49 protein-coding genes and 1 riboswitch (1 of these 50 running past the window's edge) are annotated in these 57671 nt (G+C 43.0%); of the genes, 29 read left to right on the top strand and 20 right to left on the bottom strand.

All coding sequences use genetic code 11. The features are described from left to right. Window positions 1-295 carry the start of a response regulator gene (locus MSP8886_RS17030; RefSeq protein WP_067018660.1) on the bottom strand. The gene continues 974 nt to the left of window position 1, outside the view, so 295 of the gene's 1269 nt are visible here — the first part of the coding sequence; the start codon lies at window positions 293-295; the stop codon falls past the left edge of the window. Between the two features lie 283 nt (window positions 296-578). On the opposite strand from MSP8886_RS17030, the gene MSP8886_RS17025 reads away from it, so the two are divergent. Beyond that, on the top strand, window positions 579-959 hold the full coding sequence (locus MSP8886_RS17025; RefSeq protein ID WP_067018658.1) for a VOC family protein: 381 nt from the start codon (window positions 579-581) through the stop codon (window positions 957-959). 146 nt (window positions 960-1105) lie between these two features. Here MSP8886_RS17025 and MSP8886_RS17020 read toward each other — a convergent pair whose 3' ends face one another. The 7 genes from MSP8886_RS17020 to MSP8886_RS16990 all read right to left on the bottom strand — a co-directional run bounded on the left by MSP8886_RS17020 (window position 1106) and on the right by MSP8886_RS16990 (window position 12122). Further along, the gene (locus MSP8886_RS17020; protein WP_067018656.1) at window positions 1106-2383 is read right to left on the bottom strand and encodes a hypothetical protein; all 1278 of its coding nucleotides are present in this window, start codon (window positions 2381-2383) and stop codon (window positions 1106-1108) included. Between the two features lie 262 nt (window positions 2384-2645). Beyond that, entirely contained in the window at window positions 2646-3386 is a 741-nt protein-coding gene (locus MSP8886_RS17015) for a phosphatase PAP2 family protein (protein ID WP_175365320.1), read from the bottom strand. Window positions 3387-3827: 441 nt separating this feature from the next. Next, window positions 3828-5066 (bottom strand): saccharopine dehydrogenase family protein, encoded by a 1239-nt coding sequence (locus MSP8886_RS17010; RefSeq protein WP_067018654.1) that lies wholly within the window; start codon window positions 5064-5066, stop codon window positions 3828-3830. A gap of 59 nt (window positions 5067-5125) precedes the next feature. Next, on the bottom strand, window positions 5126-6223 hold the full coding sequence (nspC, locus tag MSP8886_RS17005) for a carboxynorspermidine decarboxylase (RefSeq protein WP_067018652.1): 1098 nt from the start codon (window positions 6221-6223) through the stop codon (window positions 5126-5128). A gap of 256 nt (window positions 6224-6479) precedes the next feature. Beyond that, entirely contained in the window at window positions 6480-7589 is a 1110-nt protein-coding gene (locus MSP8886_RS17000) for a tryptophan 7-halogenase (RefSeq protein ID WP_067018650.1), read from the bottom strand. A 12-nt stretch (window positions 7590-7601) separates the two neighbouring features. Continuing rightward, on the bottom strand, window positions 7602-10598 hold the full coding sequence (locus tag MSP8886_RS16995) for a LodA/GoxA family CTQ-dependent oxidase (RefSeq protein WP_067018648.1): 2997 nt from the start codon (window positions 10596-10598) through the stop codon (window positions 7602-7604). A 153-nt stretch (window positions 10599-10751) separates the two neighbouring features. After that, window positions 10752-12122: a sensor domain-containing diguanylate cyclase gene (locus MSP8886_RS16990; protein ID WP_175365319.1), complete on the bottom strand. Its 1371-nt coding sequence runs from the start codon at window positions 12120-12122 to the stop codon at window positions 10752-10754. Window positions 12123-12698: 576 nt separating this feature from the next. Here MSP8886_RS16990 and MSP8886_RS16985 point away from each other — a divergent pair. Continuing rightward, on the top strand, window positions 12699-14018 hold the full coding sequence (locus MSP8886_RS16985; protein WP_067018644.1) for a Na+/H+ antiporter family protein: 1320 nt from the start codon (window positions 12699-12701) through the stop codon (window positions 14016-14018). 246 nt (window positions 14019-14264) lie between these two features. Next, entirely contained in the window at window positions 14265-14843 is a 579-nt protein-coding gene (locus MSP8886_RS16980) for an NnrU family protein (RefSeq protein WP_067018642.1), read from the top strand. Between the two features lie 85 nt (window positions 14844-14928). On the opposite strand, the gene MSP8886_RS16975 is transcribed toward MSP8886_RS16980, so the two are convergent. Beyond that, window positions 14929-16845: a methyl-accepting chemotaxis protein gene (locus MSP8886_RS16975; RefSeq protein ID WP_067018640.1), complete on the bottom strand. Its 1917-nt coding sequence runs from the start codon at window positions 16843-16845 to the stop codon at window positions 14929-14931. 482 nt (window positions 16846-17327) lie between these two features. Here MSP8886_RS16975 and yegD point away from each other — a divergent pair, with 482 nt between their 5' ends. The 3 genes from yegD (at window position 17328) to MSP8886_RS16960 (ending at window position 20970) form a co-directional block, all read left to right on the top strand. Further along, window positions 17328-18692 (top strand): molecular chaperone, encoded by a 1365-nt coding sequence (gene yegD / locus MSP8886_RS16970; RefSeq protein ID WP_067018638.1) that lies wholly within the window; start codon window positions 17328-17330, stop codon window positions 18690-18692. Between the two features lie 174 nt (window positions 18693-18866). Beyond that, window positions 18867-19928, top strand: a complete 1062-nt coding sequence (locus tag MSP8886_RS16965) for an FUSC family protein (protein ID WP_083201004.1) — start codon at window positions 18867-18869, stop codon at window positions 19926-19928. Between the two features lie 96 nt (window positions 19929-20024). Continuing rightward, a riboswitch (cobalamin riboswitch) is annotated at window positions 20025-20219 on the top strand. A 76-nt stretch (window positions 20220-20295) separates the two neighbouring features. Continuing rightward, complete coding sequence (locus MSP8886_RS16960) at window positions 20296-20970, top strand: energy-coupling factor ABC transporter permease (RefSeq protein ID WP_067018636.1); 675 nt, start codon at window positions 20296-20298, stop codon at window positions 20968-20970. Between the two features lie 106 nt (window positions 20971-21076). On the opposite strand, the gene MSP8886_RS16955 is transcribed toward MSP8886_RS16960, so the two are convergent. Beyond that, entirely contained in the window at window positions 21077-21952 is an 876-nt protein-coding gene (locus MSP8886_RS16955) for a LysR family transcriptional regulator (protein WP_067018634.1), read from the bottom strand. 101 nt (window positions 21953-22053) lie between these two features. On the opposite strand from MSP8886_RS16955, the gene MSP8886_RS16950 reads away from it, so the two are divergent. The 7 genes from MSP8886_RS16950 to MSP8886_RS16920 all read left to right on the top strand — a co-directional run bounded on the left by MSP8886_RS16950 (window position 22054) and on the right by MSP8886_RS16920 (window position 31554). Further along, entirely contained in the window at window positions 22054-23256 is a 1203-nt protein-coding gene (locus MSP8886_RS16950) for an MFS transporter (protein WP_067018632.1), read from the top strand. A gap of 200 nt (window positions 23257-23456) precedes the next feature. Continuing rightward, window positions 23457-25853, top strand: a complete 2397-nt coding sequence (locus MSP8886_RS16945; protein WP_067018630.1) for a putative bifunctional diguanylate cyclase/phosphodiesterase — start codon at window positions 23457-23459, stop codon at window positions 25851-25853. A gap of 165 nt (window positions 25854-26018) precedes the next feature. Then, window positions 26019-27590 (top strand): FMN-binding glutamate synthase family protein, encoded by a 1572-nt coding sequence (locus MSP8886_RS16940; RefSeq protein ID WP_067018628.1) that lies wholly within the window; start codon window positions 26019-26021, stop codon window positions 27588-27590. A gap of 88 nt (window positions 27591-27678) precedes the next feature. Beyond that, a complete protein-coding gene (locus MSP8886_RS16935; protein WP_245659127.1) occupies window positions 27679-28653 on the top strand; it encodes a 2-hydroxyacid dehydrogenase in 975 nt (324 codons plus the stop codon). Between the two features lie 124 nt (window positions 28654-28777). Continuing rightward, complete coding sequence (locus MSP8886_RS16930; protein WP_067018627.1) at window positions 28778-29746, top strand: phospholipase A; 969 nt, start codon at window positions 28778-28780, stop codon at window positions 29744-29746. 192 nt (window positions 29747-29938) lie between these two features. Then, window positions 29939-30454: a phosphatase PAP2 family protein gene (locus MSP8886_RS16925; RefSeq protein WP_067018625.1), complete on the top strand. Its 516-nt coding sequence runs from the start codon at window positions 29939-29941 to the stop codon at window positions 30452-30454. Beyond that, a complete protein-coding gene (locus MSP8886_RS16920) occupies window positions 30451-31554 on the top strand; it encodes an MJ1255/VC2487 family glycosyltransferase (RefSeq protein ID WP_067018623.1) in 1104 nt (367 codons plus the stop codon). Before MSP8886_RS16925 ends, MSP8886_RS16920 begins: the two co-directional genes overlap by 4 nt. Before the next feature lie 108 nt (window positions 31555-31662). On the opposite strand, the gene MSP8886_RS16915 is transcribed toward MSP8886_RS16920, so the two are convergent. After that, window positions 31663-33108, bottom strand: coding sequence for an AhpA/YtjB family protein (locus MSP8886_RS16915; RefSeq protein ID WP_067018621.1), 1446 nt, complete (start codon window positions 33106-33108; stop codon window positions 31663-31665). Window positions 33109-33336: 228 nt separating this feature from the next. Between MSP8886_RS16915 and serB the strand changes: the two genes are divergently transcribed. Together serB and MSP8886_RS16905 are read left to right on the top strand one after the other, a co-directional pair. After that, window positions 33337-34257 (top strand): phosphoserine phosphatase SerB, encoded by a 921-nt coding sequence (gene serB / locus MSP8886_RS16910; RefSeq protein WP_067018619.1) that lies wholly within the window; start codon window positions 33337-33339, stop codon window positions 34255-34257. Between the two features lie 53 nt (window positions 34258-34310). Then, the gene (locus tag MSP8886_RS16905; RefSeq protein ID WP_067018617.1) at window positions 34311-35231 is read left to right on the top strand and encodes a LysR family transcriptional regulator; all 921 of its coding nucleotides are present in this window, start codon (window positions 34311-34313) and stop codon (window positions 35229-35231) included. Between the two features lie 34 nt (window positions 35232-35265). Here the strand turns inward: MSP8886_RS16905 and MSP8886_RS16900 are convergent, their stop codons facing one another. From MSP8886_RS16900 to moaA, 4 genes are all read right to left on the bottom strand, one after another. After that, window positions 35266-35694, bottom strand: coding sequence for a HepT-like ribonuclease domain-containing protein (locus MSP8886_RS16900; RefSeq protein ID WP_067018615.1), 429 nt, complete (start codon window positions 35692-35694; stop codon window positions 35266-35268). A 144-nt stretch (window positions 35695-35838) separates the two neighbouring features. Further along, the gene (locus tag MSP8886_RS16895) at window positions 35839-37044 is read right to left on the bottom strand and encodes a molybdopterin molybdotransferase MoeA (protein WP_067018613.1); all 1206 of its coding nucleotides are present in this window, start codon (window positions 37042-37044) and stop codon (window positions 35839-35841) included. 5 nt (window positions 37045-37049) lie between these two features. Further along, on the bottom strand, window positions 37050-37589 hold the full coding sequence (moaB, locus tag MSP8886_RS16890) for a molybdenum cofactor biosynthesis protein B (RefSeq protein WP_067018611.1): 540 nt from the start codon (window positions 37587-37589) through the stop codon (window positions 37050-37052). Window positions 37590-37602: 13 nt separating this feature from the next. Further along, a complete protein-coding gene (gene moaA, locus MSP8886_RS16885; protein ID WP_067018609.1) occupies window positions 37603-38598 on the bottom strand; it encodes a GTP 3',8-cyclase MoaA in 996 nt (331 codons plus the stop codon). Window positions 38599-38791: 193 nt separating this feature from the next. On the opposite strand from moaA, the gene MSP8886_RS16880 reads away from it, so the two are divergent. Both MSP8886_RS16880 and MSP8886_RS16875 read left to right on the top strand, forming a co-directional pair. Next, window positions 38792-39652 carry an acyl-CoA thioesterase gene (locus tag MSP8886_RS16880; RefSeq protein ID WP_067018607.1) on the top strand — a complete coding sequence of 287 codons (861 nt, stop codon included), beginning with the start codon at window positions 38792-38794 and terminating at the stop codon, window positions 39650-39652. 252 nt (window positions 39653-39904) lie between these two features. Continuing rightward, the gene (locus MSP8886_RS16875; RefSeq protein ID WP_067018605.1) at window positions 39905-41203 is read left to right on the top strand and encodes a GGDEF domain-containing protein; all 1299 of its coding nucleotides are present in this window, start codon (window positions 39905-39907) and stop codon (window positions 41201-41203) included. Window positions 41204-41255: 52 nt separating this feature from the next. Here MSP8886_RS16875 and queG read toward each other — a convergent pair whose 3' ends face one another. Further along, on the bottom strand, window positions 41256-42329 hold the full coding sequence (queG, locus tag MSP8886_RS16870; protein WP_067018603.1) for a tRNA epoxyqueuosine(34) reductase QueG: 1074 nt from the start codon (window positions 42327-42329) through the stop codon (window positions 41256-41258). 81 nt (window positions 42330-42410) lie between these two features. Next, complete coding sequence (locus MSP8886_RS16865) at window positions 42411-42671, bottom strand: hypothetical protein (protein ID WP_067018601.1); 261 nt, start codon at window positions 42669-42671, stop codon at window positions 42411-42413. Window positions 42672-43120: 449 nt separating this feature from the next. Between MSP8886_RS16865 and MSP8886_RS16860 the strand changes: the two genes are divergently transcribed. The 3 genes from MSP8886_RS16860 to MSP8886_RS16850 all read left to right on the top strand — a co-directional run bounded on the left by MSP8886_RS16860 (window position 43121) and on the right by MSP8886_RS16850 (window position 45890). Then, entirely contained in the window at window positions 43121-44833 is a 1713-nt protein-coding gene (locus MSP8886_RS16860) for an acetolactate synthase 3 large subunit (RefSeq protein ID WP_067018599.1), read from the top strand. A 1-nt stretch (window position 44834) separates the two neighbouring features. Beyond that, on the top strand, window positions 44835-45326 hold the full coding sequence (ilvN, locus tag MSP8886_RS16855; RefSeq protein ID WP_067018597.1) for an acetolactate synthase small subunit: 492 nt from the start codon (window positions 44835-44837) through the stop codon (window positions 45324-45326). A 108-nt stretch (window positions 45327-45434) separates the two neighbouring features. Then, complete coding sequence (locus MSP8886_RS16850; RefSeq protein WP_067018595.1) at window positions 45435-45890, top strand: Lrp/AsnC family transcriptional regulator; 456 nt, start codon at window positions 45435-45437, stop codon at window positions 45888-45890. Between the two features lie 6 nt (window positions 45891-45896). On the opposite strand, the gene MSP8886_RS16845 is transcribed toward MSP8886_RS16850, so the two are convergent. After that, window positions 45897-46772 carry a DMT family transporter gene (locus MSP8886_RS16845; protein WP_067018593.1) on the bottom strand — a complete coding sequence of 292 codons (876 nt, stop codon included), beginning with the start codon at window positions 46770-46772 and terminating at the stop codon, window positions 45897-45899. Window positions 46773-47175: 403 nt separating this feature from the next. Between MSP8886_RS16845 and MSP8886_RS16840 the strand changes: the two genes are divergently transcribed. Then, on the top strand, window positions 47176-47811 hold the full coding sequence (locus MSP8886_RS16840; protein ID WP_067018592.1) for a LysE family translocator: 636 nt from the start codon (window positions 47176-47178) through the stop codon (window positions 47809-47811). A gap of 180 nt (window positions 47812-47991) precedes the next feature. Further along, window positions 47992-48627, top strand: a complete 636-nt coding sequence (locus MSP8886_RS16835; protein WP_245659126.1) for a LysE family translocator — start codon at window positions 47992-47994, stop codon at window positions 48625-48627. Window positions 48628-48744: 117 nt separating this feature from the next. Here the strand turns inward: MSP8886_RS16835 and luxS are convergent, their stop codons facing one another. Both luxS and yjeH read right to left on the bottom strand, forming a co-directional pair. Continuing rightward, window positions 48745-49257, bottom strand: coding sequence for an S-ribosylhomocysteine lyase (gene luxS / locus MSP8886_RS16830; protein ID WP_067018588.1), 513 nt, complete (start codon window positions 49255-49257; stop codon window positions 48745-48747). 65 nt (window positions 49258-49322) lie between these two features. Then, entirely contained in the window at window positions 49323-50597 is a 1275-nt protein-coding gene (yjeH, locus tag MSP8886_RS16825) for an L-methionine/branched-chain amino acid transporter (protein ID WP_067018586.1), read from the bottom strand. A gap of 180 nt (window positions 50598-50777) precedes the next feature. Between yjeH and MSP8886_RS16820 the strand changes: the two genes are divergently transcribed. From MSP8886_RS16820 to msrQ, 7 genes are all read left to right on the top strand, one after another. Then, window positions 50778-51209, top strand: coding sequence for an Lrp/AsnC family transcriptional regulator (locus MSP8886_RS16820; RefSeq protein ID WP_067018584.1), 432 nt, complete (start codon window positions 50778-50780; stop codon window positions 51207-51209). Window positions 51210-51337: 128 nt separating this feature from the next. Next, window positions 51338-53014 (top strand): chloride channel protein, encoded by a 1677-nt coding sequence (locus MSP8886_RS16815; RefSeq protein ID WP_245659125.1) that lies wholly within the window; start codon window positions 51338-51340, stop codon window positions 53012-53014. Window position 53015: 1 nt separating this feature from the next. After that, window positions 53016-53438 carry a protoporphyrinogen oxidase HemJ gene (gene hemJ / locus MSP8886_RS16810; RefSeq protein ID WP_067018580.1) on the top strand — a complete coding sequence of 141 codons (423 nt, stop codon included), beginning with the start codon at window positions 53016-53018 and terminating at the stop codon, window positions 53436-53438. A gap of 65 nt (window positions 53439-53503) precedes the next feature. Then, window positions 53504-54787 (top strand): glutamate-1-semialdehyde 2,1-aminomutase, encoded by a 1284-nt coding sequence (gene hemL / locus MSP8886_RS16805; RefSeq protein ID WP_067018578.1) that lies wholly within the window; start codon window positions 53504-53506, stop codon window positions 54785-54787. A gap of 80 nt (window positions 54788-54867) precedes the next feature. Continuing rightward, a complete protein-coding gene (gene pssA / locus MSP8886_RS16800) occupies window positions 54868-55599 on the top strand; it encodes a CDP-diacylglycerol--serine O-phosphatidyltransferase (protein WP_245659129.1) in 732 nt (243 codons plus the stop codon). A gap of 121 nt (window positions 55600-55720) precedes the next feature. Continuing rightward, a complete protein-coding gene (gene msrP, locus MSP8886_RS16795; RefSeq protein ID WP_067018575.1) occupies window positions 55721-56713 on the top strand; it encodes a protein-methionine-sulfoxide reductase catalytic subunit MsrP in 993 nt (330 codons plus the stop codon). A 1-nt stretch (window position 56714) separates the two neighbouring features. Next, window positions 56715-57320 (top strand): protein-methionine-sulfoxide reductase heme-binding subunit MsrQ, encoded by a 606-nt coding sequence (msrQ, locus tag MSP8886_RS16790; protein ID WP_067018573.1) that lies wholly within the window; start codon window positions 56715-56717, stop codon window positions 57318-57320. Window positions 57321-57671: the final 351 nt, after the last annotated feature.

The raw sequence follows: 57671 nt of genomic DNA, 5'->3' as shown, positions 1-57671 counted from the left end.
AGGAATAGTTTTTACGCGTTGTTTCAAGAATGTGTTGGCCATCAATATTGCCGCCTAGATTGTAATCCGACAAAACGATATCGTATTTAAAATTTAATATGCGCTTTAGTCCACCTTGTCCTGATGGCTCAACATCAATTTTTTCATAACCCAGAGAGGTCATTAAAGATTTAAGCATTAAGCGCATTTCTGCAATGTCTTCGATAATAAGAACACGTTTGTCTGTAATGCTGTTTTTAGGCGTGTCTGTTATAGTGTTGGTTGCTGTAAAGTCAACCTGAGTGATGTCTGACATATGACTCTCTGAGGTTAGTATTCTTCGCCTATTATCAATAATGGGGTCGAATGATCAGTTATTGTGCTAACTCCGTTTATAACATATTTTTACACATTCGTTATATCAAACGAGCATCTGTTACGTCAATTTCTGCGCAAAGTCACTTTTGATTCACTGAAATAGGTGATAATGCGTTTCTCTTAATGCTCTTATGCATGCTACTTTCTCTGTACTAAGAACTGAATAACACGTCAATAACGTGTGTTTAGTGATATTTCCAATTTATAAAGAGGAAAAATGAATGTTTAGTCATGTGATGATTGGCGCGAATGATATTGAAGAGTCAAAAACATTCTACGACGCCGTTCTTCAAGAATTAGGACACCCTCCTGGGTCAATCAATCCTGAAGGCCAATGCTTTTACTTTGCGGATAACAATGTTTTTGCATTAACAATACCGATAAATGGTCAACCTGCTGCTCATGGTAATGGTATGACTATTGGCTTTTTAGCTAAATCTACTAAGTTGGTTGATGCTTGGTATGAAGTTGGATTGGCTCATGGCGGTGTTCCTTGTGAGGACCCGCCAGGGGTGCGTGATTTTGAAGATAGGAAGTATTATATTGCGTATTTACGTGACCCCGCAGGTAATAAAATATGTGCATTACACAGCATGCTGTAAAGGGTTAATTCAGAGGCCCTCCTAGACTTTCTTGTTAGAACTAGAGCCTGTTTTTACCTACATGCAAAAAATACTCTGTAAGACTAGGGAGATCCGTGATTTTTCAGTAAAAAGGTCTATGCCAGACCTTTTTACTGAGTAGGGGGTTAATTACTACTACTTTTAGATGTCGCTGTTTCTATCTTAGGTGTGTTATTTTTTTGCTTAACTGATGTCGTAACTGTTTGCGGTGAGAACGGCGTCGCCTTGTCAGGCTCTATTTTCACAAACAGTTCGGACAGTCTTTTTTCTAGTGAATTTGCATAGTCGGTTTTGTTTAACAGCTTGGTGTTTAACGACTCGATTTGCGCCGCCAGCTCTTCAATCTGATCTTTTTGTTGTTTTACTTGGTCATGTAGTGCGTTTTTTTGTTGTTCTAACGCTTGTTCATTTTTCATGTTCTTATCAATAAAAGCCGCAATCGCCTTACCTTGTTGACTAATCGGCTCATCGCGTTTGTCGTCTGCTCCCAGTTTATTTGAAATAGTTAAGAGCATATCTTCGATATTCACAATGTAGTTTTCGTAGGCGCTACTTGGTAAAGCCTTCAATTGTTTGACCGCGATAGCGACCTGTTTTGCATGATTGATGGCAAAGATGGCTTCTGCCGCTTTTTCTTTGATTTTACTAATGGCTCGCGGCTCAGCGTTAATAAAGGCCTCTGCTGCAGTGACGGATGCTGCCGCTTGCGCTAAGGTTTTTGGCGCATAATCACCGATTTGTTCTTGTTTTAACTGATTAAGTTGCTGTTTTGCATCGGCTAAGTAGATTTTAGTGATGGTTTTCACCTCTAGTGCCCGCTGTTTCACAAGTAAGTCGGGCTGGGCGCTAATGGCGGCATTGACTTTGTCGTCAGCAATGTCATCAACCAGTTTTTTTAATTCGTTATCCAGCTGTTTAACCGTATTAGGGTAGTATTTATCTGCTCCAATTTTTGTCAGTTGTGCTTGGTAGTCGAATGCGCTTTCGAGAGTGGTCATAGCACTGCTGCGGATGCTTTGGGCTTTTGTTAAGTAGACGTTGAACTGAGTGATAGCGGATTGAGCTGCCTCAAGGTTGGTTTTTGAACTGAAAAAACCACTGCTACTGTTTGCTTTGGATGGGTCTAAGGCAAACTCCCCATAGTATTCTTTCGCCTCTGCAAGTGCTTTTCTTGCCTCTTTCATTGGTTCTGTTGCAAACCAATCAAGTTCATCACTTTTGGTGGACTCTAAAGCGGAATTCGCTTGATCAAGATCATTTTTTACTGCGTTAATGTCAGAGGCCGTTTTTGATTTAGCAGCATCTGTTGCTAGGCTAGCTGTTGAATCAGGGCTAGAAGCACAGCCTGCTAAAATAAGAGTGAGTGTTGTGACGAGGGCGGCAATTTTGAGCTCGTGTCTCATGTGTACTCCGTTAGAAAAGCCTATTTGAATAAAATCCGATCTATGAAAAGTGATCATCTGACGATATTGTCATAACCACATTTAATATATAAATTAAAGCATAAAAATTGCGTTAAGTTGCTTTAAATATAACAATATTTTCAGGCTCCTTTTATTCATATATCGTTTTTACCTCTTAGTCTCGTTACGCTACAAATAGGTGAACGCTGCAGGAGGCTGTCAGCGTTGATAGTATTAGGTAATATTAATGTTACTATAAGTGTCAGTATCTTTTATTGATAAGCCATTGATTACGAAGTTGATTTAAATAGAAGAGTAAAGCTATGGCGATAATCAGAGTTACTTCAAAATGCCCTTGAGGGTAGCCGCCATTGTGAAAAGGTAAGGTGAAAACACAATATAGAGGGATAATCATCGCAATCCACTGGGACAGTGCTGATTTACAAAAGTGATAGTGCTTTGCTAATTTGTAACAAGTCAGCCCACACAGTAAACCAATTGCGCCTCCGACTAGAACATCAATTGGCCAGTGAGCCCCTACCATTACTCGACTAAACATAATGAGCAGTAATACACAGACAATGGCAAGACGTTGTTGTGTGTTTTTTGCGATCACTAGAAAGAAGGTTGCAATAACGCCCGCTGTTGCAGAATGTCCTGAAGGAAAGCTGTTGCTATGTAGTAGTTTGCCAATAAGGTGAAAGCTCCCTTCTGGTAAAGCGCTCCCTGGTCTCTCCATGGAAAAAAAAGCCTTCATACTATGGGTGATCAAGGTGGTTGGGATGATGGCAATAATGGTGGCTGAAAGCAATTTAGGATGAACATAAACCACAAAAAGCAGAAGAGCAATAGCGACCTGAGTATCGCCTAGTAGCGTGATGGAAGACCATAAAGAGTCGGGAAAGATACTACCTAATGAATTGATTGTCGTAAAACTGGAATGATAGCCCCCCATCAGCCAGAGTCCTAAAGCAAAAGCAAACAATAAACCACTTAACGTCAAAATGAAGCCTAGGGGAATTGTACTAGGCTTACTTGGCTCTGTATTTGAGAGCAAATGGCAGCGAAAAAGTTCAGGTATGTGGATCAAACCGACTATCTCCATAAAAAATAGGAATATTTGAAATTATTACTAAGCATATATCTGAATAGATGAAAATTTCATGAACTTTTTATGCGCTTTTGGTGTTTTTTTGGTGGGCATTGTGTGTTTTTGTAAGTCGATATGTTTTTTTTGTATTCTGAGAGTATTACTTAGAAGGAGGGAAGGGATTTCTTTTGTGAAGATGGTATAAAAAAACCACCTTAGTTTTTCACTAAAGTGGTTTTAGTTCATTAACAAAGCAGCAAGGTAGAGTGTTCATTGCTATCTTGTTTGTCTAGAAAATCGTTTAGGATGTAGATTTTCTATTTTATCTGTTTGCTAATCAGAGGATAGATTGGGTTAAAGAGTGAAAGGGCGGTCGCCGTTTTCATCTTTAATACGAGTCGGTAGTCCCATGGTGTTCAACAAACCTAGGAAAGGCTTAGGATCAAGCTGCTCAACGTTACGCATTTCTTTTGCATCCCATGTTCCATTGGCAACAAGAATGGCGGCGGCCACCGGTGGTACGCCTGCGGTATAAGAAATCCCTTGGCTACCGACTTCGTTATAGGCGTCTTTATGGTCCGCTACGTTGTAGATAAAGACCTCTTTCTCCTGTCCATCTTTTATGCCTTTGACAATATCGCCGATACAGGTTTTGCCTGTGTAATCAGGAGCAAGAGAGGAGGGATCTGGTAAAACGGCCTTCACCACTTTCAGGGGAACGACTTCCAAACCTTCTGCTGTTTTGACTGGTTGCTCTGATAATAACCCGAGGCTTTTCAAGACAGTAAATACATTGATGTAATGCTCGCCAAAGCCCATCCAAAAGCGTACGTTTGGTACATCTAGGTTTTGAGAAAGAGAGTGGAGCTCGTCGTGGCCTGTCATGTAAGCCGTCTGTTGACCAACAACCGGTAAATCGTCTGTACGGCTGATTTCGAACATTTTGTTTTCTTGCCAAGCATTATTCTGCCAAGAATAGACACGCCCAGTGAATTCTCGGAAGTTAATCTCAGGATCAAAGTTCGTGGCAAAATACTTACCATGGCTGCCCGCGTTGATATCGATGATGTCGATATCACTTACGGAATCAAAGTAGTCGTTATAGGCAAGCGCGGCGTAAGCATTCACTACGCCTGGATCAAAGCCTACACCAAGAATGGCAGTAATACCTTTTTCTTTGCAGGCATCGCGACGTTGCCATTCGTAGTTGGCGTACCAAGGTGGGGTTTCACAAATTTTTGTTGGATCTTCGTGGATCGCTGTGTCTAGGTAGGCTGCTCCTGTTTCCATACAGGCTTCGAGTACAGACATATTGATGAAGGCTGACCCCACGTTAATAACGATTTGTGACCCAGTTTCTTTAATGAGTTTTACTGTGGCTGGCACATCCAGAGCGTCTAGGGCGAATGCTTGAATACGACCCTCAACTTTCATACTGCCTTTGTCTAGGACACTGGCTACAATATCGTCGCATTTCGAAACGCTACGTGAAGCAATTGCGATATTGCCCAGTGTGTCATTGTGTTGGGCGCATTTATGGGCTACTACACGAGCCACGCCTCCGCCACCGATAATTAAGACATTTTTTTTCATAATAACAATCTCTTTAAGGTTTAGTGTCGCAGTGTTTTTACCGTTATCATAAACGGGCATTAAGATAAATTTTGCATAAAGTCGTTGTAATCAAACTCCTTAACGACCTCAATGCTGCCATCCAATTGGCGTACGGCAATAGACGGCATTTTTACACCGTTGAACCAGTTCTTTTTCACCATGGTATAACCTGCGGCATCCTGAAAAGACAAACGGTCTCCCACTTCTAGCGCTTTGTTAAATTTGAATTCGCCAAAAATGTCGCCAGCTAGGCAAGATTTACCACAAATCATGTACTCATAGTCACCTTCACAGGGAGACATTTTTGCATTTTCACGATAAATTAGCAGATCAAGCATATGCGCTTCGATGGAACTATCAACTACAGCAAGATGTTTGCCGTTAAACAAAGTGTCTAATACTGTCACTTCGAGCGATGTGCTGTTAGTAATCGCTGCTTCGCCAGGTTCAAGATAGACTTGAACCCCATATTTTTCAGAAAAGGTTTTGAGCCGTTGACAAAATTGCTCTAATGGGTAGCCCTCACCTGTAAAATGAATGCCACCACCTAGGCTGATCCATTGCATTTTGTCGATTAAGTGGCCAAAGCGCTCTTCAATCAGTGTGAGCATTTCGTCGAAACGCGCAAAGTCGCTGTTTTCACAGTTGTTATGGAACATAAACCCTGATATATCGTCGATGATAGTAGCAATTTTTTCAGGGTCCCATTCGCCAAGACGGCTAAAAGGGCGTGCGGGATCTGCAATGATAAATTCTGATGTGCTGACTTGTGGATTCACTCTCAATCCGCGAGTCTTCCCCTTACTTACTTCTTTAAACCGAGAGAATTGACCAATGGAGTTGAAAATGATTTTGTCACTGTTGTCGAGCACTTCTGCTATTTCATCATCGGCGTAAGCGACACTGTAGGCGTGTGTTTCACCTTGAAACTTCTCTTTGCCGAGTTTTACTTCGTATAAAGAAGAGGAGGTCGTGCCATCCATGTATTCTTGCATCAAGTCAAAGACAGACCATGTGGCAAAACATTTCAGCGCCAGTAATGACTTGGCACCAGATTGTTTTCGCACGTAAGCAATCTTTTCTAAGTTGTTTAGAAGTTTGGCTTTATCAATCAGGTAATAAGGTGTCTTGATCATCGCTGCTTGCCTGTCTGCAAAAGGGCGTATTTTAGTGCAAATATGGGACGCTTTTCCACCGTACAATAGGTCTTTTTTGGCGTCAATTTTACAATCTTAGTTATTTCCCTCTCTCTTTTGCTTTTATGCTGGGCATGAGGTCGTATTCAATCTGATGGGAAGTGTTTTAATCGTACCTTTTGTAACGGGCTTTAGAGCGATTGCTTTTATTTGAGAGTCATAAAAACCTATTTTTTGACCCTCTTATTGTATCTGGCTAATTCGCAACGGTTTTCCTTATGTTTTCCTTTAGCTGCTTTTTCCAAAACTCCGTTTGAAACTCGTGATAAGCCTGTTGATAATACTGTTGGCGCTTTTGCTGGTATATGTTGGCTACTTGATTAAGCTGTTGCTGATACGCTATTAGGGCGCTATCTCTATTGTTGCTGAGTAAGGCTTTATACAACATGGCAGCCGAGGCCAGTGCATTGTATATACCTTGTGAAGATAATGGGTCAAAGCTTAGAGCGGCATCACCGCATGCAGCCCAACCTGTGCCATAGTAGGCTTTGAGCCTAGTATCTCGTGCATTATTAATATGTCGCTCTGCATGGATAACTGGGTCAATCGGTATGTGCTTGGAAATGAGTTGTGTATTGGCTAGCTTTGTTTGCCACAAATGGGGGTGTTTATGAAGGGTGGCTGCATATTCGGCACTGGTATGAAAAATAGCTATTAGACGTTTTTGGGGGAGGCGCGCAGCATACCACCAACCATCCGCTTGGCTTTCTATAAAGGTTTGTTGGGAAAGGGTTTTATAGGTAGCATCATCCAATACAGCACTGCTCCAGAGAGCAACGAGTGGTGCCCCTTTTTCTTTTTTAATAGAGAGTAAGCGAGACATCATCGTGCTTCGGCCGCTGGCATCGATAATAAAATCCGCCTGAAATGATTGCTCTTTGTCTGTGATTAAGAGCCAGTTAGTCTTTTCTTTGTATAAATGAAGAAGTGTTTGCTCAACAAATTGAACGCCCGATTCGCGGGCTTGTTCGGCGAGCATTTTCTCAAATGCGTTACGGTTTAGCCGCCAATCGCAGCCGTGTAAAAAAGTCAGTCCATCTTGCTGAGTCAAATGGCCTGCCCAATAACATTGGGTTCCTGTGATAAGGTCATGCGTGTGGGTATCAAGCAGGGGGAGTCCGAGCTTTTTTAACAGTAAGTTGGTGGCCGCAGGCATGGACTCACCAACCTTCTCTCCGGTGTTGCTTGGTCTGCTCAATACTGCAACCTTGTAACCATTACGCCGCATTAATAGGGCAGAGACCAGCCCTGCAGGACCTCCTCCCAATACAGCAACATCAAATACTTGGCACGAGCCTACTGTCATAAATAAACCTCCTTAACGCGAGGTGGGTTTGCGTTGGCGCAGACGTAGCGCATCTTGATGTTGCTCTTCACTAGCCCATCCTGCCTCTTGTAATTTGGCTTCACGAGAGCCTGGCTCAGGGGTCAGTGTCGCTTTGAGCATGGCTTTTGCTTGTTCCATGTAACCGTTGTTCTCTACATAGATAACGGTTGGGAAATCAGGATCATCTTTAATGCCAGGGCGCGCTTCAATGATGCCTTGTTCCGCAAATTCAGCGATCATGCGATTCATGACTTGAGCAATATTGGGTGTAGCACCGTCTGCTTCTGGCCGATCAATAAAGCGATTCCAACTACGCCGCTTGTTAAAGGCGATAATGCGATCTTTTCTAGAAAGGCTTTCATTCATCACGGTTTTATAATCGTCTTCCGTAAGAATGGTGTTGGGAACACGAGCAGGCCAAAAACTGGGTTGATAAAGATCGTACTCATGATTATAGCCAGCTCGACAATACGCTGTGTCGCCCTGCCAAGGTAACCCCATCCAGCGAGTAATTCCACCAGCCACCTGGGCATGCAGTGGACCATTAATTGCTAGCGCTTTAGACTGAGACAGTTTGTCTCCCCACTGATTGGGGCGTTCTGCTACCGAGCTTTGACGAATACGAAAAGGAGCGGCATATAGAGTGGCATGGCGCATTGGCCAGGTCATCTCACAGCCGGGATGAAAAGCATCTGCTAAACAATAATGCATCGCCGCTTTATCTAGCATGGCGGGTTGTTGATCCAAGGGAACATGTTCAAGGTCACGGGGAGGTTGGTAATTTGGATCCCAGTCTTCTTCGAATTCGCCAGCAGCCCAGCGTTGTAGATGGAGTTGCTGTAAAGAGGGTAGCGCCAACATAGTATTAGGAGATGCTTGTAAAAGGTCTCCGCCAAAATCATCGCCATATAGCCACGGCCATAATTGCGGGCAATTAGACTGCGTTTGATAGGGCCGGAAGCTATTGAGCATAATTTGGCGCAGTTCACCATAGGGATCTTGTCTGTGTATTCCTACTCCTATTGGTTTTAGAGCGAGCTTGGAAATAAAGCTTGGATCATCAAAGTTCATTTGCCCACCAGCGCCGAACATGGCGGAGAAGCCTTTGTTTACCCACTGTAAGTTAGATAGGCGCTGCAATTGTGGTAAGACATCGTGAGTAAATGAGGTGGTTTCTGGGACAGGAAGCCAGCCATTATTGACATACACGTCAGTCATTAAATCATACATGGTACGCCAGCCAATAATATCGGGAGCAAAGTTTGGTGGAGCAGTGATAACCCATGAGCCTTCCACTGGAATAGACCGGCCATTAATGCAAACATTTGCGTTGACTGGACCATCCGACATATCGTCAAACCAGTCCGTAGCATTGTTAAAGGAATCACCATTGCTGGCATCATAAGGTGGCAAACCAGAGGGTGATTGAGAAATACCATGTCCTCCTAGGAACAATAGTCGACCTTTATCATCGGTTTGTAATTCACCTAAATAGACGTTTTCGCCTTTAAACTTGCCTTTGTCAAAGCAATACTCTGCTCCCGATTGGCAGTCTCCTGAAATATTGATGGGTTCAGGTGCGATAATAAGTTCTTCTCGGGATGTTCCCTTTACGTCTGGGTTGCGTCGCTTAACGATTAGGTCTTTGCTCTCAGGTATGTCCATTGCGGTAATAAAGTAGAACCAGTTGGCTTTGGTATTCGCCACTTGAACGCGCCAAGAAATATCCGCATTTTGACTGGTGAGTTCACGAACGACTTCCCCAGCCGCATTATAACCGTAGATTCGAAAACGGGCAGCTTGGCGTTTTAGTGTGCCTTGAGGTGTGCGGTAAAAGTCTTTTGGTGCTGCTTCAGGGTGGGGGACTTCTGGACCAATATAGTATTCGGTTTCCGCATTGCCAACACGAGCCACTCCAATGCCTGGATGGATTGCGGCTCGAACAATCACGTCGTCTTTCCCTAGTGGTGTTTGATCTTTCGGTTTAGCGGAGACTGGCTCACCGTCAGGCACCCCATTTATGTTTCGGCGCTGTTGTGCTGAGGCTGCGTAGACATCACGTCTGACCTGGGCAATTGAGCCTTGAGGTTGATGATCTTTCGTGACTCGCCAAATATTCATGCTCAGGTTTTCACCATATTCCGCTTGTCCACGAGCGTTAATATCCTGCATAGGAAATAGGATCTCAGCAACAGGAATAAAAGGACTTTCGTCTTCTGACCATTCAACGGTTGCTTCATCAAGGGGCATGGTGTCTGGATTGGTTCGTAATTGTAGGCAAAATTCAAAGCGTATGTCTTCTTTACCGAGTCGATCAGCCATTTCTTGTGCTAAATAGGTTGGATTGGTTGGTGGCTGGGTCGGTTCCTTTGCTTTGATTGTTGGTTTTAGCATGTATTTTACGTACTGTTTTTCGCCTAAAGAAAAGGGCAAAATCCCCCAGTAGGGTGAGGCTAGAACTGAGCCAACAGGTGTTGCCATTTGGTCTAGTATGTTAGCTGTTTTAGGGTGTGCTTTTAGATAGGGTCCATAGTCGCCTTCAACGACACCTGCTCGGGTAAATTCACACATATCGGTAGCGGTATCGACAAAAAATACAGGGTAGTTTTGCATGATAATGTCGAATGTAGTTTCATCCGGCAAACCGAATATTTTAGGTGTCGGTGTATTAAACAGTTTTAAAGCAAGACCGCAGGTGGTTTTGTAGTCACTGATACTTGGTAAGGTGTCTGAAGAAAAACGTGCCCAAAGTGGGTACTCGGTTCCTGCAAATAATCCTATTTTCAGCTCTTCAGGAAGATCTTTATTAACAATGAAACGTCCTTTTGCGACGCCATGGGGCTTTAAAAAAACGGGTCGTAGAGCAGGACACTGTCCTTTTTCTATGCGTCCTTTCTGAATCATCTCAACGAACATATTCACTAATGATTCGGTAGGATTCGCACAGTTGATTTGACAGTCTTTGTCGTCTGTTATGATTTTATCCATTCTAATCCCTTCTTATGCTTCCATTTTCGTGCTCTTTTCAAGCCTATCCACGTCGCAATAATAAGAGCTTGGAATTTTACTTTAGTACAAGATGAGGGTTTATCAAGGAAGAACAACTTTTATAAATCTTGCGTGGAAAATGACATGGCTTGTTTATAATAAAACCGCTATGACCCTGTTTCGTCCTGTTTGTTTGGCTTGGTATAAGGCTCGATCGGCGGTTTTAAATGCTTCATCGGCAGTTGTTTTTGGGGATTCTATGACAGCAACACCAATAGAAACGGAGTAGTGAATAAGGTCATTTTGGTGAGTAATTGGGTGCGTAAAAATATGCCGGCATATTTTCTTTAATCGGGTGGTTGCATCGTTTGAGGGAGTGTCAGGTAGAAGAATAGCGAACTCTTCCCCGCCAATACGGGCTAAGTGGTCGCAAGGCCGAATGAGTTGACGAATGATGTGGGCAAACTGCTTTAGTACATAATCCCCCGCAGCATGTCCGTAACGATCATTGATACTTTTGAAAAAGTCAATATCGAGAATAGCAAAGGAAAAAGGCTGTGACTGTTGGGTCCATTCCATAAAATGGTTTTTCATCAGTATCTCGAACTTACGCCGGTTCATCAGCCCCGTTAGAGGATCGGTAGTGGCTTCATGTTGAAGTCGTTCTTCATCGTTTTTTCGGTCGGTAATGTCCCAACAAATGCCCGCAATCACATTGTCTATATGGGCGCTGCTTTTGACAATATTGCTGGAAACTTCAACCCAGCAGTATTGACCATCTAGGCGTAGAATCTTTAGGTCACAACGTAAGGTCGATGTATCCGATTTAAGAAATTGGAGCGTGGTTTTAAGAAATGGTTTTCTATGCTGTGGGTATATGCGTCTTAGCCATTGGCGAAGGGAAAATAGTTGGCGAGTAACTTGTTTTTCGTTTGGAGTAAGTACTTCTGAAGTGCACCATAGATGCCCTCGCCGCCAGTCTAATTCCCAACTACTGCAGGCAATATTTTCTTTTAGTATATCGAGTTGATGTTGCTTTGCTCGATAATGATCTCGAACAATTGCACTGGAAATAAAATAGCTGGCTGTTCGCAGTAGTGTGATATCGTTAGCTGTCCACTTATATTCTCTTTCACAGTCATCGAGACCGATAGTGCCCCACCACTGGTTCTCTATGATGATAGGAATGGTGAGCATAGACTTGACCCCTTGACTGACTAAATGGTTTTTTAGCCAGTCATCGGGGAGGGTGCGGGTCATGACGCTTTGATACTCGCCTCGTTTTCGGCTTTCAATTAATGCGATGTATTCTGGTTCGACAATAGGAGATTTAAAACGGTTGAAATGAGGTAAACCAATTTGCTTGTATTTTGTGTGTGCATACCATTCAAAGGCATAGTCTTGAAGGATGTAATCGTGTTGAACTTCTAGGGTTTGAAAAACCCATACGCGGCTTACTAGGGTGGCTTTGCCAAGTTCAGCTAGCAGCTTATTGATGCCTTCTAGCCAGCCTGTGCCTGTCATGAGGTCCTCTGTGCTACATAAAATAGCGGCGAGTACGTCATTTCCTAGGCTTGTTACCTCTCTGTCTACAAGCTTATTTAAGTTGCCTGTCTTTATTACCATTGAGCAAAAAGCCACCACATATAAATTATTCTAAGCCCTAATAGGATACTATTCGTTTTAAATAGATCGCTATTAATCAAGAGCATGTTTTTCATACAGACGCTTCTATTAGACATGTTCTGTCTAGGTTCTGTTACTTAATGTACCCTAAAGTAGTAGTGGTTGAGAACGCTCTAGAGCGACTATTTATCCTTCAACGGCATTATTTTCTTTGAATAAGGTAGAGAGTTGCTATTTATACTTGAGATCTGTCTTGTCTTCTCTACAATGCGGCTGCGTTCACCTCTATAGAGGTGGTGGTAAAATGTTTACGTTAGTTGATATGGCTGTAAAAATGGTTTTAAAGGATCTTACTTTTCATTAATCCCTCCTCTCTTTTCTTGTCACATCTTCGCTGGCGGTTTTTTTTGCGCAGAATCCTCCATTGGAAAATCTCACTGATTATAGTGAATACGTTATTAGGAATAGATATAAATGAATGCGGTTGTTGTTGGTGTGGCCTTAATGTTGATATTAAGTGTGGCGCGTTTAAATGTGGTCATTTCTCTTTGTGTCAGTGCAATTGTGGCTGGGTTAGTTGGAGGAATGAGTTTACTGAAAATTACTCACGTGTTTGAACAAGGATTGGGAGACGGTGCTGTTATTGCTCTAAGCTATGTGATGCTCGGGGCTTTTGCCGTCGCCATTTCTGCTTCAGGTATAACTGATTGGCTAGCAAATAAGATTATCAGTTTATTGGGTCGTTCCCCTTCACCACAACATATGGCCCTGATGAAGACTCTCGTATGTTCCGTTTTATTGGTGATGGCGGTATGTAGTCAGAATTTGATTCCCGTCCATATTGCCTTTATTCCGATTTTAGTGCCGCCTTTACTGCATGTGATGACCTATTTAAAGTTAGATCGTCGGCTAATTGCTTGTGTATTAACATTTGGTTTGGTGACACCTTATATGGTGCTACCCGTTGGTTTTGGTGGTGTGTTCTTACACCAGTTGTTGGCAAGTAATTTAGCAGCAAATGGCTTGGAGGTGGACCCTGCTACGATTGCGCCTGCGATGTGGCTCCCTGCGACAGGTATGGTGATGGGATTGTTGATTGCAGTTTTTATAAGCTATCGTAAACCGCGTGACTATTCTCAAATGGAAGAGGTAGACGTTCGAATACTGACACAGCCAAGTTGTTCGGCAATTTTTGTTTCGATTATCGCTATCTTAATGGCATTAGTGACCCAGCTGTACACTGGATCGATGATTTTCGGCGCCCTTAGTGGATTGGCTGTCTATTTTATTAGTGGGCAGATTCGTTGGAAACAGTCTCAGTCGGTATTGTCTGGTGGTGTTGAGTTGATGGCAATGATCGGTTTTATCATGATCAGTGCGGCAGGGTTTGCTGCTGTGATTCGAGCAACGGGTGAGGTGAACTCTCTGGTCAATGTGCTGAGTGGATGGTTGGGGAGTGATCAAGCCATTGCGTCTGCTAGTATGTTATTGGTGGGATTGATTATCACCATGGGGATTGGCTCATCGTTTAGTACCATCCCAATTATAGCGACTATTTATGTGCCTTTGGCGTTGCATTTAGGGTTTAGTCATTTAGCTATTGTTGCTTTGGTGGGAACAGCTGCGGCGCTTGGGGATGCAGGTTCACCAGCTTCAGACTCAACACTAGGCCCGACATCGGGGTTAAATGCAGACGGCCAGCATGACCATATTCGAGACAGTGTGATCCCAACCTTTTTGCATTATAACTTACCGCTTTTAGTGATGGGGTGGGTTGCTACTTTGGTATTGTAATCGCTATTTGGCGTGAGAAAAGAGCTTTTAAATAAATGAAAACAAGGTACTCTTGTGCTCGTTTTGTAATATATTTATTTCCTTTAAAGAAGGTTCAAACACGTTTTTTTTGTCTCGGAGATGGTTCTTGCATTATTCTAATTACCTACATTTGTGTAGGTAATTAGAGGGATAAAAGCTTGCTGTTTGCCCCTTTTTAATAAAGCTTGGTGTGGATTTTTGTTTATCAGTTAGGAATAGTGTTCTATGTTGATTTTAGTGATTGGTCTGGTCATGTTTTTTGTGTTGCATTCAGTACAAATCATGGCACCTAAGTGGCGGGAAGAGGGCATGTTGCGCCATGGCAAGATGCGCTGGCAAATGCGGTTTGGTATGGGGGCGTTAATTTCTGTTGCGTTCATTTGGATGGGATTCACACAAGTACGCTTGGATCCGACATGGATTTGGCTGCCACCTGCTTGGATTCGTCAGGTCTCTTCATTGCTCATGCTGTTTTCTTTTTATTTCGCTGCGTGTGCTTTGATACCTGGTACAAAATTGAAAGCCATGACGGGACGTCCCTTTCTACTGGCGGTGAAATTGTGGGCATTCGCCCATTTAATCAGTAATGGTAAATTAGAAGATATCATTATCTTTGGTAGCTTTTTAGTGTGGTCTATCGTGGCTTATGCAGTACTTCGACGTCGTGATAGAGCTGAAGGAATAAAGCATGATTATATCGGGATCCATATGGACTTAGCAGCATTTACCATCACTATGATTACTTGGTTCGGTATGGTGTTTTATTTTCATAAATTGCTGTTTGGTGTCGCTCCATTGGTTTAATGGTGACGGTAAGGATAATAAAAAAATCCCCATTGGCACTTGGCCTATGGGGATTTTTTTTAATGGTATGTTTTTATGTGAATGTTTATGTACGGAATCGATTAATGTTTTTCGTGAGGTCGTCCGCCAACGCTTTGAGCTGTTCGGCACGCGTGGAGCTTTGAGTTGATAGTTCGACTAATTCAACCGAACCTTGTTGAATATCATTCGTGTTTTGGTTGATTTCAGACGTAACACTTGTTTGCTCTTCCGTGGCGGTGGCGATTTGAGCCGCGCGGTCATTAATCAAAGTGATGGATTTCTGAATGCTATCTAAACTTTGTTTGGCCTCACTCACATCATTGACACTGCCTTCGGCCTGCTCATGGCTTTTCTGAATCTTGCTGACAGCATTTTTCGTGGTGCTTTGCAGTGATTCGATCATTTTTTGAATTTCTTCAATAGAACTGTAAGTGCGCTGAGAGAGTTCGCGTACTTCATCGGCGACGACGGCAAACCCTCGACCTTGTTCTCCAGCTCTGGCCGCTTCAATGGCGGCATTTAATGCCAACAAGTTGGTCTGCTCTGCAATGCCTGAGATAGTGGTTAGAATCGTGCTGATACCATTGGCATTGTCACTGACGTTGTTAATGACCTCAGCCACTTCTTGGATATCTGCGGCGAGTGCTAGGATGCTGTCTTGGCTCTTGGTGACTTGATCTTGTCCTAGTCGGCTGGCTGCGACTGTTTCATCCGCGTTATTTGCTGTATTGGTAGCATTATTGGCTATTTCTTGTGTCGCTTGAGCCATTTGATGAACGGCGGTTGCGACCATTGAAATGTTGTGTTGTTGCTCTTCAAGTTTAAGGGCACTATTAGCAGAGGAGTCATGGGCTTGATTAGCTTGTAGTGCGAGTTGTTGTCCAATGTTTTTTAAGTGTGAGATAGTGCCATGCAACAGTTCGACGAACTGGTTAAAATTATCAACGAGTACCGCAATCTCATCTTTAGAGCTGGCTGTTAGGCGCTGTGTTAAGTCCCCATCTCCATTTGCTATTTGTTCCATACTATCGGAAACCCGACGTAAATCTTTCAATAATAAACGAGTCACTTGTGTCACGACGAGAGCAGCAATCAAAATGATAATTAACGAAATAATGATCGTTTTATAGCCGAGACTTTTAATGGGAGCATCCAATACGTTTTTATGCATGATCATACCTAAAACCCAAGGACTTCCTTTGATTTTACTGGCGTACATGAGCATTGGCTTCCCATTGAGAGAGAACGTTTTAAACTGAGGTCCTTGGTTGATACTGTTAAAGAAATGGCTATCCAAGGCGGGCGATATATCGGTTGCATTCTTCAAAATCAAGGATTGATCAGGGGAGGCAATGATTTTTCCTTTTGCATCAAATAGCGTGCTGTAACCGTTCCCCTGAACATCTAGGGCGAGTATGCTGTCCATAACATCATTTAGGAACACAAGGCCACCAAGAGCACCTTTAAATTCGCCATCAACAATGACAGGCTCGACAAATGTCATAGACAGTTTTTTGGTAGATGCTGATATATAGGGCGCAGTAACAAAAGCTGTTTGTTTTCTTTTTGCATCCTTATACCAGGCGCGAACGCGTGGGTCATAGCTAGCGCTGTTTAAAGACGGGTCATGACGAAACATTTCTCCGTCTTCTAATCCTAAAAAAGTCATACCAAAATTCAAGCTGGTTTGAGCCTGCTGCAGAATGTTTAAAATAGCTTTATTGTCTCTTGCAGCCTGTGGATGGGCTTTTAATAGGGATTCTACTTTGTTGCGCATGGCTTTTAGAGCGTTGGCTCTATCTGTAGACCAACTATCTATATAAGTGGAAATGGCGTCGGCTTGCAGTGTGGCCTCTTTACGAACTTTTGTCTGGCTCGATGACTGAAATTCGTAATAGGAGAGTAGCCCAACACCAAGGGTAACGACGATGGCGACTATAATTGACTGTAATGCAATTTTAGTCTGAAGAGAAAGCTTCATGATGACTCCAGTAATAAACTAAGTGAGAGTGACTCAAATAAGTACTTATGAGCGTCCAAAAAAGTGTGCAGATGCTTAAGAGAGGAAAGCACTACTATTTTAGGAACACCTATTTGGCTTGATGGGGCTTCAAAAGAAGTTACTAAGAACCGATAGTTGCGGTGTAGCTCTTCTTAATCCTAAAATTTAATTATGACAGTCGCTCTTAAATAATGCTTTTTTGTTGTTTAAGTGTCTGTTTCTCATATGTGGTTGCTGTGCAAGCCTATACCGAGTGAATCATAGACCTTAATGTCTTATTTTGGATATAGTGCTGAGCCCGCATTGTAAACAAAATTGAACACATGTTTAAAGTTTTTACCCTGTTTTATCTGAAATTGACGTTTTCGTTTTATTAGCTGACGGCTTTTAGCGTTATATGTTATCTTCCGCCCCCTTTTTATTTGTTTGTTATCGTTGATTTCTAGGTGAGTAGCTGAGTCATGATTTGCGGATTTGATTACGGTACATCGAATTGTGCCATTGGTATCGAGCACGAGGCGAGCGTGCAATTAGTGCCGCTTGAAGGCACCAACACTTTTTTACCCTCGACGCTGTATGCATTGGATCGGGATCTGATTACAGAGTTTGTTGCGCGTCATATTGGTGCTGAACAGGAGCGTCAAGACTTTGTTACATTACGTCGTAATATTTTGACTCGGGCTCAGCGTGTCCGTCGTGAAGAAGATTTAGACGACGATGAGCAAACTTTGTTTTTTGGGCGTGCCGCCTTTTCTGAATATTTTCAGTGGCCAGATGAAGGGTATTTTGTTAAGTCTCCTAAATCTTTTTTGGGCGGAACAGGGCTTCGTGAACAGCATATTTGCTTTTTTGAAGATGTTGTAACAGCAATGATGCAGAATATTAAGCGTCGCTCAGAGCAAAATTTGGGAAAAGAACTGACCCATACGGTCATTGGGCGTCCGGTAAATTTTCAAGGAGTTGACGCAGATGCGAGTAATCGTCAGGCTTTGGATATTCTTACGACAGCAGGAAAGCGTGCTGGCTTTAAAGAAATTGAGTTTCTGTATGAGCCGATTGCAGCTGGATTAGATTTTGAAGCAAGTATAACGGAAAATAAAACGGTTTTGGTGGTTGATATTGGCGGTGGAACAACCGACTGTGCCATGGTTCGAATGGGCCCTGATTACGTTAAAAAATCTGACCGATCAGCTGATTTTCTTGCTCATACAGGGGAGCGAGTCGGTGGAAATGATTTAGATATCCGTGTCGCAGGAAAGCATTTGATGCCCTTATTTGGGATGGAGTCGACTCTGAAAACCGGGTTGCCCATGCCGACTCAATTGTATTGGAACGCAGTGACGACAAATGATGTGTCTGCATTGGCTACATTTAGTAGTTTGGAGACTAAGTTGCAAATGGAGCAGCTGCGTCTGGATGCAACAGAGCCCACATTAATTGATCGATTTATACATCTACGTGAAGAAAAACATAATTACCATCTTGTGAGGAACGCTGAAGAGGCCAAAATTGTATTATCAGATGCGTTAGAGCACAGGGTGCAACTGGATTATATAGAAGCAGGTTTAAACACGCTGATGACACGTGAGCAATTTTCTGTATCTATTCAACCTCCTCTTGAAAAAATGCTGTCTTTAATGAGTGAAGCGGTTCAACAAGCTGGTGATAAACCAGATGTTATTTATATGACGGGCGGGTCCGCAAAATCTCCTGTTATCCGAAGGGCCATTCAGGACCGAATTGGGGACGTTCCAGTTTTAGATGGTGATCACTTTGGCAGTGTTGCTGCGGGATTGACAGTGTGGGCTCAGCGTATCTTTAAATAAATATCTACACACTTTTTAGGCGGTTATTGGCACTAATAAATTGTTCCGACCCTCGATAAATCAAGGTAAGGAAAACGTGTTAGTATAAAGAAAAGCTCAAATAACTACTTACTATGTTTTAGTCGGTTATGACTTTTCAATGATTTTTATATTGGAATATAGAGGCCATCACTTTTGAAAAAACGTGTCCTTTTGCATTTTAAAGATTTGTTGAGGTGGAATGAAGGAAGTCGACCGTGGCATTTGCCTTTGGTCGCGGCTTTATGTGTGGGCATTCCCGCTTTTGTAGGTGCTGCAAGTAATGATTTTGCTACAGCTATCTTAGCCAGTATGGGGGCCATGGTGATTTTATATATGCCGCCTACCAGAACGGCGCACCGTATGTTGACCATTACATTATGCTCGTTTGGTTTTATGGTCTGTTTTACGTTGGGTTCTATTGCCAGTTTTAATCCTTATGCTGCTTCGATGGCTTTGGCTTGCTTGGTCTTTTTAGCAGTATTGATTACCCGCTACTATCGACTTCCTCCCCCCGGTAGTTTCTTTTTTGTGTTAATTAGTTGTGTGGCGATTACGCTACCATTCGATTTACACCGTTTGCCTACCCATATTGGTATGGTAGCGTTGGGGGGCATGTTGTCATGTATGTTGGCATTTTTTTACAGTCTGACCATTGGTGCGAATCGATTATCTGTCACTCAAGTAGAAATCGATTCGCGCGTGAATGCCATTATTTTAGAAGCCGCTTTGATGGCCTTATTGATTGGTGGTTCCTACGCATTTGCAGTGTCTTTGTCGTTAAATAATCCTTACTGGGTGCCTATCTCTTGTGCTGCTATATTACAAGGGGCAACGTTTCGCATGGTTTGGCATCGTAATATTCATCGTATTGCAGGCACGACTATTGGTATGGGGGTTGTGTGGTGTGTCTTTATCGTTGAACCGAATTTTTGGGTATTGGCGGTATGTGTTTTTGTATTTCAATTTATTACCGAGTTTTTAATCGTAAAGCATTACGGGTTCGCCGTGATTTTTATTACGCCGTTGACGGTGATTATGGCGGAAGTAACCAATCATAATATACCCGCTAGCTTATTAGTCGAATATCGCTTAATTGATATTTGTATCGGAAGTGCTATTGGTTGTGTGGGTGGAGCTATTTTCCATCGAACGTCTTTATTGAAAAAAATCGAAGCGCGCATGAATGAGCGCACATCGTTATCAGGGACGAGATAACGCATTATAATAAAGCATAACCGAAAGGCTTCGCAGTATGACTATTTCTCTTCTTTTAGCGATTTGTTTTTGATTGCCTACTATTCGTTTCTTACGTACGATTCCTCTTATAAAGGTGCCAGCTTGCTGGTGAAACGGGAAATAGGTGCGTTTTTAGGAAGAAACAACCCCTGTACTGCCCCCGCAACGGTAAATAAGTGATGGAATATCTGCTCTAATCCACTGTGAAAATGGGAAGGATTTGAGTTTTATCTTATGAGTCCGGATACCGGCCTTTATGGTGGTAGAGGTGTAAAGGCCTCTTTCTATTATCAGGAGTGAAATTGTCATTCACGGGTGAGTGTTTGGTGTTTCGAGGAGAAGAGTTATGCATATTGAACCAGGTGTTGTCACTGGAGCCAAAATAGTATTGAGTTATGCGACAGCGTTAGGGGCGTTAGGTTGGTCTGCAAAATATTCTATTAATGCGATTAAAGAACATGGTGCGATTAATTTATTAGCTCGTAGTGTCATGACAAGTTTATTGGTGTTCGTTTTTTTTGAAGTTTTACCTCATCATGCGGTCGGTGTCTCGGAAGTGCATTTAATTCTGGGCTCAACTTTGTTTTTAATCTTTGGTCCTGCCGCTGCGTCGATTGGCTTATTTATGGGGCTGTTAATACAGGGTATTTTATTCGCTCCTTTTGATTTGCCGCAATATGGTATGAATATCACTACTTTGTTGGTGCCTTTATTTGTTATGGCGGCTGTAGCGCGTCGTGTTATTCCAGAAAAAACCGCTTATGTGGATTTAGCTTATGCTCAAGCGTTGAAGTTGTCGGTTACTTATCAAGGAGGTATTGTGCTTTGGGTCGCCTTTTGGGCTTTCTATGGACAAGGCTTTTCTGCTGCCAACCTGTCTTCTGTTGCGAGTTTTGGTCTTGCTTATATGAGCGTGGTTTTAGTTGAGCCTTTGTTGGATTTAGCGATCTTGTGGGGCGCTAAAGGCATGGATCGTCTAAAAGGTTCTTCTTTTGTCGAGCGACGTTTGTATCAAGGATAGTGCGTCTGCGCGATAGTATTGTTGTACTGTAAAAACGCTCAGCTTGCTGGGCGTTTTTACTTATTGTTTAGGGATATGGAAGCTAGAGGTGTGGATGTCTCTCTTGCTAGTGATCCGCTTGCTGGCAGAGAAAGTCTAAAAAGGCACGGTTAGCTTGGGATAAATATCCGTCTTTGCGCCAAGCGATTTCTAAGTTTAACCAAATTGGGGGATCAAAAGATCGAGTAATGAGACCATCTTTTGGCTCAATTACCATGCTAAGCAAAGTTGATATGCCAAAACCTTGTCGAGTGATGGATTTAATCAAGGGAATTAAGTTGGTTTCAAAGCCTATTTTAGGCTTCTTGTTGGTTTCATGGGCAAGTCGGTTGACGATTCGACGATGAAAGTATCCTTCTTTAAACATTACTAACTCCTCATTGAAAAATGCCTCGGCGGTTACGTTTTGCTGCTGGCTAAAGGGATGATCCTTAGCGGTAGCAACCAACATCTCTTCTTTTAGTAATCGGTGGGTACTGATATTGTCGGGTAGGTTTTCTGCAACAATGACGCTTAAATCCAATTCGCCATTTTCCAGCATTTTTTGTAATTGCCACGTGCCGCCTTCGACAACGGTGAGTGAGAGGTTGGGGTGTTGATGACGGAAAGCCATCAATATAGGAGGGAAGTAATAAGAGCCAAGCATACTGGGAATGCCAATACGTACTTCACCTTTGCTCAATCCCTTGAGTTCGGACATTTCCAATAGAGCGTCATCGGTCGCTTGCAGAATTTTTTCGGCATGGTAAGCCAAGCGTTGCCCTTCATCAGTTAGCGTAATAGTTCGCTCTTTGCGATGAATCAGTGTCAGTCCTAATTCCTGTTCTAGCTTTTTCATTGCCATGCTGACGGCGGGCTGCGCCAAATTGAGTTGCTCTGCAGCTTTGGTGAAACTGGCGTTTTGTGCAATGGCGAGAAAGTAACGTAGAGGCTTAATGTCCATCAACAACCCTTATACATTGGATAAGAAACATATATTTTATTGATAAACTCTGCAAGCGTATAGTGCTCATCAATAGTTTAAGGTGTTGATAAGGGGGCAGTATGGTTGAAACGGGAAGTCGTACTTTTTGGCGAGGAACGATTGCTTTGGTGATTGGATCATTTATGGTGTTTGCGAATGTCTATGTGACTCAGCCTTTGTTGCCCATGATTGCCAATGAGTTTCAAGTGAGTGCGTTGCAGGCCTCAGCTAGCTTTACTATAACCACACTGACGTTGGGAGTGTCTTTACTGTTTTATGGCCCTATATCCGATGCCTTTGGGCGCAAAGGGTTAATGGTGATGACATTACTCGGGGTGACTTGCACTACCTATGCCTTATCCGTGGTGAATAGTTTTGAAACACTTTTACTGTTGCGAGGATTACAAGGCTTTTTTTTAGCGGGGTTGCCAGCTATTGCAGTGGCTTATTTAGGGGATGAATACCGTCCTGAGGCGCTGATGGTCGCGGTTGGGTTATATATCAGTGGTAATACACTGGGAGGGATTGGTGGTCGTTTAACTGGTGGTTTTGTCGGCGAATGGATGGGGCGATCCGCTGCTTTTGCTGCCATGGCTGGCATCAGTTTTGTGTTTTTGATTGCGTTTATTGTTCTGTTACCCTCCTCAAAACAATTCGAATCGAAGCCTTTGAAATGGTCGTTGATTATTTCTAATATGTTGGGGCATTTAAGTAATCGTCGTCTATTGGCCGCTTACTTTATTGGTGGCTTGAGTTTCTTTGTTTTCATTAATCAATACAGTTACATTACCTTTCGTTTGGAAGCAGAGCCGTACCACTTGTCTTCCCAATACATTGGCTTGTTATTTTTAACCTATCTTGCAGGTACTGTTGGATCGGCTATTTCAGGTCGATTAGCTCAACGGCTAGCACAACCTTATATCATGGTCGTTGGAACGGTTATTTTTATGTTGGGCTCAGTAATCACTCTGAGTGCTCATTTAGAAGTTATTCTCTGTGGTTTAGCAATAAATTGTTTTGGTTTTTTCCTATGTCATTCTACGGCAAGTAGCTTTGTGAGTCGCAACGCGAAGTATGCCAAAGCCAGTGCGTCTTCTTTATATTTGGTTTGTTATTATTTAGGCGGCAGTATGGGGGGATACTATTTGGATCCTTTTTGGCGTACTGATCATTGGCAAGGGGTAATCATTGGTTCATTGATTGTATTGGCAATGGTCGTCTTAGCTGGTGTTAGTTTAGTTAGATTACATCAGGCTAATGGATTTAATACCGTGCCAAAGTAATGTTACAAAAGCGTTCCATTATGTAAAATCTAGCCGCTTAGAGTATTTTGATGTGTTAATCTTACTATTAGCATCGGGAGTGTTTGATCCTGATGCTAATTATTCATTGAATCACCTATAAAATACATTTATGTTTTGCCCAAGGATGGGCACTATAGGTAGAGTAATACATTAACTATATCTTTTGCGGAAGGAATCGAATGGGACGACTGTCTAGGTCTTTGTTTGTAAAACAGGCGGTGTTGACGCTCACTTTAGCGGTTGTATTGAGTTTATTAAGTAGTTTTTTTCAAGTATTAGAAGGGGTTTCTGCAGAAAAAAAGAATATCAATCGTTTCTTTGGGGATATTTTAACGATTGTTGAAAACCCGATAGCTGAAGCGACTTTTCGCTTAGACAAAACATTGATAAAACAGCAAATAGACAGCTTGTTATTGAATTCTAATGTTGCGCGTGTCGAAGTAAAGGATGAGGCAGGTGAGGTGTTCGTTTTTGGTCAGTCTTCACAGACGCACTTTCCTGTATCTAAATCTGTTGCCGATTTTTTGTTCCCTGACCTTCATTCCTATCACCGTAGTCTTATTTTACGAAAGCCTTATTTTAAAGCCGGTCAGTTAATTATTTGGCCTGAAAAACGGGTATTGGCAGAAAGTTTTTTAATCAAACACGCTTCGATTTTGATGTATAACTTGGTTAAGGATCTGTTATTTGCTTTTATCATTTCGGTATTTTTTTATTTTTTAATTACTCATCCCTTAGAGCGCCTAACGCAAGTATTTACCTCTATTGAGGAAGACTTGGATCGACCGTTTCCTGATATTTTTTCGCGTCGTCATCGATTTGATGAATTTGGACGTCTCTATGTTAGTTTTGCGCGACTATGGCAAAAGCTTAAGCATACGAAAGATGAACTAGAGCGAAGTTATATCCATTCTATGGCGGTGATAGAGCACGCCGCCGATGGTATTTTGTTACTTGATCAAGAGTTTAAGGTTGTCTTCCTGAATACAGCCGCACGAGCCATGTTGGGCGAACAAGCGAGTGTTACACTTAATCAATCGGCGCAGAAGGTGTTAGATGATGAGACCTTTAATACCATCAAGCACCATATCGATACGATGCCCCCAGACACGCCACTGACATTGGAAACCCTCTTTAAGGGAGCAAAAAAAGCGATTCCCGTTGAAATTCATTTGGCACAATTTGATCTGCAAGGAAAAGTAGAAATTTTGTTGTTGGTTCGAGATGTCACAGAGCGCATCGAAGCACAAGAACATATCCATCAGTTAGCCTACTATGATCCTCTTACCAAGTTACCTAACCGACAACTTCTTATCGATAAAATTGACGATTATCTGAAGCACGATATCCATGAAGGCCAGTTCGGAGCGCTAATCCTTATTGATCTTGATCGCTTTAGTACCATCAATGATGCGCTTGGTCATAACGTAGGTGATAAACTCTTGGTTCGTGTTTCTGAAGAATTGTCTCTATTAGAGAGAGAATCGATTATTCTGGCACGTATGGGAGGCGACGAGTTTGCTTTTTTTGTAATGGGCATGGATAAGCAAACAGAGGTTGAAGGGTTTATTAAAGCGTTTGCACAAAAAGTATTAGTGCTTTGCGCAACGTCTCAGGAGATTGACCAGCACTCCATGCATATTTCCGCCAGTATTGGTGTGATGTTGTTTTCAGGTCAAAACTGGCAAGTAGAAACCATTGTGAAGCAAGCCGATACCGCACTTTATCGAGCGAAAGAGGCGGGACGTAATACTTATGTGATATACGAAAATACCATGCAAGCCATTTCCGACCTTCGATTGGAAAAAGAAAAGTCTTTACATAGAGCGATCGAGCTAGGCCTGTTTGAGTTATATTATCAGCCGCAGGTGAATAATCTTGGGGAGTTAATTGGAGCGGAAGCACTAATTCGTTGGGATGATGGCGAACGGGGCTTTATCTCTCCCAGTGAATTTATTCCATTGGCTGAGGAGTTAGGGTTGATTGTTGATATCGGTTCATGGGTTATGGATACGGCTTTTTCTCAAGTATCAACATGGCTTGAAGACGGTATTTGGCTTCCTAGTTGGCGAATGTCTATCAATGTGAGCCCCGTACAATTTCAGCAATACGGTTTTTTAGCGATGCTCAAAGAAAAAATAGACAAGTACCAATTACCAACTTGCTGTGTCGATTTAGAGATCACTGAAAATATGTTGTTGACCGATCTTGACTCATCCTTAGAAAAAATGAAGCTTATTCGCGAAATGGGGGTTCACCTGTCTGTTGATGATTTTGGGACAGGATATTCATCATTGAAATATTTAAAAATATTGCCTATTAATCGTTTGAAAATAGATCAGTCTTTTGTGAGAGATTTACTGGATGATAAGGGGGATGAAGCCATTGTATTCTCTATTATTGCGTTATCAAAAGCCTTTAATGTGAGTGTATTGGCAGAAGGTGTGGAAAGTGTGGCGCAGTTTGAACGTTTACAGGAGATAGGTTGCTACTTCTATCAAGGGTACTTATTCAGTCGCCCCGTCTCTTCTTCACAGTTTGTTAACGAATGCGTGCATGGTTTGAAGATGAATTAATAAGCGGAATCCCTTACTCTTAGCATTGAAGTGAGCGTTGTGAACGAGTTCATTCAATAATAAAAACGATCGCTCTTATTTGCTAGCAATGAATGAGAGCTTTGAAGTCTATTTATCGTCTTTGCATAAGTTAAAGGCATTTTTCTCTATTAGAGGTCATTATCGATGGATATGTTGTCGTCTCTTGCTACTGATACAATACACTGGGGAGCTATCCTGTTTCTTTTTGGGTTGCTTATTCTTGTGATCGTGATTGGTGTTATGTATTGGGTGGATACTCATCAAACTTTACACACCATAAGGCGAAACTACCCTGTTGTGGGGCGCTTCCGATATCTCCTCGAGCATTTAGGTGAATTTTTCCGACAGTACTTTTTTGCGATGGACCGAGAAGAGCGGCCATTTGATCGTGCAGAACGCTCTTGGGCTTATCGTGCGGCGAAGAAAGTTGATACAACCATCGCGTTTGGTTCGACACGTTCTTTAGAGACGCCCGGCGATATTTTCTTTGTAAACTGTGCTTTTCCGACGTTGGACGAAGATGCTTCTCTGCCGAAAGAAATTTGTATTGGTGAATTTACCGCCAAGAAACCTTATCGCACCAGTTCTGTTGTAAATATTTCCGGTATGAGCTTTGGAGCCTTGTCGAAACCAGCGGTGCAGGCTTTATCAAAAGGGGCTCGCAAAGCCGGTATTTGGATGAATACTGGCGAGGGTGGGTTGTCACCTTATCATCTAGAAGGAGGATGTGATTTAGTCTTTCAAATTGGTACGGCAAAGTATGGTGTTCGTGATGAGCAAGGTAATTTAGATGATGATAAATTAGCGAAGGTTGCGGCCCATGAACAAGTACGCATGATTGAGATAAAAATGTCGCAAGGGGCGAAACCTGGCAAAGGTGGAATGCTGCCAGGGGCCAAAGTGACCGAAGAGATTGCCTATATTCGGGGAATTCCTAAAGGGCGTGATTCGATCAGTCCTAATGGGCATAAGAATATTAAAAGTATTGAAGACCTGCTAGAAATGATACACCACGTCCGTTCCTTAACGGGTAAGCCCGTTGGCTTTAAAATGGTGGTGGGGGATCTTCAGTTTTTCGAGAAACTGTGTGACTTAGTACATAAAAAAGGACTAGCCTACTGTCCTGATTTTATCACTATAGACAGTTCTGACGGTGGTACTGGAGCGGCGCCTCAGCCATTGATGGACTATGTGGGGATGCAGTTGCGTGAAAGTTTACCGAAAGTGGTAGATATAGTGACAGCGTATGGGCTTCGAAAGTACATCAAAATCATCTCATCTGGTAAATTAGTGGTGCCTGGGAAAGCTGCTTGGGCTTTAAGTGCGGGCGCGGATTTTATTGTCTCTGCGCGAGGTTTCTTATTTTCTTTAGGCTGCATTCAAGCGTTACAGTGCAATAAGAATACTTGCCCAACAGGGATTACCACGCATAATCCTGATCTACAAAAAGGCTTACAAGCTCAGGAAAAATCTGAGCGGGTTGCTAACTATGCCGATGGTCTGTTACATGGTATTGGTTTGATTGCCCATTCTTGTGGTGTTAAAGAACCAAGGGAGCTGACACGCGAACATGTTCGTATTATAGAAAATCAGAGTCGTTCTTCACTTTTTTCAGAAGAGAATCCTTTACCTACTGTACGTCCCGAGTTTATTAACCTTGTTGGGTTTGAAACGCCAGCAAACACGGGCAAAATGGAAAATACTGTCAATTCATAAATCCCATTTGCGCCAAGGAAGGTCAACTGAGGGCAAAAGGACGATTATAATGGCGTTAGGTCAGAGAGTTTTGGTAATGGATGCGTGAATGATCAGCAATCAAAAATTGAAGGCAGGACTACCTAGGATGATTCCATTTGTTGGTCGAATAGATGAGGCCGAGCAAGCGGTTTGGATTAAGCAATTGTCGGCTTTGCTCCCTGAAGAAACCATTGTGGCTTTTTGTCTTTTGTCCGATGCAGAAAAGTCGCAATGTGACGTGGCAATTGTCGCCAACCCAGACCCTCAAGAACTTATGCAACTGCCAAATTTAAAGTGGGCACATAGTGTGTGGGCTGGCGTGGACCGTATGGTCGATGAATTGACAATGATGCCATTTACCATTGTCCGTTTAGTTGACCCTGAGTTGGCGAAGACCATGTCTGAAGCGGTGTTGGCGTGGACCATGTATTTGCATCGCGGTATGCCATTTTATAGGCAACAGCAGCAAGAGAAAATATGGTATCAACGGGCAATGGTGATGCCTCAGGACCGACGAGTGGGGGTGTTAGGGTTAGGAGAGCTAGGGCAGGTCAGTGCAGCCCGGCTAGTGGACAATGGTTTTCGTGTGTCGGGATGGAGTAGAACGGCCAAAATTCTTGAGGGAATTAGGTGTTATTGTGGTGATGAGGGGTTAGAAGCACTGTTGAGAGACAGTGATATTCTGATTTGTTTGCTACCTTTGACGGATCGTACCCGTGGTCTACTTAATTATGAAAGGTTGGCCCTATTACCAAGCGGTGCTATGGTGATTAATTTTGCCCGAGGCCCCATAGTGGATGAAATGACTTTGTTAGAACACTTGGATAATGGGCATCTAGACCATGCGGTATTAGACGTGTTTGCTCAAGAACCGTTACCCGCTTCACACTCTTTTTGGTCTCACCCGAAGGTAACCGTTTTACCTCATATTTCTGCACCAACGAATCCCACTTCTGCTAGTCAAATAGTGGCGAAGGCGATTCGTCTCTATCGTGCTAATGGTTTTATCCCAGAAGGTATTAATACCTCTTTAGGTTATTAATCATGAAATAAATAAAGGTTTTCACTTTCCTGAATAGCCTGAAATGAGACTGTAGTATACTGAAGATAACATTTTGCGAACATTAATGCTGACATATTTCTCTGTAACACCCTAGGACAAAAACATGAAATGGTTGCTAGTACTGATATTATTTTCCCCCTCTTTGTTGTGGGCAGCAGAGAGCAAAGCATCAGCAGATCAACAGTCTGTTAACGCACAATCTGATACTTCTGATGATTCGACACCGGAAGAACCCACTGTTCCTGAGCCGATTTCGGAGCGCGCTAAAAAGGCCCATGGTCTTATGCAACAACGCGTGCAACAAGAGCAAGCAACGGCCAACAATCCGTTTGTATTAACGCCCTATAAACCCAATTATTTTTTACCGTTTAACTATAATCCTCATCCTGTCAGTCGGGCGTTTTTAGGGGATAAAAACAGCACAGATGATTTGAAGGATGTTGAATTTAAATTTCAATTCAGTTTTAAAGTGCCTGTTTTATACGATGTGGTTGGTAAAAACAGCAGTTTATGGGTGGCCTACACTCAGCTGTCCTATTGGCAAGCTTACAATAGTAGTATTTCTGCCCCCTTTAGAGACACCAACTATGAGCCGGAAATGTTCCTAATGACGGAGCCTAAGAAAGGCCTGTTTGGCATTAAGCCGACTTATGTAAGTTATGGTATTGTTCATCAATCGAATGGGCAATCAACAGCTTTATCCCGTTCTTGGAACCGTATATACGTCAACTTTTTGTTTCAGACTGAAAATACCGTGTATTCCATCAAGCCTTGGTACCGAATTCCTGAAAATGCGGCCGATGATGATAACCCAGATATTGAAAAATATTTGGGTTATGGGGAGTTGACCATGGTGCATACCGTTGACGATTATACATTTGATATGACCCTACGAAACAATCTTCGCACATCCAGTAATAAAGGATCGGTACAGTTAGGCTTTACTTTCCCTCTTTGGGGTAAATCAAGAGGTTATATACAGTACTTCAATGGTTACGGTGACTCATTGCTCGATTATAATCACAGCTCACAAACGTTAGGTGTGGGAATCATGCTAACGAGTTGGTTATGAGTTAGCGCTCACAGTTTGTGTGAGTGAATGTCATTTCAATGCCTCGTATCATCGGGGCATTTTCCTTTCTTGTATGTGCTCCCTTCAGAATGTTATAGCGAGTATGTGCTTCATGCAGCTGTCATATAACTGCCGCTAAACTGACATTTTTCTATTCTATGTTAGAGAGACAAATAATGAGCGGGGTGGCTTATGAATATCCTTCAAAATATCCACGCAGTAGATGTACATACTTTTTCTTGGTTTATGGCACGTAAACATCGTGTTGGATTTACTCGAATAGGACGTGCTATTTCCTTTAGTGCGGATGGCCCATTGTATGCTCTGCTAGCTTTATCCTTGTGGTGGCTAGAATTTAATACTTTAGTGTTGATATTAGTAATGGGATTTGCTTTGGAGCGCTGCTTGTATTTTCTTTTAAAGCGCGGCTTTAAGCGTAATCGGCCAGCAGATGCATTAGAAAATTTTAGTAGTTTTATTATCCCATCTGATCAGTTCTCCTTTCCTTCAGGTCATACTTCTGGGGCATTTTTCATTGCCTATTGTCTAAGCAAGTTTTTCCCCGAGTTCAGTGTTTTATTGTATATCTGGGCCAGTCATGTAGGACTGTCTAGGATATTTTTAGGCGTTCACTTTCCAACGGATACGGTAATGGGAGCATTACTTGGAACGGCTTGTGCGGCCATTATGGTAGGAGTATTAGTGTGAGAATTTTGTACGGTGTTCAAGGGACTGGCAATGGCCATATTACTCGTGCTCGCTCAATGGCGGCTGAGTTTCACCGAGCAGGTATTGAAGTGGATTATATTTTTTCAGGACGAGACGCAAAAGATTACTTCGATATGGATGTATTTGGGAATTATCAAACTTTTCAAGGTTTGAGCTTTGTTGCGCGAAATGGCAAGTTAGATATTCCCTCTACTTGCCGAAAAGCCAATGTCGTGAAGCTACTGAAAGACATTCGAGCCATTAATACTCATTCTTATGATTTGGTGATTACGGATTTTGAACCCATTGTTGCTTGGGCGGCGAAGCGTCAAGGAACCCCTAGTGTTGGGTTTGGTCATCAATATGCGTTTCATCATAATATTCCACAATTTAAAGGGAGTCGTATAGCGCAATGGATTATGACGCACTTTGCACCTGCTACCACACAGCTGGGTGCTCACTGGCATCATTTTGATCATGCGATTTTGCCGCCTTTGATTCTAATGGATAATAAACACAACAACCCTAAAGATGATCATGTCCTCGTCTATTTGCCTTTTGAAGACAGTGAAGAAGTCATGGAATGGTTGGAAGGGGTGCCGGATTATCATTTTCGTATGCATTGTAAGGACATTGAGCCTGGTGTCTATGGCAATATAGAAGTCTTTCCATTCAGTCGCATAGAGTTCCATAAGAATTTAAGTGAGTGTGAATCTGTCTTGTGCAATGCTGGATTTGAATTGAATTCAGAAGCGTTGCAATTGGGGCGTCGTATTTTAGCTAAACCACTGCAAGGGCAAATAGAACAGCACTCGAATGCTATTGCTTTGGAGTATCTAAAACTTGCACACACCAGTAGTACACTGAATTCATCGATTATTCAGAATTGGTTAGAGAGTAGTCGAGTGGTTCAGGTAAATTATCCCAATGTAGCGCGGGCTGTCGTGGGCTGGCTTCAGAAAGGAAATGACACGAAATTATCGGTTTTATGTGAACAGTTGTGGGCACAAACATCCTGTTTGTCCGGTGATATTGATTTTAGTTTTAATGAATCGACCATCACAGGCACACGTCGGCGGCAGCGTACTGTTTTAGTGTGAATATGATAATGAGTATTAAGTATTAAACGCCTCTTTAGTCACGAACTAAAGAGGCGTTGTTGGTTATCGATTATTACTAAAATACTCTAACATGGGGCTTGGCCTGAATTAGTCATTTGTGTCTAACGCTAGGTTTTCATCAGCACGGTTGATTTCTTTGATATATTGGTGGACACGTTTTTGATATTTCTCAGACAGTCCCTTTACTTCGTAAATTAATACTTCGTTTTCGTCTACTTCGATGATCTCAGGTAAGCTGGTAAACACGCGGTTTTGTATGTCATTCATGGTGAAAACTTGTTCACTGATGACCAGCTTATTAATACTGGCAGATTGGCTTAGTTTTGTGATGTCATCCATCAGCTCGCTTATCTCATCTGCATCAAACGTGTCATTTTTCATCATGTCTGTAATCTGAGGCGTTCCCTTGTGTAACCCTAAGTGGAGATTTAAGTCGGGGGCGTCATGATATAATTCGTTTTCTAATAAGGCTTCCGTTAAACCGATAATGACATGGGCCGCACTAATGGCTTCCATATACAAATGGTCACCCGTATCTTCTGCATTAAAAAGAATGAGAACGGAATCATCTTGGTATTGGTGTACTTGCCCGTGGAAACGCTCAATCGTTTGGAAAATAGCGCGGTAAATGGGGGTAAGTAAGTTGGCAACTTGTAGCGGCGTCATGCTTTCATGCCATTCATCAATATTAATAATATCGATAAACAGTACACAGCTACGTCGCCTTGACTCCGCTAATATAGTCTCAAAATCAATTTCTAGCTGTGTTTTCGCGGGTAGCCCTGTTAAGTCTACAGAAATCGGCTCATCTATCGGTTCAGGTTTAGGCCATTCAAGCATTTGAGCTTCGTGAACGGCACGACATAGTGCTTTGCCTTCTTTAAACGCTGCCTCGGGTAATTTTGCATCATGGTGACCCTTTGCCAAAGCGTATAGGGCATCGGTGGCGTCATTGATGGGGGAAAACAACCATCGAGTGACTAAGATCACCAGCAACAATGCAATGGCGCATATAAAAATCGAGACACCGATCAATAAGTTTGTGAGATGTTTAAGGGTTTCTTGCGCAGGCGTTTTGTCTAACGTGATGAGGACATGGCCAACAACGTCATCTTGAAAGCGAATACTTGAGGTATATACCCTGTGTGTTTTAGATGGGCGAAAATCGGCATTGGTTGGTTGTTTGGCTTTACTATTGCTGGCTTCGGCTAACAGTTCATCTTTTTTGTTATAGACGCGAGCACTTAAGATATTATCATCCAACACAAGACGATTGAGGAGAACATTTAGGCTGAGTAAGTCGTTTGTTAAAATAGATTGGGTTGCGTTGAAAGCCGCTTGAGTAGCTAGGCTGTTACCTAGTACATCGATCTGTTGATCCAGATAATTCTCTAAGGCCTGAGTGATGGTAAACCAAAAAAGCCCTACTGTTATTATCATCAAAGACATAAATGTTGTGATAGTGATTGCTGACGCCGTTAGCTTTTTTCGAAGGAAAGCGATGGCTTTGTTGCTTTTCATTTGCGTCTGCATTGATGCCCTTTAAATTTACTTATAAAACAATCAGTCAAGTATACACTCGGTAACTCTGTTTTTCTTTACTGTTTGAGTAAAGGAAAACGCAAAAAAAGTTCCTTTCAGTATAGATTCATTAGTTGATGCCACAAAATAAATCATTGGTGTTCGTATGTTGTACCGTCAAGTGCTTAGTTTCTGCGAGCTGATTTGTTATAGTTATCGGATTCTTTGTAAGGAGTGACTATGTCTGCGAATATTACGTTAATAGGGGCTTTTGATGCGAGTTATCTGACTCGGTTTACTGCATGGCTAAAGGAACAAGACGTTGAAGGGCATGCGGCTTTTTTAACTCAGGAATCAGAAAGCATATCCGTTGTGCGTATGACGTTAGCGCGCCCTATAGCGGATGATCGCCTAGAGAGCTTCCGTAAAGAGTTGCTGATGCGGTCAGACGACACGCAAATTGATCATATTTATCAATCGTCCACGCTGGATATTCGCCAGTCGGGTGTCGCCGTATTTGATATGGATTCAACCCTGATCAAAGCAGAAGTCATGGATGAATTGGCAATAGAGATGGGCATCGGCGAACAAGTCGCGGCGGTTACAGCAAGCGCGATGCGTGGCGAGATTGATTTTGTCGAGAGTTTTGTTCAGCGCCTTTCTTTATTAGAAGGGTTAAGCTGTGATGTAATGGATGGCGTATACCAACGTATCGTCCATATGGAAGGCATTGCTACCTTAATGAAGGTGTTGCACCACTTTGGTTGGCATACCTCGATTCTATCTGGTGGTTTCTCCTTCTTTGCAGATCGTGTTTGTGCAGAGTATCAAATGCAGGAGGCTCATGCGAACGTTCTGGAAATCATCGATGGCAAGTTAACGGGCAAGCATATTGGTCCTATTGTCGATGCGCAGCGTAAAGCAGACTTGTTAGACACACTGGTGGAAGAGACAGGGTGTGGATGGTCCCAGACGATTGCATGTGGTGATGGTGCAAACGACTTATTAATGCTTAAAAAGGCAGCATTAGGTGTTGCTTTACATGCTAAGCCTCTTGTCAGAAAGCAAGCACCCTGCCCAATGAATACATTAGGCTTAGATGGCATTTTATATCTTCTAGGTTTGTCCAGTAGTGATATAAAATCGATTTTAGAAAAATAACAGTAGGGCCTTGCCCAATAGAATAAGCAGAGTCCTGCGATCGGAGTATTCTTTTGTCAGAAGTCAGGTTATCAGATGTTGATTTAAACCTTTTGTATATTTTTCAGGTTTTGATTGAAGAGTTAAATGTGACCAAGGCCGCGATAAGATTGGATGTATCTCAGCCAGCAGTTAGTCGATCATTAGCACGCCTACGTGATGTGTTTGACGATCCTTTGTTTATTCGGACTTCCCATGGACTATCCGCCACCACAAAGACGTTAGAGCTCGCGCCAGTTCTGAAAGAAACATTAGCGGGCTTAGAGCGATTACTGCAGCCCGTTAATTTTATTCCTCAAACCAGCCAGCGCCGCTTCGTTCTCTCGACGACCGATTTTGGCTCCTTGACAGTCTTGCCAAAAATTTTGGACGTTTTTCAGCAGTCAGCTCCCAATGCGATGTTGGATGTGAAGTCATGGGATGAGGATGTTGCCCAAGAGCTGGATCAAGTTGATATTGACTTAGCCGTGGCTGTGTTATCTAAAGAGCCTCCAGCTGGTGTGCGAGCCATGCGGTTAAAAAGCGATCGTATGGTGTGTTTAGCCCGTGAAAACCATCCTAATATCAAAACTGAGTTGACGCTTGAAGGGTATTTGCAAGCAGACCATGTGCAGGTGGTATTGGGGCGCCGTGCCTATTTTGCTGTGGATAGGGAGCTGGAGCGGTTAGGGCATAAGCGTCATGTGTCTTTACAGTTACCAACCTTTGTGCCAGCGGCCAGGGTGGTGAAAGACAGTGATTTATTGTTAACCGTACCCTGTTTGTTTGCTCAAGATATTATGGCGACGATTCCTGGGTTGACAATGCACCAACTACCGTTTAAAAGCCGAGAGTTTGATTATTCTATGATATGGCATGAGCGTTTTCAGCATGATCCTGCTCATCAGTGGTTTCGTGGTTTGTTTAGAAAAGCGTTTATTGAAGAGAAGGTATAAGCCTTTTGACTTTCACTCCTTATTCTTAGCTCCTTTATTTTAGGTTGTTATCCAGTTGTGCTAGCCATTCTTGTGTAAGTGTTTCAACTAAGCTATAGCGCCGTAAACTCATGGCGTCTTCTAGCATGTCAAAATTTTCGGATAAGTAGTCGTGTAAGACTTTATCTCTTAATGTGATTAAAAAACGCATTTGTTCTGCTTGCTGCAAGGTGACGTCATTATGTGAGACTAGCTGCGCAAATACCTCGTCGCGAGAAGAGATGTCCACATGATAATGGTGCTTTAATACATAGCGGGCTAGATCTAACATGGAGGCGACCAGTAATTGAAAGGCATGTTCTATGGCCATGCTTTCGTCTTTTGTTAAAGTGAGGCTTTTGTCACGCTTTCTAAATTTATCTAGCCTGACGATCATATCGTGCTGGTGACGATAAAGTGATTGTTCCCATTCTATATCGCGCATAAATGCATTCTCCACGCTCGTTAACGGATGTGGGGTGGTGACAACAAAAAGAGCCCTAGTGGACTCTTTTTAGTTTAGTTTAAATTATCGTAAGCACTATCTTTTAAAGCACATTTACACTTATTTAGAGTTAGGGGAGCGGTTTTAAAAGCCAGTAAAAGGATAAAAGTCGTAGTGATTGCCATACTCGACGTTAGAGTGCGCTTTAATATGTAAATAGCCTTGGCTTTCACAGGCGGCGAGTAACGCGCCAGAGCTTTGCTGTGGGTGAGCATAAGCGAGGCCATCGTCACCAATGGCAACGCGAATAAATTCATCTCGTTTGATGGTTTTTTCTCGGCTAAAGCCTGCGACCACAGGGTAGGGTCTATCGCAAGTAAGGGACTGGCCAGCACTTTTTGCCAATAACCGTCTTGCAAACCAATGATACGTCACTAATGTTGAGCTGGGGTTACCGGGTAATCCTAAAAATGGGATGCCACTCAGGGTTGCATGAACCAATGGTTTGCCAGGTTTAATGGCAATTTTCCAAAGGTGCACTGAACCCAATTTTTGCAAAATACTTTTTACATGGTCTTCTTCTCCAACGGAAACACCGCCAGATGATAAAATCACATCACTACATTGCAGTAATTCTGTTATCGCTTTTTCTGTTGCCTCTGACGTGTCTTCGGCATGTAAACAATTGGCAACCACATAACCAGAATGCCGTACAAGAGCCATTAGCATAGGACCATTAGAGTTATAGATTTGACCCTTTTGGAGGGGATGGCCTGCTGGGACTAATTCATCCCCCGTGGTTAATATGCCGACGCGAAGCGGCTTAAAAACCTTGAGTTCGGTGAGGCCAAGGCTAGACAAAAGACCAATATGCATAGGTGTGATTTTTGTCCCTTTGGCTAAAACGGTTTGTCCTAGCTGGATGTCTTGCCCCTTGGGTCGAATATTATCTCCTTGTTTAGGAGAGTTGCTCTTGGAAAAAGGAAATCGAACACCCTGTTTTGAGACATCTGCCTCTTCTTGCATCACGACAATATTGGCACCCGTAGGAATGTTGGCGCCAGTAAAAATTCGTGCGCAGGTATTAGGGGTTAATCTTTCTGGTGCGTAACCAGCGGGAATACGCTGGCTGACAGGAAAGCATTTATCACTTTGCCAATCTTCAATACAAAAAGCATAGCCATCCATCGCACTGTTATCAAAAGCGGGAACCGCTTGTTGGGCGCAAATATCTTGCGCCGCAATGCGATTTAAAGAGTCCATTAACGGAATAGCTTCGCTGGCGACCAGTTGGCTGGCACCATCTTCGATGGCCTTTAAGGCTTCTTCAAAGGGTAAAAGTTCAGGCATACCTGTTAGACCTCATGTAGGCTCGGTTGGAATTTTCCCAATAACAGCTCTACAAAATTACAGGGACGATGTGTTGAATCCAGTTGCTCTCTTAAAATGCCATTCCAAGCGGTTCGACAGGCGCCAGTCGATCCAGGCAGGCAAAAGACTAAGGTGTTGTTTGCCAGTCCAGCAACGGCTCTTGACTGTATCGTGGAGGTGCCGATTTCTTCATAGGATATCTGACGAAACAGCTCTCCAAAGCCTTCAACTTGCTTATCAAATAAAGGAATCATCGCTTCTGGGGTGCTGTCTCTAGAGTAAAAGCCTGTGCCTCCTGTGATCAGGACAACCTGTACTTTTTTGTCGGCAATCCATTGGGAAACAACAGCACGCATGTCATAAATATCGTCTCGAACGAGTGCTCGCTCAATAAAGTGATGACCTGCCGCTTCAAGCATGGTAATCAGAGCATCACCTGAAGTATCTTCTGCTAGAGTCCGTGTGTCTGATACGGTAAGGACACAGATGTTTAAAGGACGGAAAGGGGTTGGGAGTTTACTCATAATAGTTCCTGCGTTAGCCTCCAGTTGCGCTCATAAAGCGCAATATTTGTGGCGGATCTTCAAGGTTAAAGTGGTGTTGGTAAGGCTTTAAAGCAAGGGCGCTGATAATGCCTTCTTCTAACGTGCCAGGTGCAAGGGATGGGGAGCGTAAAAAAGGTTTTAAATCTTTTGAGTGTTCGTTGCCAAGACACAGTAATAATCGGCCTTCTGCAGTTAAACGAACGCGGTTACAGTCACTGCAAAAGTTATGGCTATGGGGCGAAATAACGCCGATTTTATTTTGATAGCCTGCCACATTGTAGTAGCGTGTCGGGCCACCTGTGGTTAAGTTGGATTCTGTTAAGACAAAATGCTGCCCGAGCCTGTCGATAATATCATCACTGGATAGGTAAGCCTCAGCACGGTCATGGTCGTGAATCATACCCAAGGGCATTTCTTCAATGTAGCTAATGTCCATTCCCCGCTCAAGGGCAAACGCTGCAAGGGCTTGGATCTCGTCATCATTATGGTTTTTCAGAATCACGCTGTTTAATTTCAGTCTTTTGAATGTCAATGACGTCGCTTTGTCGATACCATTAATCACTTGTTGAAACTTATCACGCCGGGTGAGTTTGAAAAAACGTTCTGCATTGAGTGTGTCTAGACTGACATTGATACGAGAGACACCCGCATCCAATAAGCTTTGTGACATCTTTTCTAATTGCGAACCATTGGTTGTGATAGTGAGCTCTTCAAGGCCATCGGTCTTAGCGATTTGTTCTAAAGCCCATAAAAGGTTTTTACGGACCAGTGGCTCGCCACCCGTAATACGAATGCGTTTGGTGCCCATTTTTATAAAAGTTTTAGCGACTTGAACCACTTCTTCTAAAGAGAGGATATGGCGTTTGGGTATGAAGATGACGTCTTCATCCATACAATAAGTGCAGCGGAAATCACAGCGATCAGTCACAGAAATGCGTAAGTAGTCAATTCGACGACCATATGGATCGATTAATGACGATGTAGTCAACAGAATTTCCCCTTTTAAGTCTGTGAGTATTCTAGCATTGACGCTGCTAAGTCATACAATGCATTTTATAATTGAATTATCATTGAGTGTATCAGATTTAACTGGGTTGTTAGTCCAGACCGTTCGATAATTACTATTCAGAATGTAGTAAAGTGCCTTTAAAATCGTATATGAGGGTAGAAGAGGAAGTGATATGAATAATGTCGTTCATCATTTGATTGATTTATTAAAGCTAGAGCGAGTATCAGAACACCATTTTGTGGGGCGTAGTCAAGATATTGGATTTCCCAAAGTGTTCGGTGGTCAAGTGGTTGGTCAGGGGTTAAGCGCAGCCACTCAGACTGTTGAAAATCGTCATCCTCACTCATTACATTGCTATTTTTTACGTCCAGGGGATTCCAGTCAGCCCATAGAGTATCATGTCGAGGTGGTTCGTGATGGACGAAGTTTTAGTTTGCGGCGTGTTACGGCGAATCAGTTTGGTAAATGCATTTTAGCCATGACGGTTTCGTATCATATTGAAGAAATGGGTTTGGATCACCAGGCTGCTATGCCTAATGTACCAGGTCCAGAGTGTTTTCAATCAGAGTTGAGCTTGTATCGCGCTCACGCCAATGAAATTCCTGAAAAGGTCAGAGGCCTGTTTACCGCCGATCGACCAATAGAGTATCGGGTAGTGGAAAATCAAAATCCATTTCGGCCACGTCCTGATATGCCGCGTCGACATATGTGGATTCGTAGTGTTGAAGCACTTCCAAAAGATCCGTTAATACATCAGTCTATGTTGGCGTATACGACCGATTATGGCTTTATCCAAACTGCGTTATTGCCGCACGGGATTTCGATTAATAATCCTAACTTAAATGTTGCCAGTTTGGATCACGCTATTTGGTTTCACCGTGATTTTTGCTTAGATGATTGGCTCTTATATGTGGCTGACTCGCCATCTGCCAGTCATTCTAGAGGGTTTGCGAGAGGGCAGATCTTTAATCGCAGTGGGCAATTGGTTGCCTCGACCGCTCAAGAAGGGTTAATAAGATATAACGGGGAGTAAGTAATCGTATCGAGGTTTGTGTCATTTTGCTTAAGTCGAAAATAGGCTTGAAATGACCTAAAAATAAGAGGCTTTTATTTAATGATTATTGCTCGTTGATTAAGGCTCAGTAAAGCTTGGGCGTGGTGATAAAAACTTTCTATATGAATAAATGTATTGGCTTTTCACAGCTTGGAGAGGGTGATAGATCGTCAATATTAAGGGGATAGACTTCTAGATGTTAATGCTGGTGCAAGTTGTTGGGGATCCACTGTGACGAAGTGTGTCCGTTTTACCCATTTTGTTGCATGTAATATATTGGGGTGCTACGTCACTATCAGCGTTATTGTCTATGGTGCTTTACTATTCGCCTATCATGCTGAAGTGCAAGAGAAACAGAAGCGCCAAATCGATAATACAATTTATCTATTGATTCAACAAATTAAAGGCTCTTCAGTGACGTCATTAGGCAGCACGGATCTGTCTCTTGATGACAGCGGGCTTTTTTTTGAGGTGTGTCACCAGTTGGATCGTGAAGGTGTTAAAGGTATCTTTCTCCAATCAGCGGATCACTACACTCCCATTTTAGATCATATTAATAAGGAAACATCTGCTTTAGAAACCTGGGTGTACCCTTTTTCTGCGCGAAACCAGTCTATGCGACTCAGCGCATATGTCTCTAACGATAAAGTGTGGCGAGTGTTTATTCATCGGCTGCTTTGGTATATGGGGTTACTTTTCATTCAGACCGCTATTATCTATCTACTGCTATACTATTTCGTCGTTAGAGGCTTAGGAATGGCAGTCAGTGGAATACAGCAAGAGCTTAGCCAAATGAATTTAGATGATCCTAAAAGGTTGTATGGAAATGCAAAGTTTCTACGCTTTTTAGAGTATCAATGGATACTTAATGGCATGAATAAAATCATTCATGGTTTGGCGGCTTCGCGTCGGGAACTATCTGAGTTAAACAGTCAGTTAGAGGAAAAAGTGGCGCAAAAGACGCAAAGTCTTGAAGAGAAAAATATGACTTTGGTGCAGCTAAATAAAAAACTCTATACCCTTGCCAATACCGACTCTTTAACTCAGGTCTATAATCGAACGCGCTTTGATCTGCTATTTAGAGAGCATGTGGCCATGGCCGAACATAAAGAAACGTATTTGTCGCTTTTGTTAATTGATTTGGATAATTTTAAACGCGTAAACGATCAGTTTGGTCACCAAGTAGGTGATCATGTCTTATACGTCACCGCCAAGCTGCTTGAAAGTGTTGTGATGAACGATGGTATTGTTGCCCGTTGGGGAGGGGAAGAGTTTGCAGTGTTACTGCCTCATATTGCCATTGATCAGGCACAACATATAGCGGAAACACTGCGACAACATTTGGAAGAAGCGTCTTTTGATGATCCTGCTATCCATATTACGATGAGCGTTGGGGTCTCCCAGTTATTGCTTGGGGAAAGCGGTATGAGTTTATTAAAGCGGACTGATGCTGCCATGTATCAAGCCAAAAATACGGGCCGGAACCAAGTTATAGTAGACACAGGTCCGGATGAAAAGGGAATCTCCTAACCAAGCTTAGGTGCGCTAGGCCTAGATGATAATGAGTGTTCAATATGTCATCTTATTGTTGATGCTGTTTTAAGGCCCAATGAATGTGTTCATTGACCAATTCAGAGCTGCTTACTAGCCCTTTTTTGAGTGCGTCGATCGTCTCTTTGTTAGAGGGGGCATTACCTAATGCCACCGCAATGTTTCGTCGCCAATTTTCATAGCCAGTTCGCCTGATCGGTGACCCTTCAGTATTTTTTAAAAACGTCTCTTCGTCCCAAGCAAATAACGTGATCAGATCTTCTGAATCCAGATCATGTCGGGGTTGAAAGTCGTCTTCTTCGGTGTGTTTGGCAAACTTTGTCCAAGGGCAGACTAATTGACAGTCGTCACAACCAAAAATACGATTGCCCATCTTGCTTCTTAGTTCAACAGGAATAGGGCCTTTATGCTCAATGGTCAAATAGGAAATACATTTGCCAGCATCCAGTACCCAAGGCTCAACAAATGCATCCGTTGGGCATTGAGTCAAACAGGCGGAACAACTGCCACAATGTCGAGTTCTGGTGGGCTGATCGACGGGCAGGGGGAGGTTGGTGAAAATCTCCCCGAGTAAAAACCAACTGCCCGCTTTGGGTGTCAGTAACAGGGTGTTTTTGCCAATCCAGCCCATGCCTGCTTGTTCAGCAATTTGCCTTTCTAGTACAGGGGCACTATCGACAAAAGCACGATAGCCATGGTCACCGATTACTTCTTGAATCTTTTTTGCTAACTGGTTTAAACGTTTGCGGATGAGTTTGTGATAGTCACGCCCCAGTGCATAACGGGCTATGTAAGCTTTTTCTTTTGTTTTAAGTCGCTCAACGGTTTCAACCGATTGCGGCAAATAGTGCATGCGTAGGGAAATGACCCGACGTGTGCCCGCGTGTAGTTGTTCTGGATGGAAGCGCATATCACCATGGTTGGCTAAATAGTCCATTCCGGCGTGATAGCCGTTGTCTAACCACTTTTTAAAACCCTCTTTATATTGTTCAAGATCAGGGGCGACAATGCGAGCATCGGCAAAACCAAACTCAACGGCCCAGTGTTTTATCTGGTTTGCTAAGTTAGTCAGGTCGTCAGGATGAGAAAGCGCAGGTGGTAACAAGAGAATAGCCAATCGGTATTTTGTGGGATTAGACGGCCATTTAGCCGTCTAATCAGAAGCAATAAATCACTAAATAATAAATCAATAAAGCTGCGAGTCGCCTTTTACCACGTCCATCAGTAGCTTGATGAACATACGGTCGGCCTCGGTATGATTTTCTTGTATTTTTAAAGTCGTTTGATTAGACACTTCTTCAGCAATACGTTGGTAGGCATTCGGCTCATGAATATTTTCTTTCGCAATGCGAATTAACTCCCCAGCAAGCTCTGGATCCATCAACATTTTTCGGAAACAACGTAAGAATTCATCAATAATTCGTTGTTGGCTTAGCTCATTAGCCATGTTCAAAACTCCTAGTCAAATTATGCCGCTATCACACCACGAAGTGTTTTTTAGGGCAAGTCTTATCCACGCTCTTTTTCTTAGTATAGAGATATTCTAGTTGACAGTCTCTGGTTGTGTTGCGAAAATTGGGATTCAATTAATTCGACAACACCCTGTCGAAGACTTCTTCTTATGGGCCAATCAGCCCATCTCAATCAGATAGACTCTGATTAGCACAAATAGAATAGGGTTAAGTATACCGTATTTTATTCCCCTCGCGAAAAGACGCGGACAGTGTAAAAACTGCGATTTATTGCGTTTGAGTGTTACTTTTTTTCTGGTTGCCTCATTAGTTTAGCAAACTTCGTTTTATCAACTTTAATCTGTTTGTCGTATGCGGTTACAATAGCTGCACTAACATGATGATTAGAATTAGCAGACAGATGAATACTATAGAGGGTAACAAAGTGGAGTTATTATCTGGTGGCGAAATGATCGCCCGCTTCCTTAAAGATGAGGGAGTTGAGTATATCTATGGTTATCCGGGCGGTGCCGCTCTTCATATTTACGATGCCTTGCATCGTCAATCCGATGTAAAGCACGTTCTGGTAAGACATGAACAGGCGGCAACGCACATGGCCGATGGCTATGCTCGTGCAACTGGCAAACCTGGTACTGTGCTTGTGACCTCAGGGCCCGGTGCGACCAATACGGTGACAGGGATTGCAACGGCTTATATGGACTCCATTCCGATGGTGGTCATTTGTGGGCAAGTAATGAGTTACTTGATCGGTGAAGACGCTTTCCAAGAAACCGATATGGTCGGGGTGTCTCGCCCAATTGTGAAACACAGTTTCACTGTAAAGCATCCTGCTGAAATTCCAATGATTATGAAAAAGGCGTATCACATTGCCAGCACGGGTCGTCCAGGTCCAGTGGTCATTGATGTGCCAAAAGACATGACCATGCCAGGGGATAAATACGAGTACAAATACCCTGAATCTGTCTCTATTCGTTCCTATACGCCGCCAACAAAAGGCCACAGTGGTCAAATTAAAAAGGCGGTAGATCTGCTGTTGGCAGCAAAACGCCCTATTATTTATGCTGGTGGTGGCGTGATTATGGGGGGAGCGTCGGATTTACTGACGAATTTGGCTCAAGCCTTGAACTTCCCCGTGACCAATACCTTAATGGGTTTAGGTTGTTATCCTGCAACGGATCGTCAGTTTGTGGGGATGTTAGGTATGCATGGCGCCTATGAGGCCAACATGACGATGCATCACAGCGATGTTATTTTAGCTGTGGGGGCTCGTTTTGATGACCGTGTAACCAATGATCCTGATAAGTTTTGTCCAAGCGCCAAAATCATTCATATTGATATTGACCCTGCCGCGATCTCAAAAACCATCCGTGCAGATGTGCCTATTGTTGGTCCTGTACAGCAGGTACTTGACGAAATGTTGTCCCTAATAGAAGGGCAAACTTCGAATACAGAGGAACTGGTTAATTGGTGGAAACAGATTACTGAATGGCGTTCGGTTCATGGTGGTCGCTATGATACCAGCAGTGAAAAAATCAAACCTCAGGCGGCCGTTGAAGCGTGTTGGCGTGCAACAAAAGGGGATGCTTATGTCGCTTCTGATGTTGGTCAGCACCAGATGTTTACCGCTCAGTACTATAAATTTGATAAACCAAATCGCTGGGTGAATTCAGGTGGTCTGGGTACGATGGGCTTTGGTTTGCCTGCGGCGATGGGCATCAAAATGAGCTTTCCGCAAGAAACCGTTGTATGTGTCACCGGTGAAGGCAGTATTCAAATGAATATTCAAGAGCTTTCTACCTGCTTGCAGTATGGTTTGCCTGTGAAAATTCTCTGCCTGAACAATGGTTACCTTGGCATGGTTCGTCAATGGCAAGATATGAACTATGAAGGGCGCTATTCTAATTCTTACTTGGATTCATTACCGGATTTTAAAGTATTGATGGATGCTTATCGTCATAAATACGTCGAAATTCGTACGAAAGATGAGCTTGATAGTAAGATGGAAGAAGCTTTTGCCATGACTGACCAGTTGGTTTTCATCAATTGCTATGTGGACCCAGAAGAACACGTTTATCCAATGCAAGTGCCTCGTGGTTCTATGCGCGATATGTTCTTGAGCAAGACGGAGCGAACCTAACATGCGACATATTATTTCTGTATTGATGGAAAATGAGCCCGGTGCTTTGTCGCGCGTGGTCGGTTTGTTTTCTCAGCGTAACTTTAACATTGAGTCTTTGAACGTCGCCGCGACGGAAGATGGCACTCTGTCTCGTTTGACATTGACAACGTTTGGTTCTGATCAAGTGGTTGAGCAAATTACCAAGCAGCTAAATAAGTTGATCGATGTAGTTAAGCTGGTGGACCTAACGGAAGGTCAGCACATCGAGCGAGAGTTGATGTTAGTAAAAGTTCGTGCCACTGGCGCGCAACGGGCGGAAGTGAAACGTACCGTAGATATTTTCCGCGGTAATATTGTTGACATGACGCCCTCTATTTATACGATTCAAGTCGTTGGCGAATCCGACAAACTAGATGGTTTCCTACAAGCATTGGGTGGTGCGCATTTACTGGAAGTGGTGCGTACTGGTGTATCCGGTGTTGCTCGTGGTGAAAAGACATTGTCTCTATAGCGGCGATGAAAAAATGACTGTCATAAAAACCGCGCTTGTTCGCGGTTTTTTTATGTGTCATGTCGCAATGGACGGGTAGAAATTGACTGATGTAGAAAGGTAAAGTGAATGGAGATCGATAGAACGAGTTGGAAGTTGCTCAAAGCATTGGAAGAAAATGCTCGCCTAACCTATGCCGAGTTAGGAAAACTGGTTCACCTCTCTGCGCCAGCGGTTGCAGAGCGAGTGCGCAAACTGGAAGAATCGGGCGTTATTACGGGCTACGGTGCAACAATCAATTTGGAGAAAGTTGGTATTCCCATTACGGCCTTGGTTGAATGTCAGGTTTACCGAACCAAAGAGCGTGAATTTAAAGCGCTGGTTTTAAGTCTGGATGAGGTGATCTCATGCCACAATGTCACCGGGCCTTATGCCTTTATTTTAAAGGTAGCCGTGCGCTCTATGTCCTTGCTGGATGAACTGCTAGAGCGCTTAATTGATTTAAGTGACACCAATACGATGATGATTTTATCAACACCCGTTGATCGAAAAATGCCACTTGGTATTGATCAAGTGGCAGAATGAGGCCGCTTAAGCAACCGAGATAGCAGCGGCTTTAGTTTGGCGTGGCCACTGGCTGATAATCATGCCCAACAAAATGAACCCGCAGCCGATTAAGGTACGAGTCGATAATACTTCGTTCATCAAAAGCCATCCGCCGATGAGGGCAAACACCGCTTCGGACGATAAAATTAAGGCGCTGATACTGGCCGATACATTACGTTGACCAAGGGTTTGCAAGGTGAAGGCAATGCCGGAGGAAGCAACACCAGCGTACACCAATGGCCACCATGCCATTTCAAAGTCAGCTAGAGCTGGCGATTCTGTGAAAAAAGCGGTTACAGTCCCCAAGATGGTTGCTATGAGAAACTGAATGATGGACAACGGAACGGCCGAAACATAGCGAGAAAAATAGCCGATAATGATGACATGTCCTGTCCAAAACAGGGTGCCAATCAGTTCAATTGCATCGCCTTTATTGATATTGAAGTGCGGGCCAATCGTTAAGCAATATAAGCCAATGAGCGCTAAAATAATGCCCAGCCAAGTATGAGACTCTACCTTATGCTTAAGTAATATACCTACGATAGGCACAAAGACAATATACATACTGGTGATAAAACCCGCGTTGCCTGCCGTTGTATATTGCAAGCCAACTTGCTGAAACGTAAAGCCAAAGAACAGACAGGTTCCTCCTAAAATACCGCCTAACCACAAATGCTTCTTATCCTGTTGCTGCTTGGATTTAAAAATAAACAGTAGCGGCAGTAAAGATAAGGTGGCTAATAGAAAACGTGCGGCGTTAAAACTATATGGCCCTAAGCTGTCCATCCCTACTGTTTGAGCAACGAAAGCAAAGCCCCAAATCGCTGCGGTTGTCCATAAAAATAGCTGTGAAATGAGCATAATGGTGAATCATCCTTATAGTGTTAGGTTGCTCTTGAGCGGATAGGAGAGCCTATTTTATAGGCTTGAAGGATTCACCAGAAGTTAAAATGAAAAGTTTTGTTGGGCGCTTTCCTTCGATTTTAAAGTAAATTCATCGCTTTCCTTTGGTTTGTTTCCGTCGTGTCATTAGCTTTTATTGTCGCGATATTCAATAACCTTAATAACTGCACTTTTTTCTGTAGTAAAAGGCTCCCGTGAGGGCTGACATAGGTGGAATTACAGGGTAAAGTTGCGCCCGAATTCAGAGGTCTGATGGGTGTTTTTAATGTGTTGTTTTAACGGCTATTAGACTTCAAGTGAAAAACCATTCTAACCGCCGTTTTCTTGCTGCGGTTTATCTTTTTATAGGGTATAAATTTCTATGACGTTTAGTATGTGGTTGGCTATGGCGCCATTATTGATGTTGCTATCTTTAGGACCAGGGCCAAATAATTTTACTGCCATGCACAATGGTATCCAGGTGGGGGCCACGAAAGCGGTAATTGCTGTAGTAGGGCGAAATGTTGCTTTCAGTATTTTGATGCTGATTTCGGCGCTGGGTCTGGGGGCCATCATTGTCTCTTCTGCATTTTGGTTTAGCGTTGTGAAATGGGTTGGGGTGCTGTACCTCTTTTACGTGGGTGTAAAAACGTGGCGCAGTGCGTCAGTAGTGCTTGAAGAACATGAAATGGAAAATGGTACAAGGGCGAAACGAGGTCATAGGGCAAGAATACGCCAAGAGTTTTTAGTAGCGATTAGTAACCCTAAAGCGGTGTTGTTGTTTACCGCTATTTTCCCTCAAATGCTGGATTTAACTCAGCCTGTTCCCATGCAGTTTTTTTGGATGGGGCTGACTTTTTGTATGACAGAATTTATTGCGGCTTATGTCTATGCTATGAGCGGCAAACAAATTCGACGTTTGATTCGTAGCCCTAAGGGAATGAAAAACCTCAACCGTGGTATGGGTGGTATATTTGTTGCGGCGAGTGCATTTCTAGCCATGGCGACGCGAGCTTAATTTTCTTCTTATAGACAGTTAAATAATCGGAGCATTGGCTCCGATTTTTTTGTCCAAAATACGAGTTTGTTGGATAAACCTTGTCATAATGCCTTCACGGAGTAATAGCAAATTGCACTCCTATAACGATTTCGTTATTGTTTTATTATTGATCAATTTTTTGGGTTTAGAAGGAAAGAAATGATGAGCTGGCATCTTTGGTTGGTTACTGCGCCCTTTTTATTATTGTTGGCTTTGTCTCCAGGGCCAAATAATTTTACTGCCATGTATAACGGCATGCAGGTAGGGCCAAGAAAAGCAGTAGCTGCCGCATCTGGACGTAATCTTGCCTTTATGATTTTGATGACAGTGTCCGCCTTAGGATTGGGCGCTGTCATTGTGTCATCCATGTTTTGGTTTAACATGGTTAAGTGGGCTGGCGTTGTTTATCTACTCTATATTGGTATTAAAACATGGCGTAGCGCTGCGATGACGCTGGATGAACACGAGTCAGAAAACAGTGTCGTTTCTCGTGGGCACTTTCCCAGAATTCGACAAGAATTTATGATTGCGATCAGTAACCCCAAAGCCATTTTGATTTTTACTGCGATTTTTCCACAACTTCTTGATTTGAACAGCCCAGTTGCCCCTCAGTTTTTTGTAATTGGCATGACATTTATTTTGTGTGAGTTTATTGCTGCCTATATTTATGCGGTAAGTGGTAAACAGATTCGGCGTTTGATAAAAAGCCAAAAAGGCATGCTTAGGTTGAATAAGGGAATGGGAAGCTTATTCGTACTTGCGAGTATGTTACTGGCCTCTTCGAGTCGAAGTTAATGCTTCTTTAAATGGAAAGAAAATAAATCAGTTGAATGCTGATTTAAAATCCCCTAGATTTTTCGATCTAAAAAAGGCGACATGGAGCCGCCTTTAATTTGTGCATAGCAACAGGTCTTAGCTGTGTTCTTTTAAGAAGTCTTCGCTAAGATACAGCTCTTCGTTGCTGTTTACTTTTACATCACGGTCTAGAATTTTCCTCGCAATGTCTTGCGCTTCTTCTAAAGAATGCATTTCGTAAGTACCACACTGATATTCATTTAGCTCTGGAATATCGGCTTTGGCTTTCACCTGCAATACGTCTTCCATGGCGGCTTTCCAAGCGTTAGCGACAGCGTTTTCAGAGGGAGTACCAATAAGGCTCATGTAGAAGCCTGTTCGGCAACCCATAGGTGAAATATCGATGATTTCAACACTATCGCTATTTAGGTGTTCGCGCATGAAGCCAGCAAACAAATGCTCTAGTGTATGAATGCCTTTTTCAGAAAGAATTTCTTCGTTTGGTACACAAAAACGTAAGTCGAAGACGGTAATATCGTCGCCTTTTGGTGTCGACATGGATTTTGCAACTCGAACGGCTGGGGCATGCATACGTGTATGGTCTACGCGGAAACTGTCTAATAGTGGCATATTACTCTCCTGCTAATAGCGTCATGTCATTAGACATGTCTGGTAAATGTTCTGCTTAATGGAAGCTATTGTACATGAATTTTTGGAGCATGAATGCGTCTTTTTCTTTCTTTATAGTGCTCAAACAGTATGGCGAGTAAGAAGGCACTGAGCGCAAAGAGCAGGTTCGTCCCCATGAAGGAGGCGACTAATAGACTCGAGCCGCAAGCCAAGACGGCAAAGAGTCGGTATTTGCCTTTTAATAGGTGTAATCCTGTGATTGAGGTCAGGCCATAAATCAAAATAAATGCACCATTGGTCATCTCTATTAACATACTCATAGCACCATCGCTATAATGAAAGGTAAGCAAGGAAAGTAAGCTTACCAAGCTAACAAGGATGACCGCGCGGGTGGGGGAGCCTTTTTTCGATAAGGGCGCAAAGGTTGATGGAAGAGCTCCTTTTGCTGCCAAAGTTTGAACCATTCGAGCAAATCCGATCAGATACATACCAACATTGGTAAAGGCGATGATAAAGGCTACGCCAGCAAAGAGGCGTTTAGTGTTTTCACCAAATAGATGGCCAACTAACAAGGCGAGCGATTGGCTATTAGTGAGGTCGTCACCATAGGTATGATGATAGCTGACTAATAATACGACGATGAGGTATAGGAGCACTACAATGGTCATACCACCAAATAGAGCAATCGGAAAATCCCGCGCGGGGTTTTTAAATTCCGCGCCTAAGTGAGCCATGACTTCTAAGCCAAGAAAACACCAAAAGATGGTGCCAATGGACAAGAGCGTTGTTTTCCAGCTTAGCCAATCGCGAGGTGTCTCTATAGAAGTGGTGGCAGCGCTTAAGTTGCCTTTCCAAGCGAGGGTGATAACGCAGAGAATTAACAAGATGACAATGTATACTTGTGCTTTAGATGAGTTTTCAGCCCCAGCCAAGGCATACAGTGTCATAATAAGTAAGGTCGCAATACTCAGTGCAAAAATGTAGCGTTCGTCTAGGTTGAGTGCCACGGCAAGATACGCCGCTGCAATTTTGATCGCCACGGTTGGACCGACTAATAAAATACTGAGAAATAGCCACCCTACGGCACGCTCTACTGTTTCTCCAAACTGTTTACCAATATAATGCGATGCGCCTCCAGCGGAGGGGAATCGGCTACCGAGAAATGCAAAGACAAAGGCAATGGGAAGGGAGATGAATGCGGTTATTAGCCAAGCATAGAAGGAAAAAGCACCTGCCTTGGTCACTGATAAAGCAGGCAATAGCATGAGTCCTGTTCCAACAAACGTCGTGACGGTCATTGCCATGCCTTGAATCGGCCCTAAGGTTTTCTGATATTTCATGAGTTTATCCTGATAATCAAGGTGAGCACGAGCGCATAAGAGCATCATAGGCGAATGCGTGTGAGAGTGGATCTAGCAAACAGAGGGCATATCCCGTCATTTTCACGGAATGACGCTCATATTGATGGTTTTGGAAAGATTGCCACTATTAGTGTTGAACACATAAAAGAGTTGTAATACATGCAATTAGATAAATATGATCAAAAGTTAATTGCCCTGTTAGTCGATGATGCAAGGCGTTCTGTTACTGAATTAAGTAAACAAATTAATTTGTCTCGTTCGGCGGTTGCAGATCGAATTAGGCGTTTAGAAGAGAATGGCATGATTACAGGGTATCATGCACATATTAAAGCAGACTCTGTTCAAGCTGTTACTGCTTATTTAGCACTGACTTTTCGTCCTCTATCATGTCAGCTTATTCAGCCGTATATTGATAGGATACCCGAAATAAAGTTAGCGCATTCTATTAGTGGTGATGTGGATCTTATTTTATTAGTAGAAGCGCCGACCATGAGTCGTCTACATGATATTCGTAGTGATATTGATTCTTGGCCGAATATTCATAAAGTGGTGACACATATGTGTCTGGCAAGACGATTAGATCGTTATTAGAACTGGACACCTTATAAAATGCGTTTGTTTGTCGTTTTTAATATCTTCCTAAGAGAGGTAGTGCTCTGACTCCGTTAAATCTAAAGGATAAATGGTTCAAAAACATTAAGAGCAACGAAGATTTACTTTTGTTGTCTTGGTTGGGGGCTGTGTGCGGCATTTTGAGTGGCCTACTAATGGTGCTGCTTTATTGGCTTGTTCAGTGGCCTGCTGAACATTTTATGTTTGGTGGTGAAGATGGTTTTGCGGCAATGCCTGATTGGCAGAGAGCTTTATTGCCAATCATTTCCTGTTTTGTATTGGTCGTATTTTTCATTTGGCTGCCTGCTAAATATCATAAGCTGGGCATTCCTTATGTCATTGAACGTTTGAATTATCACCAAGGGGTATTGCCCGTGGTGAATGGTATCGTACAATTTTTCTCCGTCGCCATTGCTTTGGCGGGGGGGTTATCAATAGGTAAAGAAGGTCCTGCCGTTCATATAGGCGCAACCTTTGGTAGTTTGTTAGCTCAACGGAACCGTTTACCCCAATTTGGTGTTGAAACCCTATTGGCTTGCGGTGTGTCTGGCGCAATAGCCGCGTCGTTTCAGACCCCGTTAGGGGGCGTTTTATTTGCCTTTGAAGTTATTTTTTTAGAATACCGAGTGCAATATGTGTTGCCTGTTTTACTTTCCTCTGTGGTGGGGATGCTGGTTAGTCAATATTTTTTGGGGGCGTTAAGTGTTTTTCGGGTCAGTGATTTTTCTGCCACCTTACTAAATCTAGATCTCTTACTGGCATGTTTAACGTTGGTACTCTCCATCGTTGTTTTAGCCTTGCTCTTTAATAGGGTGCAAAAAATACTATGGCCTTTAAGTCGCTTACCCATTTGGACGCGATTTTCTCTTGTGGCGATGGTCACGTCCTTGGCTGCTTATTACTTACCTGAAATTTTGGGTGGGGGATATGATCCCTTGGTTAAGGCTTTATCAGGTGAAACCTTGATGTATTCCTTGCTGGTCTTTTTAGTGGCGAAAACGCTGCTTACTTCTTTTACCATTGGGTTAGGCATTCCTGGTGGCATGATTGGACCGACGTTAATTATTGGGGGCGTTGCGGGAGTTCAGGTGGCCTCTGTTTTTGGCGCTGGGATGGGGATTCATCATGAGTTGGCCCTGTTTGCCTTATTGGGTATGGCAGGCATGATGGCCGCTTGTTTCCAAGCCCCCTTAACAGCATTAATTACCGTGGTGGAAATGACGCACTCTTCTGAGGCCATTGTGCCTGCTCTATTCGTCATTGTATTAGCTTGCTTGATCATGAGGCTGATCTTTCAAGAAGAGTCAGTGTTTGTATCGCGACTGCATTTTGCAGGCTTGTCCCATACATTAAATCCGTTTAAACACCATCTCATGCTGCACAGTGTTCAGCCGGTATCAGAGGAGGTGGTTGTGTTACCTGCTTATGCATCCCCAGAAGAAGTAAAAGATTTAGGGGCAAGTACCCTAGACTTCGCAGCTTTTAGAGTGGATGATAATTGGCGTATTGCCAGACGCGCTCATATGGTGGAAGCTCTTGAAGCATTGAATCAGGGGCCTCAGCCTTGGCTTGTTGCCGAAGGCGATCATATACTGATGAACCTTTTTGAAGCGGTTGAGTCTACCTCTATCGACAAACTTGAGGATCCCGACTCGTTAGCCTCTGTTGCGGATTGGTTTCATCAAACACAAGCGTCTGATGTCTTGGTGGTATTTTCTAAATCCCAGCAGGTAAGTGTCATTTCCCGTCGGGCGATGGATCAGTTTTTATTTAAGGATCGTTAGGATGTTGTGGGTTAAAGCGTTTCATATTATTTCTTTGGTGTGCTGGTTTGCAGCACTGTTTTATCTACCCCGTTTATTTGTCTATCACGCAAACAGTACAGATGCTGAAAGTATTGCTCGCTTCAAAATAATGGAACGCAAGTTATATCGAGGTATCATGACACCATCAGCGATTGCGACCATTGTGTTTGGTGTGTGGCTGGTATCTTACAATCCCTCTTACTATATGCATGCTGGTTGGTTTCATGCCAAGCTTGCGTTAGTGTTGGTATTGTTAGGTTACCATCATGCTTGTGGTCGGTTGCTGAAAAAATTTGCAGAAGACCGTAATACTCGAAGCCACGTCTTTTATCGTTGGTTTAACGAGCTGCCCGTTATTTTGTTGATTGCCATCGTTATATTGGTAGTTGTTAAACCATTTTAATTTAAGTTGACGCGTGACTTTGCACCAACTTATTACAGTATTTTAATTGAGAAGTTAGAGGAATTATGAGCCGTTCAGAAGATTTATACGCACGAGCCCAACATCGTATTCCTGGTGGTGTTAATTCACCAGTGCGAGCTTTTAATGGTGTTGGTGGAACGCCTTTGTTTTTTCAAAAAGGGCAGGGTGCTTATCTGTATGATGAAGATAAAAAGCGCTATATCGACTATGTTGGTTCTTGGGGACCAATGATTTTGGGGCATTCTCATCCAGATGTTTTGTCGGCCGTTCGTGAGCAAATTGAAGAAGGTTTGAGTTTTGGAGCCCCTACCGAAGTGGAAATCACCATGGCAGAAAAAGTCTGTGAGCTTGTGCCTTCCATGGATATGGTTCGTATGGTGAACTCGGGGACAGAGGCCACCATGAGTGCAATCCGCTTGGCTCGTGGCTACACCGGGCGAGATAAAATTGTGAAATTCGAGGGGTGCTATCATGGTCACTCTGACTCGTTGTTAGTGAAAGCGGGGTCAGGTGCATTGACTCTTGGTGTGCCGAATTCGCCAGGAGTACCAGCAGATCTTGCTCAGCATACCGTCACCTTGCAATACAATGATAGCCAGGAAGTTAAAGAGTGTTTTGCTGATATTGGCGATCAAATTGCGTGTGTTATCGTGGAGCCAGTAGCAGGTAATATGAACTGTGTCCCTCCTGTTGAGGGGTTCTTAGAAACATTACGTCAAGTGTGTGATGAGTCTGGGGCCGTATTGATTTTTGATGAGGTGATGACAGGCTTTCGTGTCGCGTTAGGTGGGGCTCAAGAGCGCTTTGATATTGTCCCTGATTTGACAACGTTAGGTAAAGTTATTGGTGCTGGCATGCCAGTTGGTGCGTTTGGTGGTAAACGAGCCATCATGGAGCATATTTCGCCTCTGGGGCCAGTGTACCAAGCGGGTACTTTGTCGGGAAATCCTGTTGCTATGGTGGCGGGGTTGACGGTACTAAACAAAATTAGCGAGCCGGGTTTTCATGCACAGTTAGAGGAAAAAGCACATAGATTAGTGACCGGCTTAAAGCGGGTGGCTGATGAGCAAGGTGTGCCTTTTTGCGTCGTGAACGAAGGTGGCATGTTTGGCTTTTTCTTCACTGAAGCAGATAAAGTGACAAGTTTTGCTGAAGTTCAGCAGTGTAATACTGAGCGGTTTAAACAGTTCTTCCATTATATGTTGGAAGAAGGGGTGTACTTTGCTCCGGCTGCGTTTGAAGCAGGTTTTATCTCTCAGGCCCACACAAATGAAGATATTGATTATACAATCGAAGCGGCTAAACGTTCTTTTGCTAAGTTGATTTAATGAAGAAACCTCTCGAAAAGGTATTTGAAATGTCGGTAGAAGAAACAGAAAAGCGTTCATTGCATGATTCACCAGACGAAATGGAGAGTAGTGAAGACAGTGTTGAGTTGAAACAGCCTCATAAAGGGGTGTATTTGTTACCAAATTTGTTTACAACAGCAGCACTTTTTTCTGGTTTCTATTCTATTATCGCTGGGATGAATGGGAATTTTACTCACGCAGCTGTCGCCATCTTTATTTCGATGGTATTTGACGGTCTAGATGGCAGGGTAGCCCGCATGACACGAACTCAGAGCGCCTTCGGTGCTCAATATGATTCTCTTGCAGACATGGTGTCTTTTGGATTGGCACCAGCACTGGTCGCCTTTACTTGGGCGCTAGCACCTTTGGGAAAAGTTGGGTGGATCGCTGCCTTTATTTATGCGGTCGGAGCGGCACTGCGTCTGGCACGATTCAATACCATGATTGGTTTGGAAGATAAACGCTATTTTACAGGGCTACCTAGCCCAGCCGCCGCAGCCATTGTAGCGGGTGTCATCTGGGCGGCAAACGATTCTGGAATAGCGGGCGCGAGCCTAGCAGAAATCATGGCATTGCTTGTTCCTATCGTCGGTTTACTCATGGTGAGTAATGTCAAATATCGTAGTTTTAAAGACCTTGATGTTAAGGGACGAGTACCATTTGTTGTGCTGCTTATCGCGGTATTGGCTTTCGTTATCGCGGCATTGGAACCTGCTATTGTATTAATGGGCTTGTTCTGTCTGTATGGGGTGTGGGGTCTGATGGGCAGGGTATCGGCAAAATTTCGTTAATTTGATACTTAAAATCAAGAACAAGGCTCTCTTACAATAATGTAAGAGGGCCTTTTTTTGATGTAGAGGAACTATCCTAACAATAAGCAGTCTACTAGTTGACTGAAGAGAGGGTATCGAGATGATTATCAAAAATAAAAAAGCGTCTGATTGTTTAGAGTCTGAAGTGACAGACTTGCAAGTCTATCTCAATCGTCGTCAATTTATGCGGGCGTCTGGAGGTATAGCGCTTGGGCTGGGGGCAAGTAATGTTTTTGCAGCACTACAAAGTGGCAATCCGCTTAAGCCACCTGCCGCGTTGGCTGATGCTTTTGGGAGGATTACAGAAACCTCCTTTGGTAAAAATGAGAAGGTTGCGCCCTATGATGTAGCAACGACTTATAATAACTTTTACGAATTTGGCTATGGTAAAAGTGACCCATCAGAATACTCCTCACATTTTACAACACGTCCTTGGACCATGACGGTGGAAGGTGAGGCTGAGCACACAGGTGTCTTTAACCTTGACGATATTATTAAAGCATCCGCGTTAGAAGAGCGTATCTACCGACACCGATGTGTTGAGGCTTGGTCGATGGTTATTCCATGGGTTGGTGTCTCTCTAGGCGATGTTTTAAAGCGATTTAAACCTACTTCAAAGGCTAAATACGTTGCCTTTGAAACCATTTATGATCCTAAAGAAATGCTAGGGCAACAAGGTGGTGTGTCATTGGATTGGCCATATCGTGAAGGGCTACGAATGGATGAAGCGATGAATCCATTGGCGATGTTTACCGTTGGTATGTACGGAAGTATTTTACCCAATCAGAACGGTGCTCCAGTGCGTTTGGTGCTGCCTTGGAAATATGGGTTTAAAAGTATCAAATCCATTGTAAAAATTCGCTTTGTTGAAACAATGCCACAGACGACATGGAACATGTTAGCTCCAAGTGAATATGGTTTTTATGCCAATGTTAATCCAAATGTAGACCACCCTCGCTGGTCTCAAAAGCAAGAGCGTCGATTACCTGGTGGGGTGTTATTCCCAAATGTGATTCCCACAAAAATGTTCAATGGATACGCGGAAGAAGTAGCAAGTCTGTACAAGGGAATGGACTTAAGAAGGAACTACTAACGTGGCGGCATTTTGGGATAGAAGAGAAAAGCCTTATGTACTCATATTGTTCAGCTTGCCCTTTGTCTGGATGTTTGTGTCATTATTAATGGGGCAATATTTTCCTGATCCAGGAAAGTTGTTGATGAGGCTGAGTGGTATTTGGGCTTCGGTATATGTTGTGGCGGTTTTGTCTATGACCTGGATTGGTAAAATCAAGCCGCTCCGTGTTATTAATCGATACCGTCGCTTTATCGGTTTAACGGCTTTTTTTTATGGATTGCTTCATTTTGTTATCTATCTGGTTTTGTTTGCTGGCCTAAGTTGGACTTGGATTAGCTCGGATCTGATTGAAAAGCCCTATATATATGTTGGCATGATTGCACTGGTCATTATGGCAGTCCTAGCAATAACCAGTACAAAAAGAATGATGCGCCTGTTAGGTCGAAGATGGAGGTCAATTCATCGCCTTATGTACCTTTCAGCTATCGCTGTTATTGCTCATTTATGGTGGCAAGTGAAGGATGACACTTCATTAGCTATTTGGTTTTCTGTTTTTTTAGTGCCGCTCCTTGTCTCTAAAATACCGACTCTGCCGATATGGAAAAAGTATTTAAAAAAAACTTAGAAAAAATACTTGCCATAAGTTTTTTAGGATGTATCATACGCACCCACTGACATGAGCAACGCTTCATAAGTAATTAAGAAAATGTTGTTCGCTTCTAATGAGTTCTCTTTGTTAGAAAGTTAAGTCAGACGCTCTTTAAAATAGATAATCAGATAATTTGTGTGGGCGCTCGCTGAGACCTTCAGAAGATCGACAGGGTTTTGCTTAGTTTACTGAGTGGAGCGCTGAGCGATCAAAAAAATTGAAGTCTTACGAGAGTCAAACACGTCAATTCGCTTTATGTTGATTTGTTGTTTTAGATGATGAATCGATTAAGTTATTGTTAGTGTAAGAATTTGAGTGAGCAAACTT

Origin of the sequence: Marinomonas spartinae, from assembly GCF_900089775.1 — a bacterium.
Lineage (GTDB): Bacteria > Pseudomonadota > Gammaproteobacteria > Pseudomonadales > Marinomonadaceae > Marinomonas > Marinomonas spartinae.
This window is presented reverse-complemented; position numbering and strand designations above follow the sequence as displayed.

Coding starts and splice junctions, on each gene's coding strand:
- ilvN (WP_067018597.1), top strand. CDS start 44,835: ATGCGACATATTATTTCTGTATTGATGGAAAATGAGCCCGGTGCTTTG.
- msrP (WP_067018575.1), top strand. CDS start 55,721: ATGATTATCAAAAATAAAAAAGCGTCTGATTGTTTAGAGTCTGAAGTG.
- hemJ (WP_067018580.1), top strand. CDS start 53,016: ATGTTGTGGGTTAAAGCGTTTCATATTATTTCTTTGGTGTGCTGGTTT.
- luxS (WP_067018588.1), bottom strand. CDS start 49,257: ATGCCACTATTAGACAGTTTCCGCGTAGACCATACACGTATGCATGCC.
- MSP8886_RS16895 (WP_067018613.1), bottom strand. CDS start 37,044: ATGCCTGAACTTTTACCCTTTGAAGAAGCCTTAAAGGCCATCGAAGAT.
- MSP8886_RS16900 (WP_067018615.1), bottom strand. CDS start 35,694: ATGCGCGATATAGAATGGGAACAATCACTTTATCGTCACCAGCACGAT.
- MSP8886_RS16980 (WP_067018642.1), top strand. CDS start 14,265: ATGTTGATTTTAGTGATTGGTCTGGTCATGTTTTTTGTGTTGCATTCA.
- MSP8886_RS17025 (WP_067018658.1), top strand. CDS start 579: ATGTTTAGTCATGTGATGATTGGCGCGAATGATATTGAAGAGTCAAAA.
- MSP8886_RS16930 (WP_067018627.1), top strand. CDS start 28,778: ATGAAATGGTTGCTAGTACTGATATTATTTTCCCCCTCTTTGTTGTGG.
- MSP8886_RS16880 (WP_067018607.1), top strand. CDS start 38,792: ATGAATAATGTCGTTCATCATTTGATTGATTTATTAAAGCTAGAGCGA.
- yjeH (WP_067018586.1), bottom strand. CDS start 50,597: ATGAAATATCAGAAAACCTTAGGGCCGATTCAAGGCATGGCAATGACC.
- MSP8886_RS16865 (WP_067018601.1), bottom strand. CDS start 42,671: ATGGCTAATGAGCTAAGCCAACAACGAATTATTGATGAATTCTTACGT.
- serB (WP_067018619.1), top strand. CDS start 33,337: ATGTCTGCGAATATTACGTTAATAGGGGCTTTTGATGCGAGTTATCTG.
- hemL (WP_067018578.1), top strand. CDS start 53,504: ATGAGCCGTTCAGAAGATTTATACGCACGAGCCCAACATCGTATTCCT.
- MSP8886_RS16935 (WP_245659127.1), top strand. CDS start 27,679: ATGATCAGCAATCAAAAATTGAAGGCAGGACTACCTAGGATGATTCCA.
- MSP8886_RS16835 (WP_245659126.1), top strand. CDS start 47,992: ATGATGAGCTGGCATCTTTGGTTGGTTACTGCGCCCTTTTTATTATTG.
- MSP8886_RS16915 (WP_067018621.1), bottom strand. CDS start 33,108: ATGCAGACGCAAATGAAAAGCAACAAAGCCATCGCTTTCCTTCGAAAA.
- MSP8886_RS16985 (WP_067018644.1), top strand. CDS start 12,699: ATGAATGCGGTTGTTGTTGGTGTGGCCTTAATGTTGATATTAAGTGTG.
- MSP8886_RS16955 (WP_067018634.1), bottom strand. CDS start 21,952: ATGGACATTAAGCCTCTACGTTACTTTCTCGCCATTGCACAAAACGCC.
- MSP8886_RS16975 (WP_067018640.1), bottom strand. CDS start 16,845: ATGAAGCTTTCTCTTCAGACTAAAATTGCATTACAGTCAATTATAGTC.
- yegD (WP_067018638.1), top strand. CDS start 17,328: ATGATTTGCGGATTTGATTACGGTACATCGAATTGTGCCATTGGTATC.
- MSP8886_RS17000 (WP_067018650.1), bottom strand. CDS start 7,589: ATGACAGTAGGCTCGTGCCAAGTATTTGATGTTGCTGTATTGGGAGGA.
- pssA (WP_245659129.1), top strand. CDS start 54,868: ATGGAGAGTAGTGAAGACAGTGTTGAGTTGAAACAGCCTCATAAAGGG.
- MSP8886_RS16950 (WP_067018632.1), top strand. CDS start 22,054: ATGGTTGAAACGGGAAGTCGTACTTTTTGGCGAGGAACGATTGCTTTG.
- MSP8886_RS16840 (WP_067018592.1), top strand. CDS start 47,176: ATGACGTTTAGTATGTGGTTGGCTATGGCGCCATTATTGATGTTGCTA.
- MSP8886_RS17020 (WP_067018656.1), bottom strand. CDS start 2,383: ATGAGACACGAGCTCAAAATTGCCGCCCTCGTCACAACACTCACTCTT.
- MSP8886_RS16845 (WP_067018593.1), bottom strand. CDS start 46,772: ATGCTCATTTCACAGCTATTTTTATGGACAACCGCAGCGATTTGGGGC.
- MSP8886_RS16990 (WP_175365319.1), bottom strand. CDS start 12,122: ATGACAGGCACAGGCTGGCTAGAAGGCATCAATAAGCTGCTAGCTGAA.
- MSP8886_RS16940 (WP_067018628.1), top strand. CDS start 26,019: ATGGATATGTTGTCGTCTCTTGCTACTGATACAATACACTGGGGAGCT.
- MSP8886_RS16945 (WP_067018630.1), top strand. CDS start 23,457: ATGGGACGACTGTCTAGGTCTTTGTTTGTAAAACAGGCGGTGTTGACG.
- MSP8886_RS16850 (WP_067018595.1), top strand. CDS start 45,435: ATGGAGATCGATAGAACGAGTTGGAAGTTGCTCAAAGCATTGGAAGAA.
- MSP8886_RS17010 (WP_067018654.1), bottom strand. CDS start 5,066: ATGAAAAAAAATGTCTTAATTATCGGTGGCGGAGGCGTGGCTCGTGTA.
- MSP8886_RS16995 (WP_067018648.1), bottom strand. CDS start 10,598: ATGGATAAAATCATAACAGACGACAAAGACTGTCAAATCAACTGTGCG.
- MSP8886_RS16960 (WP_067018636.1), top strand. CDS start 20,296: ATGCATATTGAACCAGGTGTTGTCACTGGAGCCAAAATAGTATTGAGT.
- MSP8886_RS16820 (WP_067018584.1), top strand. CDS start 50,778: ATGCAATTAGATAAATATGATCAAAAGTTAATTGCCCTGTTAGTCGAT.
- nspC (WP_067018652.1), bottom strand. CDS start 6,223: ATGATCAAGACACCTTATTACCTGATTGATAAAGCCAAACTTCTAAAC.
- MSP8886_RS16925 (WP_067018625.1), top strand. CDS start 29,939: ATGAATATCCTTCAAAATATCCACGCAGTAGATGTACATACTTTTTCT.
- moaB (WP_067018611.1), bottom strand. CDS start 37,589: ATGAGTAAACTCCCAACCCCTTTCCGTCCTTTAAACATCTGTGTCCTT.